The organism is Pseudomonas sp. KB-10 (assembly GCF_018221585.1).
GTDB classification, from domain to species: Bacteria; Pseudomonadota; Gammaproteobacteria; order Pseudomonadales; family Pseudomonadaceae; genus Aquipseudomonas; species Aquipseudomonas yangonensis.
This window is the reverse complement of the sequence record NZ_QYYB01000008.1, coordinates 113,907-169,703: the sequence shown is the minus strand read 5'-3', so window position 1 is coordinate 169,703 and position 55,797 is coordinate 113,907. Positions and strand designations below refer to the sequence as shown.

Sequence of the window (55,797 nt, the reverse complement as noted above, 5' to 3'; positions counted from 1 at the left end):
TGGGTTGGCTGGAGCAGGCCACTGCCTGAGGATCTGAACCGTTTGCGACCCGTTTGGGTCGAATCGCAAACAGTCCCACCGGGAGTTGCTTGAAGATGATGCGTTATTCCGTTCTGGCCATGCTGTTGTGTGCGACTGCTGCCCAGGCTGCCGAAAGGCAGTGGCAGCTGGAGCGTGAAGAGGAGGGCGTCAGCGTGTATCTGGCTGACGTACCGGGTTCGAAATACAAGGCTTACCGCGGTGTGGTGACAATCAATGGCGATCTGGCTGCCGTGCAGGCTGCGCAGGAGGATGTCGAGGGTTCCTGCGCCTGGATCTTCAGTTGTCAGCAACAGCGCCTGCTGGAAACCAAAGGCGATGTGAGCGAGCTGTACACCCGCTTCGAAATGCCCTGGCCGGTGAAAGCGCGTGATTCGGTGATTCAGGTGACGACTCGAACCGATGCCGATGGCAGTGTCACCCGGCTGCTCAAGGCGGTGCCGGATCGCCTGCCGGAGGAAAAGGATTTCGTGCGCGTGCAGCGCGTCGATGGGCAGTGGCACCTGAAACCTTTGGATGGTGGCAGGGTGGAAGTGACGTACGAGGTGCATACCGAGCCGGGCGGCAGCGTGCCGTCGTGGCTGGCCAACAGTTTCGTCGTCGATGCGCCGCTGCAGACGCTGCAGGGTTTGCGGGCGAAAGTGGAAAAGCGCTGAAGCACGAGTTCTTCGCCAAATAAAAAAGGCTGCCAGATTGGCAGCCTTTTTTGTCTCGCGGCGCTATCAGTCGCGGTCGGCGGGCAGGTCGCGCTGCTCGTAACCGGTGTACAGCTGGCGCGGACGGCCGATCTTGTACGGGCCGGAGAGCATTTCCTTCCAGTGCGAGATCCAGCCCACGGTGCGTGCCAGGGCGAAAATCACGGTGAACATCGAGGTCGGAATACCGATGGCCTTGAGGATGATGCCCGAGTAGAAGTCCACGTTCGGGTAGAGGTTGCGCTCCTTGAAGTAAGGATCGTTACGCGCGATCTCTTCCAGCTTCATCGCCAGTTCCAGCTGCGGATCGTTGATGCCCAGCTCGGCCAGGACTTCGTCGCAGGTCTGCTTCATGACCTTGGCGCGCGGGTCGAAGTTCTTGTACACGCGGTGGCCGAAGCCCATCAGCTTGAACGGATCGTCCTTGTCCTTGGCCTTGGCCACGAACTTGTCGATATTGTCCACGCTGCCGATCTCGTCGAGCATGGTCAGTACGGCTTCGTTGGCGCCGCCGTGTGCCGGGCCCCACAGCGCGGCGATGCCGGCAGCGATACAGGCGAACGGGTTGGCGCCCGAGGAGCCAGCCAGGCGTACGGTGGAGGTGGAGGCGTTCTGCTCATGGTCGGCGTGGAGGATGAAGATCTTGTCCATCGCCTTGGCCAGCACCGGGCTGATCGGTTTGATCTCGCACGGGGTGTTGAACATCATGTGCAGGAAGTTTTCCGCGTAGTTCAGGTCGTTGCGCGGGTACATCATGGGCTGGCCCATGGAGTACTTGTAGGTCATGGCGGCGATGGTCGGCATCTTGGCCACCAGGCGCATGGCCGATACTTCGCGGTGCTGCGGATTCTTGATGTCCAGCGAGTCATGGTAGAAGGCGGACAGGGCGCCGACTACACCACACATGATGGCCATCGGGTGGGCATCACGGCGGAAGCCGTTGAAAAAGGTCTTCAGTTGCTCGTGAACCATGGTGTGGTTCTTGATGGTGCTGACGAACTTGGCCTTTTCTTCCTTGCTCGGCAGTTCGCCGTTGAGCAGCAGGTAGCAGGTTTCCAGGTAGTCGGACTTCTCGGCGAGCTGCTCGATGGGGTAGCCGCGGTGCAGCAGGACCCCTTTGTCGCCGTCGATGTAGGTGATCTTCGACTCGCAGGAGGCGGTCGACATGAAACCAGGATCAAAGGTGAACCGACCCGTGGCGGTCAGGCTCCGCACATCTATTACTTCGGGACCAACAGTGCCGGTCAGAACGGGCAGTTCGACGGGGGCATTGCCCTCGATGATCAACTGCGCTTTTTTGTCAGCCATATGTGGCCTCCTAGTTATGCTTGAAATCATCAGACAGCCCCCCACGCAGGGCCCGCACCACTATAGTGGGATAAATCCGAAAGTCAATTTGCGAGAACCCTGACAGTAGAAGGGTTTGCGCGGGGTTTTCAGCGAAAAAAGGCCGCTATTTACGCCATTTGTTTAAAGGCTGCAATGCGCTTTTTGGGGTAGGGCATTGCATTGTCATTAGTCTGCTAACTGTCTATACTCTGCGCCCGACCGCCAGGGGCTTTGCGGCCATATCATGGCGGTCGTCACTCCTTGGGTGATGGGTACCTGACCAGTGCACTTCCCAACAACTTTGCCCTGATAGTTAGGGGCTCTCAGTGTGATAAAAGCCGTGAATAGCCAACGACCTGTAAACCTAGACCTTAGGACTATCAAGCTCCCAGTCACCGCTTACACCTCCATTCTTCACCGTATCTCCGGTGTCATCCTCTTTGTCGGTATCGCCATTTTGCTGTTCGGCCTCGACAAGTCGCTGACCTCCGAAGAGGGCTTCGCCCAGGTGAAAGAATGCCTGGCCAGTCCGCTGGCCAAGTTCGTGATCTGGGGTCTTCTGTCCGCTCTGCTGTATCACCTGGTGGCCGGCGTGCGCCACTTGATCATGGACATGGGCATCGGCGAGACGCTGGAAGGCGGCAAGCTGGGCTCGAAAATCGTCATCGCCGTTGCGGCGGTCGTGATCGTGCTGCTGGGGGTGTGGATATGGTAACTAATGTCACGAATTTCTCGCGTTCGGGCCTCTATGACTGGATGGCGCAACGCGTTTCTGCGGTCGTTCTCGCGGCTTATACGCTGTTCTTGCTGGGCTATGTGATCTGCAATCCGGGCATGGGCTACGCCGAATGGCATGGTCTGTTCTCGCATACCGCAATGCGCATTTTCAGTCTGCTGGCGCTGGTTGCACTGAGTGTGCACGCCTGGGTCGGCATGTGGACCATTTCCACCGACTACCTGACGCCGATGGCGCTGGGCAAGTGGGCGACTGGTGTGCGTTTCCTGTTCCAGGCCGTGTGTGGCATCGCCATGTTCGCGATGTTCGTCTGGGGCGTGCAGATTCTGTGGGGTTTCTGATTCATGGCTAGCATTCGTACTCTTTCCTATGACGCCATCATCGTGGGTGGCGGCGGCGCCGGCATGCGTGCTGCTCTGCAGCTGGCTCAGGGCGGTCACAAGACTGCCGTAGTTACCAAGGTGTTCCCGACTCGTTCGCACACCGTCTCCGCTCAGGGTGGCATTACCTGCGCCATCGCCTCGGCCGACCCGAACGATGATTGGCGCTGGCACATGTACGATACCGTCAAGGGCTCCGATTACATCGGTGACCAGGACGCTATCGAATACATGTGCTCCGTCGGCCCGGAAGCCGTGTTCGAGCTCGAGCACATGGGTCTGCCGTTCTCCCGTACCGAGCAGGGCCGCATCTATCAGCGTCCGTTCGGTGGTCAGTCCAAGGGGCCGGACAATCCGACCCAGGCTGCCCGTACCTGCGCTGCTGCCGACCGTACCGGTCACGCGCTGCTGCACACCCTGTACCAGGCCAACCTCAAGGCCGGCACCTCGTTCCTCAACGAGTGGTACGCCGTTGACCTGGTGAAGAACCAGGACGGCGCCATCGTCGGCATCATCGCCATCTGCATCGAGACTGGCGAAACCGTCTACATCCGCTCCAAGGCCGTGGTTCTGGCCACTGGCGGTGCCGGTCGTATCTACGCCTCCACCACCAACGCCCTGATCAACACCGGTGACGGCGTGGGCATGGCCCTGCGTGCCGGCGTGCCGGTGCAGGACATCGAAATGTGGCAGTTCCACCCGACCGGTATCGCCGGCGCCGGTGTACTGGTCACCGAAGGCTGCCGTGGTGAAGGTGGTTACCTGATCAACGCCCATGGCGAACGCTTCATGGAGCGTTACGCGCCGAACGCCAAGGACCTCGCCGGTCGTGACGTGGTCGCTCGTTCCATGGTCAAGGAAGTGATCGCCGGCAACGGCTGTGGCCCGAACAAGGATCACGTGCTGCTCAAGCTCGATCACCTCGGTGAAGAAGTGCTGCACAGCCGCCTGCCGGGCATCTGCGAACTGTCCAAGACCTTCGCCCACGTCGACCCTGTGGTCGCGCCGGTTCCGGTCATCCCGACCTGCCACTACATGATGGGCGGCGTTGCCACCAACATTCATGGCCAGGCCATCACTCAGGACGCCAACGGCAACGACAAGATCATCGAAGGTCTGTTCGCCGTAGGTGAAGTCGCCTGCGTATCGGTGCACGGTGCCAACCGTCTGGGCGGCAACTCGCTGCTGGACCTGGTGGTGTTCGGCCGCGCTGCCGGTCTGCACCTGGAAAAAGCGCTCAAGGAAGGTGTCGAGGTGCGTGGCGCCAGCGAGACCGACATCGAGCAGTCGCTGGCCCGCCTGGCCGGCGTCAACGAGCGCAGCACTGGCGAAGAAGTCGCGCCGCTCAAGCGCGAGCTGCAACAGTGCATGCAGAACTACTTCGGTGTATTCCGTACCGGCGAATACATGCAGAAGGGCATCCAACAACTGGCCGACCTGCGCGAGCGTATCGCCAAGGTGAAAATCTCCGACAAGAGCCAGGCGTTCAACACTGCGCGTATCGAAGCGCTGGAACTGCAAAACCTGCTCGAAGTCGCCGAAGCGACCGCGGTTGCGGCCGAGGCTCGTAAAGAGTCCCGTGGCGCCCACGCTCGTGAAGACTTCGAAGAGCGCGATGATCAGAACTGGCTGTGCCACTCCCTGTACTTCCCGGGCGAGAAGCGCGTAGCCAAGCGTGACGTGAACTTCGCGCCGAAGACCGTTCCGGCATTTGAACCCAAGGTTCGGACTTATTAAGGGTGACTGATATGTTGCAAGTCAGTGTTTATCGCTACAACCCGGAGAAGGACGCTGCTCCGTTCATGCAGGACTTCCAGATCGACACCAACGGCAAGGACATCATGGTCCTGGACGTGCTGGCGCTGATCAAGGAACAGGATGAAGGCTTCTCCTATCGTCGCTCCTGCCGTGAGGGCGTTTGCGGCTCCGACGGTATGAACATCAACGGCAAGAACGGTCTGGCCTGCATCACCCCGCTGTCCGCAGCTGGGCTGAAAGGCGGCAAGCTGGTGATCCGTCCGCTGCCGGGTCTGCCGGTCATTCGTGACCTGGTCGTTGACATGAGCATCTTCTACAAGCAGTACGAGAAGGTGCAGCCGTTCCTGCAGAACGACACGCCGGCACCGGCCATCGAGCGCCTGCAGTCGCCGGAAGAGCGCGAGAAGCTCGACGGTCTATACGAGTGCATTCTGTGCGCTTGCTGCTCGACCAGCTGCCCGTCGTTCTGGTGGAATCCGGACAAGTTCCTCGGTCCCGCTGCGCTGCTGCAGGCCTATCGTTTCCTGGCCGACAGCCGTGACACCAAGACCGCCGAACGTCTGGCATCGCTGGACGATCCGTTCAGCGTGTTCCGCTGCCGCGGCATCATGAACTGCGTGAACGTGTGCCCCAAGGGTCTGAACCCGACCAAGGCCATCGGTCACGTGCGTAACATGCTGCTGCAGAGCGGTACCTGATTCGCGACTTGCTATACCTGTAACACCTGCGAGTCCGGCTTCGGTCGGCCTCGCAGTAAAGCCAGAGCCTCAGCCCACAAAGCCGCGGCTCATACTCGAAAAATATGACGACCAGCAGGGGCATCCGGGCTGGTACCCGGACTATCTGCGGGAACCCAATTGGCTTTATCCGAGTCGCAGCAACATGACTTTGATTGGAGCCATGCGGTATTCACGCCGGTGGTGTCCCCTTACCGAGGGTGACCAAGCATGCAAGAAAGCGTGATGCAGCGCATGTGGGACAGTGCCCACCTATCCGGTGGCAACGCTGCCTACGTGGAAGAGCTCTACGAGCTCTACCTGCACGATCCCAACGCTGTGCCAGAAGAGTGGCGCACATACTTCCAGAAGTTGCCGACCGGCAGCGCTGCAACGGACGTGTCGCATTCGACCATTCGCGATCATTTCGTCCTGCTCGCCAAGAATTCGCGTCGTGCCCAGCCGGTTTCCGCCGGGGCCGTCAGCAGCGAGCACGAAAAGAAGCAGGTGGAAGTTCTGCGTCTGATCCAGGCCTACCGCATGCGTGGCCATCAGGCCGCCCAGCTCGACCCTCTGGGTCTGTGGGTGCGCACTGCGCCGTCTGACCTGTCGATCAATCACTACGGCCTGACCGACGCGGATCTGGACACCACTTTCCGCACCGGTGAGCTGTACATCGGCAAAGAGGAGGCAACGCTACGCGAAATCCGCGATGCGCTGCAGCAGACATATTGTCGCACCATCGGTGCCGAGTTCACCCATATCGTCGATTCCGGTCAGCGCAACTGGTTCGCCCAGCGTCTGGAAAGCGTGCGCGGTCGCCCGCAGTTTTCCGCTGAGGTGCAGGCGCACGTGCTCGAGCGCGTTACCGCTGCCGAAGGTCTGGAAAAGTACCTGGGCACCAAGTACCCGGGCACCAAGCGTTTCGGCCTGGAAGGCGGCGAAAGCCTGATTCCGCTGCTGGACGAGATCATCCAGCGTTCGGGTTCCTACGGCACCAAGGAAATCGTCATCGGCATGGCCCACCGTGGCCGTCTGAACGTCCTGGTCAACACCTTCGGCAAGAATCCGCGCGACCTGTTCGACGAGTTCGAAGGCAAGAAGACCGAAGGGCTGTCCTCCGGTGACGTGAAGTACCACCAAGGCTTCTCGTCCAACGTCATGACTGCCGGCGGCGAAGTGCACCTGGCGCTGGCGTTCAACCCCTCGCACTTGGAAATCGTTTCCCCGGTGGTCGAGGGTTCGGTACGTGCCCGTCAGGATCGCCGCAACGACGCCAGTGGCGACAAGGTGCTGCCGATCTCCATCCACGGCGATGCGGCATTCGCCGGTCAGGGCGTGGTCATGGAAACCTTCCAGATGTCGCAGACTCGCGGCTACAAGACTGGCGGTACCATCCACATCGTGATCAACAACCAGGTTGGTTTCACCACCAGCCGTCCGGAAGATGCGCGCTCCACCGAGTACGCTACCGACGTCGCCAAGATGATCCAGGCGCCGATCTTCCACGTGAATGGCGATGATCCGGAAGCCGTGATGTTCGTCACCCAGCTGGCCGTCGATTACCGCATGCAGTACAAGCGCGACGTGGTCATCGACCTGGTCTGCTACCGCCGCCGCGGCCACAACGAGGCTGACGAGCCGAACGGCACCCAGCCGCTGATGTATCAGCAGATCGCCAAGCAGCGCACCACTCGTGAGCTGTACGCCGACGCCCTGATTGCTGCTGGCTCGCTGAGCAGCGATGACGTGCAGGCCAAGATTGACGACTACCGTACTGCGCTGGACAACGGCCAGCACGTGGTCAAGAGCCTGGTCAAGGAGCCCAACAAGGAACTGTTCGTCGACTGGCGTCCGTACCTGGGACACGCCTGGACCGCGCGTCACGATACCCGTTTCGATCTGAAGACCTTGCAGGATCTGTCCTCCAAGCTGCTGGAAATTCCGGAAGGCTTCCTGGTTCAGCGTCAGGTGGCGAAGATCCTCGAAGACCGTCAGAAGATGGGCGCGGGCGGCTTGCCGATCAACTGGGGCTTCGCCGAGACCATGGCTTATGCCACGCTGCTGGTCGAAGGTCACCCGATCCGTATGACCGGTCAGGACATCGGGCGCGGCACCTTCTCGCACCGTCATGCGGTGCTGCACAATCAGAAGGACGCCTCGACCTACGTTCCGCTGAAGAACCTGTACGAAGGTCAGCCGAAGTTCGAGCTGTACGATTCCTACCTCTCCGAGGAAGCCGTACTGGCATTCGAATACGGCTATGCCACCACCACGCCGAATGCGCTGGTGATCTGGGAAGCCCAGTTCGGCGACTTCGCCAACGGCGCCCAGGTGGTATTCGACCAGTTCATCTCCAGCGGCGAGACCAAGTGGGGCCGTCTCTGCGGTCTGACCGTTCTGCTGCCGCATGGCTATGAAGGGCAGGGGCCTGAGCACAGCTCGGCGCGTCTGGAGCGTTACCTGCAGCTGTGCGCCGAGCACAACATGCAGGTCTGCGTACCGACCACCCCGGCGCAGGTCTACCACATGCTGCGTCGCCAGGTGATCCGTCCGCTGCGCAAGCCGCTGGTGGTCCTGACTCCGAAGTCGTTGCTGCGTCACAAACTGGCCATCTCGACCCTGGAAGATCTGGCCGAAGGCTCCTTCCAGACCGTGATCGGCGAGATCGATTCGCTGGATCCGAAGAAGGTCGAGCGCATGATCCTGTGCAGCGGCAAGGTTTACTACGACCTGCTGGAGAAGCGTCGTGCCGAGGGTCGCGAAGACATCGCCATCGTGCGTATCGAGCAGCTCTATCCGTTCCCGGAAGACGACCTGGCCGAAGCACTGGCGCCGTACAAGAACCTCAAGCACATCGTCTGGTGTCAGGAAGAGCCGATGAACCAGGGCGCCTGGTACTGCAGTCAGCACCACATGCGTCGTGTCGCCACCGCACACAAGAAGTCGTTGTTCTTGGAGTACGCCGGTCGTGATGCGTCGGCAGCGCCGGCTTGCGGTTATGCCTCGATGCACGCGGAGCAGCAGGAAAAACTGCTGCAGGACGCCTTTACTGTTTAACGCCTTCATCCGTCAGGTGGCAGGTGCCACCTGGCGGTAAAACCGAATTTAAGGAAACGCATACAATGGCTATCGAGATCAAAGCCCCAACCTTCCCGGAATCGGTTGCCGACGGCACCGTGGCCACCTGGCACAAGAAGCCGGGCGAAGCGGTCAAGCGCGATGAGCTGATCGTCGACATCGAAACCGACAAGGTGGTGATCGAAGTCCTGGCCGAGGCCGATGGTGTCCTGGCTGAAATCATCAAGAACGAAGGCGACACCGTTCTCTCCAACGAGCTGCTGGGCAAGCTGACTGAAGGTGGCGCTGCCGCCGCTGCTCCGGCAGCCGCTCCGGCAGCCGCCGCTGCTCCAGCCCAAGCCGAGGCTGCTGCTCCGGCTGCCGCTGCAGGCGACGACGCCATCCTCTCGCCGGCCGCGCGCAAGCTGGCCGAAGAGAACGGCATCGACCCGAACAGCATCGCCGGCACCGGTAAAGGTGGCCGTGTGACCAAGGAAGACGTGGTCGCTGCTGTCGAAGCCAAGAAGAACGCTCCGGCTGCCGCTGCCAAACCAGCCGCTGCTCCGGCTGCTGCCGCTCCGGTCGTCGCCACTGGCGATCGCACCGAGAAGCGTGTGCCGATGACCCGCCTGCGCGCCAAGATCGCCGAGCGCCTGGTCGAAGCTCAGTCTTCCATGGCCATGCTGACCACCTTCAACGAAGTGGACATGACCGAAGTCATGGCGCTGCGTTCGAAGTACAAGGACCTGTTCGAGAAGTCCCACAATGGCGTGCGCCTGGGCTTCATGTCGTTCTTCGTCAAGGCTGCTACCGAGGCGCTGAAGCGCTTCCCGGCCGTCAACGCGTCGATCGACGGCAACGACATCGTTTACCATGGCTATGCGGACATCGGCGTTGCCGTTTCCAGCGACCGTGGCCTGGTAGTTCCGGTACTGCGTAACGCCGAGCTGATGAGCCTGGCTGAAATCGAAAGTGGCATCGCCACCTTCGGCAAGAAGGCACGTGACGGCAAGCTGTCGATCGAGGAAATGACCGGCGGCACCTTCACCATCACCAACGGTGGTACCTTCGGCTCGATGATGTCGACTCCGATCGTCAACCCGCCGCAGGCCGCGATCCTGGGTATGCACAACATCATCCAGCGTCCGATGGCCATCAACGGTCAGGTGGTGATTCGTCCGATGATGTACCTGGCGCTGTCTTACGACCATCGCCTGATCGATGGTAAGGAAGCCGTGACCTTCCTGGTGACCATCAAGAACTTGCTTGAAGACCCGGCTCGCCTGCTGCTGGAAATCTAAAAGCCAGTCTCCTCCACGACGGCCCTGTTTTCAGGGCCGTCCGGTTTATTCGAGAAGGAATACGTTATGACCCAGAAATTCGACGTGGTAGTCATCGGTGCCGGCCCTGGTGGCTACGTAGCCGCCATCAAAGCAGCGCAGCTCGGTCTGAAGACCGCCTGCATCGAGAAATACCAGGGCAAGGACGGCAAGATCGCTCTCGGTGGTACCTGCCTGAACGTCGGCTGCATTCCCTCCAAGGCGTTGCTGGACAGCTCCTGGAAGTACCATGAAGCGAAGGAAGGCTTCGCCGTGCACGGCATCGAAGCCAAGGGCGTCACCATCGACGTTCCGGCGATGATCGGGCGCAAGGCCAACATCGTTAAGAACCTGACCGGCGGCATCGGCGCACTGTTCAAGGCCAACGGCGTGACCCTGCTCGAAGGCCACGGCAAGCTGCTGGCCGGCAAGCAGGTCGAAGTCACCGGTACCGACGGCAAGACCCAGGTGGTCGAAGGCGCCCACGTGATCATCGCTTCCGGTTCCAAGCCGGTCGAGATCCCGCCGGCCCCGGTCGATCAGGACGTGATCGTCGATTCCACCGGCGCCCTGGAATTCCAGAGCGTGCCGAAGAAGCTTGGTGTGATCGGTGCGGGCGTGATCGGTCTGGAGCTGGGTTCGGTCTGGGCCCGCCTGGGCGCCGAAGTGACCGTGCTGGAAGCCATGGACAAGTTCCTTGCCGCCGCCGATGAGCAGATCGCCAAGGAAGCTCAGAAGACCCTGACCAAGCAGGGCCTGGACATCCGCCTGGGCGCGCGCGTCACCGCTACCGAAGTCAAGAAGAAGCAGGTGACCGTCACCTTCACCGATGCCAATGGCGAGCAGAAGATGGTGTTCGACAAGCTGATCGTGGCCGTCGGCCGTCGCCCGGTGACCACCGATCTGCTGGCTGCCGATAGCGGCGTGGATCTGGACGAGCGTGGTTACATCTTCGTCAACGACCAGTGCGAAACCAGCGTTCCGGGCGTATACGCCATCGGTGACGTGGTGCGCGGCATGATGCTGGCTCACAAGGCGTCGGAAGAGGGCGTGATGGTCGCCGAGCGCATCGCCGGCCACAAGGCGCAGATGAACTACGACCTGATCCCGTCCGTGATCTACACCCACCCGGAAATCGCATGGGTCGGCAAGACCGAGCAGCAGCTCAAGGCCGAAGGCATTGCCGTCAATGTCGGCACCTTCCCGTTCGCTGCCAGCGGCCGTGCCATGGCTGCCAACGATACCGGTGGTCTGGTCAAGGTCATCGCTGACGCCAACACCGACCGCGTACTGGGCGTTCACGTGATCGGCCCAAGCGCTGCCGAACTGGTGCAGCAGGGTGCGATCGGCATGGAATTCGGCACCAGCGCCGAAGACCTGGGCATGATGGTCTTCTCCCACCCGACTCTGTCCGAGGCGCTGCACGAAGCTGCCCTGGCGGTGAATGGTGGCGCGATCCATATCGCCAACCGCAAGAAGCGCTAAGCGTCAGAAGTGGCTGGGCCGTCAGCCCAGCCACACAAATTGTTGTAAGCCGCCATGATAGGCGGGGCGTCGCGTAATCGCCCCATCGCTGCGGCGGTGTTTGCAAGCAGAACCACGTCGGGTGGCCCGCGTCGAGTTCGACTCGCGGCGGAAGGCCCGGCGGACTGCTTCGGCAGTCACAGGTGGCGCGGTATCACAAGTACAGCGCCGAATGCGCAATACCTAAACGAAGACGGTAGACAAGCATGAATCTTCACGAGTATCAGGGTAAGCAGCTGTTCGCTGAATACGGCCTGCCCGTATCCAAGGGCTTCGCGGTAGACACCCCCGAAGAAGCCGCAGAAGCCTGCGAAAAAATCGGCGGCAGCGAGTGGGTCGTCAAGGCTCAGGTCCACGCTGGTGGCCGCGGCAAAGCCGGTGGCGTAAAGCTGGTCAAGAGCAAAGAAGACGCCAAGGCCTTCGCCGCCAACTGGCTGGGCAAGCGTCTGGTGACCTACCAGACTGACGCCAATGGTCAGCCGGTCAGCAAAATCCTGGTCGAATCCTGCACCGACATCGCCAAGGAACTGTACCTGGGCGCCGTCGTGGACCGCTCCAGCCGTCGCATTGTGTTCATGGCTTCCACCGAAGGTGGCGTGGACATCGAGAAAGTGGCCCACGAAACCCCTGAGAAGATCCTCAAGGCCACCGTCGATCCGCTGGTCGGCGCGCAGCCGTACCAGGGCCGCGAGCTGGCTTTCCAGCTGGGTCTGGAAGGTGATCAGGTCAAGCAGTTCACCCACATTTTCGTTGGCCTGGCCAAGCTGTTCCAGGACTACGACCTGGCTCTGCTCGAAGTGAACCCGCTGGTGATCAAGGCTGACGGCAACCTGCACTGCCTGGATGCCAAGATCAACATCGACTCCAACGCCATGTACCGTCAGCCCAAGCTGCGCGCCATGCACGATCCGTCCCAGGACGATCCGCGTGAAGCCCATGCGCAGAAGTGGGAGCTGAACTACGTTGCGCTGGAAGGCAACATCGGTTGCATGGTCAACGGTGCCGGCCTGGCCATGGGCACCATGGACATCGTCAACCTGCACGGCGGTCAGCCGGCCAACTTCCTCGACGTAGGTGGTGGCGCGACCAAAGAGCGCGTGACCGAAGCGTTCAAGATCATCCTCTCCGATGACAACGTCAAAGCCGTTCTGGTGAACATCTTCGGCGGTATCGTTCGTTGCGACATGATTGCCGAAGGCATCATCGGCGCCGTGAAAGAAGTCGGCGTGAAGATCCCGGTGGTCGTCCGCCTGGAAGGTAACAACGCCGAGCTGGGCGCCAAGGTCCTGGCTGACAGCGGTCTGAACATCATCGCGGCAACCAGCCTGACCGACGCTGCCCAGCAGGTCGTCAAGGCCGCGGAGGGTAAGTAATGAGCATCCTGATCAACAAAGACACCAAGGTCATCTGCCAGGGCTTCACCGGCTCGCAGGGCACCTTCCACAGCGAACAAGCCATCGCCTACGGCACCAAGATGGTCGGCGGCGTTACTCCGGGCAAGGGTGGCAGCACTCACCTGGGCCTGCCGGTGTTCAACACCGTCAAGGAAGCCGTGGAAGCCACTGGCGCTGAAGCGTCGGTGATCTACGTTCCGGCTCCGTTCTGCAAGGACTCGATCCTGGAAGCGGCCAACGGCGGCATCAAGCTGATCGTCTGCATCACCGAAGGCATCCCGACCATCGACATGCTGGAAGCCAAGGTCAAGTGCGACGAACTGGGCGTACGCCTGATCGGCCCGAACTGCCCGGGCGTGATCACTCCCGGCGAGTGCAAGATCGGCATCATGCCGGGTCACATCCACCTGCCAGGCAAAGTCGGCATCGTGTCCCGTTCGGGCACCCTGACCTACGAAGCCGTGAAGCAGACCACCGACGCCGGCTTCGGCCAGTCCACCTGCGTGGGCATCGGCGGTGACCCCATCCCGGGTTCCAACTTCATCGACATCCTGAAGCTGTTCCAGGAAGATCCGAAGACCGAAGCGATCGTCATGATCGGTGAGATCGGCGGTTCGGCCGAGGAAGAAGCGGCTGCCTTCATCAAGGCCAACGTCACCAAGCCAGTGGTTTCCTACATCGCTGGTGTGACCGCTCCTCCCGGCAAGCGCATGGGCCACGCTGGCGCCATCATCTCCGGCGGCAAGGGCACTGCAGACGAGAAGTTCGCTGCACTGCAGGACGCGGGTGTGAAAACCGTGCGTTCCCTGGCTGACATCGGCAAGGCCCTGGCCGAGCTGACCGGCTGGGAAGTCAAGAACGCCTAAGCGTTTCTGACCCTCGCAAAAAAGGCCACCTTCGGGTGGCCTTTTTGTTGCTGACGCTTTTATGCAAGCCGGCTTTCCTGGCCAGGAGCAGGTTGAGAAGGCAAGAATTGTGCGATTGGCCTTGCGCCAACTGTTATCGATGCGACAGGCAGTTACGCCAGTTCGACAGCTCGCCCCGCAACTGTGCTGCTGCAGAGCGCTTTTCGTTAGTATTCGCGGCTTACCGTGTCCGTGGCGCCACAAGCGCCTGGCGATGCATGCAGTGGTTCGAGCCATACGCTCGGGCGACGTTTCCCGAATCCCTCAAGGAAACCTCCCGCAACTCTTCGATTTCCTGCTTGTGGTATTTCCCCTTATGACTCGTTTGAAAGGCTCGGACCTCCTGGCCCTCGGCTTTATGACCTTTGCGCTGTTTCTGGGCGCCGGTAATATCATCTTTCCGCCCAGCGCCGGTCTGGCGGCTGGCGAGAATCTGCTTCCCGCAGCGCTCGGCTTTCTGTTGACCGGCGTCGGCCTGCCACTGCTGACCGTTGTGGCCCTAGCGCGTGTCGGCGGCGGCATGGACCTGCTCACAGCACCCCTGGGCAGGATTGCCGGCGCCATCCTCGCGGTAGCGGTGTACCTGGCTATCGGCCCGCTGTTCGCCACGCCGCGCACGGCTGTGGTTTCGTTCGAGATGGGCATCGCGCCGTTCACCGGTAACGAAGGCACGCCGCTGCTGATCTACACATTGGTGTACTTCGCTGCGGTGTTGTTCCTCTCTCTCAATCCGGGGCAACTGGTCGATCGCATCGGCAAGTTCATCACCCCGGTACTGCTGGCTGCGTTGCTGGTGCTGGGCGGCGCTGCCTTGTTCGCTCCGGCCGGCGAGATCGGCGTGGTCGCCGAGAATTATCGTGAGGCGCCGCTGGTGCAGGGCTTCCTGCAGGGTTACCTGACCATGGATACCCTGGGTGCACTGGTCTTCGGTATCGTCATCGCCAGCGCCATCCGTGATCGCGGCATCAGCGATGCCGGGCTAGTGACCCGCTACTCGGTGATCGCCGGCATCATCGCCGCCATCGGCCTGTCGCTGGTATATCTGGCGCTGTTCTACCTCGGCGCCACCAGCCAGGGTATCGCCGGTGATGCGCAGAACGGTGTGCAGGTACTGACCACTTATGTGCAGCACACCTTCGGCACCACTGGCAGCCTGCTGTTGGCTGTGGTCATCACCCTGGCATGCCTGACCACCGCGGTTGGCCTGCTCACCGCCTGTGGCGAGTTCTTCAGCAAACTGCTGCCGGTGTCCTATCGCAGCGTGGTGATCGTCTTCGGGCTGTTCAGCCTGGGCGTGGCCAATCAGGGCCTGACCCAGCTGATCAGTTTCTCCATTCCGGTGCTGGTCGGTCTGTATCCGCTGGCTATCGTGCTGGTCGCACTGAGCCTGGCCAATCGTCTGTGGGTTTCCCAGGCGCTGGTGTTCATGCCGGTGATGGCCGTTACGCTGGTCTTCGGTATTGCCGACGGTGTTGCCGCGACCCCTTGGGCAGACAAGGTTCCCGCCTGGTTCGGACAATTGCCGCTGGCCGGTCAGAGCCTGGGCTGGCTGGTGCCGGTGGCGGTAACCCTGGCCGTGGTGGTGGTGCTGGATCGCATCCTCGGCCTGCGCCAGAGCGCCACGGCTTAACTCCTGAGCGAAACAAACAAGGCTGCCCACAAGGCGGCCTTTTTTGTGGCGCAAGAAAACGGGGCGGCTGGCTATAATCGGCAGCAGTCTTACAAGGAGTTGGCATGCTCAACAGCTATCCGTACCTGCCTCATATTCTGGCTGCACTCTGGTTCGTCATCTGCTGGGGCGGCTATACCCGCTACGCTTCGGTCAAGGCGCAAACCACCCCGTGCCTTGCCAGCGTCCTGCATCTGTACCGTGAAGACTGGATGCGCCGCATGCTGCTGCGTGACAACCGCATCGCCGATGCCAACGTGATCGGCAACCTCGAGCGCAACGCGTCGTTCTTCGCCTCCAGCACGCTGATCATCCTGGCCGGTATTCTCACCGTGCTGGGTGCCTCCGACCGTGCGCTGTCGCTATTGGCCGACATTCCCTTCGTGCAGCAGGCCAGTCGTGGGCTGTCGGAAATCAAGCTGTTGTGCCTGGGTATCATCTTCGTCTATGCCTTCTTCACCTTCAGTTGGTGCATGCGCCAGTACAACTTTGCAGCGGTGCTGGTGGGCTCGGCGCCGATGGTAGGGGAGCGACACGTGACCGAGCAGGAACGCAAGGCCTTCGGCGAGCGCACGGCTCGCGTGATTTCCATGGCCGCCAACCAATTCAACTTCGGCTTGCGCGCCTATTATTTCGGTATGGCGACACTGGCCTGGTTCATCAACCCCTGGTTCTTCATGCTGGTGACTGCCGGTGTGGTGATGGTGCTGTATCGCCGAGAGTTTCATTCGGATGTGCTGGAAGTGATGGTCTATACCCCAACGCCGGCCGCCGAGGTGGCCAAGGAGAAGAGTGAATGAGCATTCCGTTCTGGTGCGTGTTCATCAGCGCCTTGTTGATCTTCATCGCCAAGGCGCCACTGGCCAAAGCCATGGCCGAAGAGGGCGGCGGGCGCTATGACAATCATCATCCGCGTGCGCAGCAGGCGCGCCTGACCGGGTTCGGTGCCCGTGCCCTGGCCGCCCATCTCAACAGCATCGAGGCATTTCCCTTGTTCGCGGCTGGCGTGCTGATGGCGCACACCACGCAAACCTACGGCTTTCTGATCGATGCGCTGGCGATCGTCTTCGTCGTCAGCCGCGTGCTTTATCTGCTGTTCTACTGGTGGGACCTGCACTGGCAGCGCAGTCTCGTGTGGGTGGTGGGTCTGGCCTGCAGCCTGCTGCTCATGCTCAGTCCGGCGCTGTAAAACGCGATTGGCAGAAACGACAAGGCCCGCTTCGAGCGGGCCTTGTCGTTCCAGCGAAGAAGAGGGGGCTTATCGGCCTTCGGCCGCGTCACTGATCTCGTCACCAGCGTCGTCGATCGCGTCGGCAGCGTCGTCAGCCGCATCCTCGATCTTCTCGCCCGTGGTCGGTTCGGTGCCCATCACTTCATCGGTTTTCTGTTCGATGGCTTCACCGGCTTGCTCGGCTGCTTCACCCATGGATTCGGCCGCTTCGGAAACGGACTCTTTGGCGGACTCCATCTTGTCTTCAGCGGATTGTTCACAAGCCGCCAGGCCTAACATGGCCGCGAGCAGCAGGGCATAGGTAAATGGTTTTTGCACGGTTACGTCTCCAAGTGTGATGCGGATGATGGCATGTGGCGTCATCCGTGCTACTTGGAGCGAGCAAGCGAAGCGAAGTTCCGAGGCGCAGAAAAACCGAACCCGCACAGTGGGTGCGGGTTCGGCGCTGAGTCAGTGCGGATTACTGATTGGCCGGCTCGGCTGGTGCTGCAGATGGGGTGGCCGGCTGTCCCGATTCATTTTGAGGGGCTGGCATCGGCTCCGGAGTTTGTTGGCGTTGCTCCTCGGCCCGTTCCTGGGCCGCTTCGTTACGCTCCTCGGCCGCTTCGTTCAGCGACTCCTGCGCCTCGGACTGCGCTTCACGGGCGTCTTCGGCGGCATTCTCGGAGGGTTTGTCACAGGCAGCCAGGCCCAGGGTGGCAGCTAGCATGACGGCATAAGCGAGTGTTTTCTGCATGTTGTTCTCCTTGGGAAAAATGCCATTACATTTTTTCGAAAGAGCAGAGCGTCATAAGTTCATTGTCGTTGCGTTCGACAGGTCGTGCCGCGTCCGTTACCTGGCGCTATCATGCGCGACCTTGCGTCGCCATCATGAGGTAAGAGGATGAGCACTTCCCCAGTTCTGGATCGCGCCCAGCGCTTTCTGTCGGCCCTGCGCCATTGCCAGGTGCTCGGCCTGCAGGTGCATACGGCAGGCGCCGAGGGCCTGACGCTGCGCCTGCCGTACAGCCAGCATATCGTCGGTAACCCGGACAGCGGGGTGATCCACGGCGGTGCGATCACCACATTGATGGACACTACCTGCGGCATTTCCACCGTGTGCGTGCTGCAGGAGTTCGAGATCTGCCCGACCCTGGATCTGCGCATCGACTATATGCACCCGGCCGAGCCGGGCAAGGATGTGTTCGGTTTCGCCGAGTGCTACCGGGTCACGCCTCATGTCATCTTCACCCGCGGCTACGCCTATCAGGACGATCCCGAGCAGCCCATCGCCCACGTGGTCGGAACCTTCATGCGCATGGGCAAGGTCAGTGCGGGCAAGGGAGCAAAGGCATGAGCGAGCTGAATCTGGAGCAACTGGTGGCGCGCGCCCATCAGGAAAATGACTACGACCCGCTGATCAACCTGATTCCCTATGCCAAGCTCCTCGGCATCGAGTGCCTGCGCCTGGGTGACGACATGGTCTTCCGCCTGCCGGCCAACCAGGACTGTATCGGCAACCCCATGCTGCCGGCGCTGCACGGCGGGGTGATCGCCGGTTTCATGGAGCATGCCGCCATGCTGCATCTGCTGATGTTCATGGGCATTCCACATTTGCCGAAAATCATCGACTTCTCGATAGATTACCTGCGCGCCGGTCATTATCGTGACACCTATGCGCAATGCCAGGTCTGGCGCCAGGGGCGGCGGGTGGCCAACGTGGCGATCACCGCCTGGCAAACCACCCAGACCGAGCCCATCGCCACCGCCCGCGCCCACTTCAAGGTCGATGAACCCTGAGTTGTGCCTGGCAACCTGTGCGGCTTGGCAGCGCAGCAAATAAAGACAAGGACTCTGTAGATGGATGCGTTGCTGATTATTGGTGGCCTGCTGCTGATGCTGGCCGGTCTGGTCTGGCTGGTGATGCGCGCTTTCGCCACCAGTCTGTTGTGGGGATGGGGCAGTCTGATACCGCCGATCACGCTGTTCTACATCATCCGTCACTGGGCGCGTGCCCGCAGCGCGGTCGCGCTGGTCGGACTTGGCGTCATTCCCCTGGTGGTAGGTCTGACGCTGCTCGCCAGCAAGGACGCCGAGCGTCTGGCAGCGATCATTCGCCTGGACTGGCTCAAGCCGGAAGTACAGGCGCCGGCGGAGTTGGCCATCGATCTGGCTGGTGAGCTCAATGGCCAACCATTTCGACCGCAGCAGGGTGAGCTGATCGACGGCGTGCTGGTGCTGCGCGAGGGGCTCGACTTCTTCGCCCTGCGCGAACTGAACATTCGCCTGCCGCAGCCTGTCGACGGCCCGGTGCGTGTCGACGTCCTGCCGCAGGACAACGGCAACTTGCCGGAGGTCGAGCTGAGCTGGTTGCTGCCGGAGCAGGACTTGCCCGAGGCGCGCCGTCTGAGCCGAGGTTACACCCTACATCTGGATCTGCAGCCCCAGGCGCCGAACCGCCTTGTCGGCGACTTCCATCTGGTATTGCCGCCTCGCTTCAAGACCAGCCTCAGTGGTCGTGTCGAGCTTTACCGTGATCGTCTGCGTTATGTCGATGGCCAGGTCCATACGCGTTTCGATTCCCGCGACACCATCGCCCATGTGTTGCACGATTACCTGCAACGGCGCTTCGCCACACGCGAAGTGCGCGAGTTGAAGCTGCCGGTATTCACCTTCGAGGGTGATGCTCTGGAGCTGCAGGTCGAGGCGCAGATCGACGGGCGTAGCGAGCGCCTGCCGGTGCGTCTGCAAAAGCGTTCCGAGCAGGGTTGGGCCGTGGATGGGGATCGTTTCCCGCCGCTGCCAGCCATCGCCGCGGCCCAGGCTGAGCGGCCGCGGGAAGTGGCTACGGTCGAGGAACGTCTGAGCCGCCCGGCCGACCGTCGGCAGCGCTTCAGCCTGGCGCGTCTGCAGCGCAATCCCGAGCAGTATCGCAACCTCAGCATGCGCCTGAGCCGTGCCAGTGGCGGCACGGTCGAGGGCCGTTTCGTCGGCATCGACGTCGACGGCAGTATTCGTCTGGCCCAGCAGATGGGCAGTGGCGGCGGGCAGGCCAGTTTCAGTTTCCGGCCGGAAGAAATCGGCCGTCTGGAGCTGCTCGAACCCTAAGCCCTTGAAATTGATCATACTGCCCCCATCTGCAGGACATCCGCCGCTCGCGCGGCATAGTCCTGCATGTGGAGTTAGACGACCATGAGTGTGGAAACTCAAAAAGAAACCCTGGGCTTCCAGACCGAGGTGAAGCAGCTGCTGCACCTGATGATCCATTCGCTGTACTCGAACAAGGAAATCTTCCTGCGCGAGTTGATCTCCAACGCCTCCGACGCCGCCGACAAGCTGCGTTTCGAGGCGCTGGCCGAGCCCGAGCTGCTCGAAGGCGGCGCCGAGCTGAAAATTCGCCTGAGCTTCGACAAGGACGCCAAGACCGTCACCCTCGAAGACAACGGCATCGGCATGAGCCGCGAGGAAGTGATCACCCACCTGGGCACCATCGCCAAGTCCGGCACTGCTGATTTCCTGAAGAACCTCTCCGGCGACCAGAAGAAGGATTCGCATCTGATCGGCCAGTTCGGCGTAGGCTTCTACTCGGCCTTCATCGTCGCCGACAAGGTGGAAGTTTTCACCCGTCGCGCCGGTCTGTCGGCCGCCGAGGGCGTGCACTGGGCGAGCCAGGGCGAGGGCGAGTTCGAGGTCGCCACCATCGACAAGGCCGAACGCGGCACGCGTATCGTTCTGCACCTCAAGAGCGGCGAAGAAGAGTTCGCCGATGGCTGGCGCCTGCGCAACATTGTCAAGAAGTACTCCGACCATATCGCGCTGCCCATCGAGCTGCCGAAGGAGCACCACGGTGACGACAAACCCACGGACGTCGAGTGGGAAACCGTCAACCGTGCCAGCGCCCTGTGGACCCGTCCGCGTACCGAGATCAAGGACGAGGAATACCAGGAGTTCTACAAGCACGTCGGCCATGACTTCGAGAATCCGCTCTCCTGGAGTCACAACAAGGTCGAAGGCAAGCTGGAGTACACCTCGCTGCTGTACGTGCCGGCTCGTGCGCCGTTCGACCTGTACCACCGCGAAGCGCCCAAGGGCCTCAAGCTCTACGTGCAGCGCGTGTTCATCATGGATCAGGCCGACCAGTTCCTGCCGCTGTACCTGCGCTTCATCAAGGGTGTGGTCGATTCCAACGACCTGTCGCTGAACGTTTCCCGCGAAATTCTGCAGTCCGGCCCGGTCATCGATTCGATGAAATCGGCGCTGACCAAGCGCGTGCTGGACATGCTGGAGAAACTGGCCAAGGACAAGCCGGACGACTACAAGACCTTCTGGAAGGCATTCGGTCAGGTGCTCAAAGAAGGCCCGGCGGAAGACTTCGCCAACAAGGAGAAAATCGCCAGCCTGCTGCGTTTCGCCTCCACTGCCGGTGAGGGTGACGAGCAGTCCGTATCGCTGGCCGATTACCTTGGCCGCGTCAAGGAAGGCCAGGACAAGATCTACTACCTCACCGGCGAAAGCTACGCGCAGATCAAGAACAGCCCGCATCTGGAAGTCTTCCGCAAGAAGGGCATCGAGGTGCTGCTACTCACCGATCGCATCGACGAGTGGCTGATGAGCTACCTGACCGAGTTCGACGGCAAGCAGTTCGTCGACGTGGCGCGCGGCGATCTGGATCTGGGCAAGCTGGACTCGGAAGAGGACAAGAAGGCCCAGGAAGAAGTCGCCAAGGCCAAGGAAGGGCTGATCGAGCGCCTCAAGGGTGCGCTGGGTGAGCAGGTTGCCGAGGTGCGTGTTTCGCATCGCCTGACCGACTCGCCGGCGATCCTCGCCATCGGCGAGCAGGACCTGGGCCTGCAGATGCGCCAGATCCTCGAGGCCAGCGGCCAAAAGGTGCCAGACGCCAAGCCCATTTTCGAGTTCAACCCGGGCCACCCGCTGATCGAGCGTCTGGACGCCGAGCCGGATGAGGATCGCTTCGCTGATCTGTCGCACATCCTCTTCGATCAGGCTGCACTGGCCGCAGGCGACAGCCTGAAAGACCCGGCCGCTTATGTGCAGCGCCTGAACAAACTGCTGGTCGAACTCTCCGCCTGATCGACAAAGCTACAGATAAGCCCGCTTCGGCGGGCTTTTCTATGAGTGCGATAGATCAGCTTTGATTGACAAGCGCGGCCCCGTCGTTTCAGATGCTGGCAATTAGCCGGCGTCCTGTCGCTTCCTGGGGTTGTATGTCGATTTTCGAGCTGTTCTTCATCATGGGCGCGGATCCCGGTGTCCTCGTGCTCAGTCGTTATGACACCTCACTGGTGCTGCTGTCGCTGGCCATTGCCGTGTTCGCTGCCGGCATGGCCTTGCAACTGGCCGGCGAGGCGCGTGACAGTTCGCACCCGCTCGCTCGGCAGGTCACCATCTTCACCGGCTCGCTGGCTCTGGGCGGCGGTATCTGGTCCATGCACTTTCTTGGCATGCTCGCATTCGAGCTGTGCGCAGCCGTGCGTTTTGACCTGGGTATAACCCTGCTTTCCATGTTGCCGAGCCTTGGCGCCTCCTGGGTTGCCCTGAGTCTTCTGGCGCGGCGTGACTTGACCCTGCTGCAACTGTGCGTCGGCGGCGTGCTGGTTGGAGCCGGTATCGGTGCCATGCATTACAGCGGCATGGCAGCGATGCAGATGGCGCCGCTGCTGCGCTATGACCCCTGGATGTTCGCATTGTCGATTGTCGTGGCTGTAGCCCTGGCGATTCTGGCGCTATGGGTGCGTTTCGGCCTCGAAGGACGCTTGCCGGCACGCTGGACGCTCGTCCTGAGCGCCCTGGTGATGGGGCTGGCGATCAGCGGCATGCACTACACCGGCATGGCGGCGGCGCGTTTCGTAGGCATGCCTGAATCGTCAGCGCCGATGGCCGTGGTCGACAGTGGTTATATCGCCATCGCCATTACGCTATTGACGGTTGCGCTCACGGTCTTCGTCGTGGCCGTCAATACGCTGTTGCGCTATCGACGCATGAGCCTTCAGCTCAAGGCCAGCGAACAGCATTTGCGCTCGATCTTCGATACGGCACTGGATGCCATCATCACCGTCGATCACAGAGGCACGCTGCGTTCGGCTAACCGTGCGGTATCGCGTCTGTTCGGCTGGACGCCGCAAGAGCTCGTAGGCAGGCATATGAGCTTGCTGATGCCGGCTCGCCATGTCGGTCAGGTGGAAGGAGTGATGGCTGACTACCTGCGAACGGGGCAGCTGACCTTACCCGCGGGTGAGCAGGAGCTGGTCTGCCTGACCAGGGATGGCCAAGAGAAGCCGGTGCGCATCAGCGTCGGCGTCACGCATGCCGGTAGCCGTCCTCTATTCGTGGTGTTCGTTGCCGATATCAGCGACAGACAATCCATGGAGAAGGCGCTGCGCGACAGTGAGTTGCAGTACCGCTCGTTGATCAGCAATATTCCGGGGGTCTCGTTTCGCTGTCTGCTGGATCGAGACTGGAGCATGCTTTTCATCAGCGATGCGGTGCAGGCGCTGACGGGGTGGAGCGCCGAGGATTTCATCAGCCGTCGCTGCTCGATCTCCGACATGTATCACCCTGACGACTACTCGCGCGTCGCCATGGAGGTCACGCAAGCCATCGAACAGGGGCAGAACTATTCCGTCGAGTATCGCTTGTTCGACCGCCAGGGTACCGAGCACTGGGTCTGGGAAAGCGGCAGTGCCGTATGCGACGAACAAGGCATCCCGCGCTGGATCGACGGCGTGCTGATCGATCAGTCAGAGACCAAACGGCGTAATGCCGAATACGAAGGCAAGGTCACGGCCATCAGCAAGGCCATGGCGCTTATCGAATTCGACCTCGACGGCAACATCCTCGATATAAACGATAACGCCCTGGCGCTGTTTGGCTACGAGCGTGATGAGGTGGTTGGGCACCATCACGCCATATTCTGCGACCCCGAGCTGGTTGCCAGTGACGCCTATCGCCAGGTTTGGCAGGATTTGCGCGCCGGACAGTTCCGCACGGGCGAATACCGCCGTATCAGCAAGGGCGGCGGTGAGGTCTGGATTCAGGCCAGCTACAACCCGATCCTCGACACCGACGGCAAACCGTTCAAGGTGGTGAAGCTGGCGACCGACCTGACGCCCCGCCGTGTAATGGAGCAGGAGCTGCGTACCGCGCGTGATCGTGCCGAAGCGGCGGCTGCCGCACGCAGCAGCTTCCTGGCCAATATGAGCCACGAAATTCGCACGCCGATGAATGCCATCATCGGCTTTACCGATCTGCTGCTGGAAACGTCCTTGTCCCCCGAGCAGCGCCGCCACTTGAGCACCGTGCAGCATTCTTCGCGTTCGCTGCTGGGGCTGCTCAATGACATTCTCGACACGGCCAAGCTCGACCGTGGTGCCATCGAGCTGGAGCAACTGGATTTCTCCCTGCGCGAACTCTGCGAACAGGTGCTTGCAACGCAGCGCCTGACGGCAGAAAGCAAAGGACTGCAGTTGTACCTGGATTACCCGCCAGCGGTCTGCGAGTTCTTCAATGGCGACCCGTTGCGGCTGCAGCAGGTGCTAGCCAACCTGCTGGGCAACGCGGTCAAGTTCACATCGCAGGGTGAGGTATGCCTGAAGGTGTCCGGCGAGCCGGGGGCGATGCGCCTGGCGGTGAGGGACACCGGCATCGGCATCGCTGCCGACCGCCTGGAGAAGATCTTCGAGCCTTTCGCGCAGGCTGACGCGTCGATGAGCCGGCGCTTTGGCGGTACTGGCCTTGGTACCACCATTTCGCGGCAACTGGTCGAGCTCATGGGCGGACGCCTGAAGGTAGAAAGCAGCGAAGGGCAGGGCAGCTGCTTCAGCGTCGAGCTGCCGCTGCGTGCCGGCAAGCGCCTGGCGTCGCAGCCGCGTGCGCAACTGCCTGAGCTGGGCCGGCTGCGTATTCTGGCCGCCGATGACGTGCCGCAGAACCTGGAGCTGTTACAACTGTTGCTGGAGAGCCTCGGCCATCGTGTGCGGGGTGTCGCCGACGGCGAGGCAGCGCTGCAGGCTTTCACCGAAGAGCGCTTCGACCTGATCCTGATGGACGTACAGATGCCTGGCGTCGACGGCCTGGAAGCCTCGCGCCGGATTCGACAACTTGAAGCTGCCGGCGGTGGCGCGCCAATACCAATCATCGCGCTGACCGCCAGCGTGCTTGACCACGACCGCCAGGCAGCGCTCGATTCGGGCATGAACGGCTTCGCCTCGAAGCCGCTGGATATCAGTGCGCTGCTCTGGGAAATCGCGCGCCTGCTCGGGCACACAGCAGTAACCGGTGCGGTGAGCGGCGCCACGCCGGTCATCGACGATGGCCTGTTCGACTGGGTACGCGGCAGCAGCCTGTGGGGTGGGCCGTTGCGTATGGCTCAGGCGATCAAGGCCTTCATTGACGAGCAGCAGGACCTGGCCGTGCGCCTTGGTCAGCTTCTGGCTGGACGCGACTGGGAGGCGGGCAGGGCCCTGGCGCATCGCCTGCACGGTGCGGCCGGCAACCTGGCCATGAACAATCTCGCCGCCCTGGCGCACTCCATAGAGCGGGCGTTCGAAGCGCAGGATGAGCGCGTGCTGCATGCCTTGCTCGAAGAGCTCGAGCAGTCCCTGAGGACGGTCAGGGAAGTGGTGCCGCAGGTGCCGGAGGCGTCAAGCTCGGCCAACAGCTCGGCCGTCGATCTTTCCCTCTTGCGTGAGCAGGCGAACCACTTGCGACGTGCGCTACAGCGTGGCGGCCTGGACGACGAAACTCTGGCTGCAATGGTGCATGCTACGGTTGCTACACCCTACTACGCTGTCCTGAATGACCTGCGTCAGGTGCTGGATGACTTCAATTTCGACCAGGCACTGCGGCTGCTCGATCAACTGTTGCTGAAATTGCAGGACGAGGAAACCACTCCATTATGACCTTGGCTGCCGATACTCGCCCGCTGTTGCTGCTGGTCGATGACGAACCCACCAACCTGCAGGTGCTGCGTCATATCCTGCAGGACGACTATCGCCTGCTGTTCGCCAAGGAAGGCGCACGGGCGCTGGAAATGGCCGAGCGCGAGTTGCCTGATCTGATCCTGCTCGATGTGATGATGCCGGGCATGACCGGCTACGAGGTGTGCGAGACGCTCAAGGCCAATCCGCTAGTGCAGGCAATTCCGGTTATCTTCGTCACTGCGCTGGGCGATGTCGACGACGAAGCGCGCGGCTTCGAGGTCGGCGCGGTGGACTACATCACCAAGCCGGTCAGCCCGCCCATCGTTCGTGCTCGTGTGCGGACTCATCTGTCGCTGGTGCGTGTCGATGAACTCAAGCAGACCCGCCTGCAGATCGTCCAGCGTCTGGGGATGGCCGCCGAGTACAAGGACAACGAGACCGGCCTGCACGTCATTCGCATGAGCCATTTTTCCAAGGTGCTGGCACTGGCTGCCGGCTTCAGTGAAAGCGCCGCCGAGGAACTGCTCAACGCCGCACCTATGCACGATGTCGGCAAGATCGGCATTCCCGATGCCGTATTGCGCAAACCGGGAAAGCTCGACGAGGCGGAATGGCAGGTGATGCGTCAGCATGTCGAGATCGGTGCGCGAATCATCGGCGAGCACAGCTCCGGGCTGCTGCGCACGGCGCAACGGATCGCTCTATCGCACCATGAGAAGTGGGACGGCAGCGGCTATCCCAACGGTCTGAGTGGCGAAGACATTCCGCTTGAGGGGCGTATCGTCGCCATCGCCGACGTATTCGATGCGCTGACCAGTGTGCGCCCTTACAAGCAGGCCTGGTCCGTGGACGATGCCGTAGCTTTCCTGCGTGAACAAAGCGGTCGCCACTTCGATCCGCGGCTGGTCGAGCTGTTCATTGGCTGCCTGCCGGAAATCCTGCTGATCAAGGAACGTTGGGCTGAGCAGCCTTCTGCTTGAAACCTCCTGTGTGAATCCTGCTGGCGGCGCATTTGGCGATTGTGCCGCGCGCGGCTATTGTTAGGGGCCTACCATTGCCAAGGGCAGGCCTCACCATGCAGAAGAAGACACTGGTTCCCCTGTTGTGCGCCGCTTTCGCCGGTCTTGCCGATGCGGCCGTCGTGACCAAGACGATTCCCTACGAGATCGATGGCGAAGCCTTCGAAGGCGTGCTGGTATACGACGACTCGGTGACCACGCCGCGTCCCGGGCTGCTCGCCGTTCCCAACTGGATGGGAGTGAACGAGGACACCGTGGCCAAGGCTGCCCGCGCAGCGGGCGACAAGTACGTGGTGTTCGTCGCCGATATGTACGGCAAGTCCATTCGCCCCAGCAATGCCGAAGAGGCTGGTGCTGCGGCCGGCAAGGTACGCGCCGATCGCCCGCTGATGCGCAAGCGCGCCCAGGCCGCAGTGGACGTGCTCAAGGCGCAAAGCGACGAGGTGGCGCTGGACCTCGACCGGCTGGGCGCCATTGGTTTCTGCTTCGGTGGCGGTACAGTACTGGAACTCGCGCGTTCGGGCGCACCGTTGAAAGGCTTCGTGTCCTTCCACGGCAACCTGGACACGCCCAATCCGGCCGATGCCAAGAACATCAAGGCACCGGTACTCGTATTGCATGGCGCGGACGACCCGGCGGTGCCGCAGGAGCAGGTCGACGGTTTCATTGCCGAGATGAAGGCGGCCAAGACCGACTGGCAACTGGTCAGCTATGGCGGCGCAGTGCACTCGTTCACAAACCCCAAGGCCAACGTTCCCGGGCGCAACGAGTACCATCCGGTGGTGGCCGCGCGGGCATTCAAGGCGATGAACGATCTGTTCGATGAGGTGTTCGCCGAGCAGTAACAGCGTTTTGTCACGCGTTGCACAAAAGGCTGCGCCCGCTGAGCGCAGCCTTTTTCATCTTACTTCGCAGGCAATGCGGCGATGTCGATGATGCCCTCCGGAAGATCGGCGATGTCACCCAAGGTGGTGGGCTTGCCACTGGTCAGATCCAGCTGATGCAGGGTCTTGCCGGTCAGCACGTAGGCGGTGTTGCCACCCTTGCCATCGCTGACGATGTCCATGGCGGCCGCCTCGAGGCCATCGGCGATCTTGCCGACTTCCTGCTGCACGCCATCGTTCGGCGGGTTCTGCAACATCAGGCTGCCGCTGGCCAGGTCGATGTTATACAGCGCCGTGCTCTTCGTTCCGGCATAGGAGTTGGTGTAGGCGCCCGCCACGACTGTTGCCTGCTTGCCGGCGTAGGGGCCATCGGCTGCATAGGCCAGCTTGCCGTCCACGGCCGCTTCTCCGGTGTCGACATTCACCCTCAGGTTGGTGCCGTCCGGGCTCATCAAGCGCAGACGGTCGGCCACCGGATTGAAGTCGACCACCGCCTGGCCGCTGCCTGGCAGCGCGGTTTGCAGCTTGCTGCCTGCGGTTGCCTTACCGCTGGCTGCATCCAGGGTATAGAGCTGATCGGTGCCGCCGAGGAGGTAGACCTGACCGCTGGCCGGGCGCACATCCAGGCCGCGCAGATCGCTGGCGCCGCTGACCTTCATGCTGGCAGTGACCTTGAGTCTGGCGACATCGACCTTGTACAACTTGCCATCGGCGCTCAGTGCGAGCAGTTCGGTGGCGCTGGCGGCACCTGCGCTCAGGGTCAGCAGGCCGGCGGCGCAGAGGGTAGTGATGCTTTTCATGGTTGTTCCTCATAAAAGGTTTAGCATCGAGACGAAACCGGCGAGCCGGTTTCGCAGGTGCCTCGACGAAACACCTGTGAGCTATACCCGCGAGGAACGGTGCTGGATGTCGGGAGATGAAAATATTTTTTCGCTGAGCGCTTGGCTGCTTGAAAGGCTGCCGGCCGCTTGGCCGGCAACTTCCTCAGTTGGCGCTGGCCAGTACGGCTCGACCGATGTACAGCACCGGGCCGCTGGGCCGGTCGTATGGCGAGCCACCGGCCGGTTCCAGGGTCAGCTCGAAGAGCTGGCCGGCCTGCACGGCGCCGATTTGCTCGGCTGACAGGCGCAGCGGCTGACCGGCTTCGACCAGGCCCAGCGAACGCGGGCCGTCGGCCGGATCGATCAGCGTCCAGAACTGCAAGGTGCGCCCTTCAGGCACCTGGTCGGCAACCAGCGGATCGAGCAGCAGCGCGCCATCGCGATCGACCTGGATGACCCAGCCTGGCTTGGCCGCTTCGCCCGGTTGCTGCAGCACCACGGTAAAGCGTTCGCCGGCGATATCCGGGGTGCGCAGCAGCGGCATCAGCACGGCGACCAGCAGTGCCATCGCCAGCGCGGCGGCGGTCAGGCGCCAGGTCAGCAGGCTGTTCCACCAGTGAGCCAGCGGGCTGGCGCGTGGCGCATCATGAAGGCCCAGACTTTGCCGAATGCGCGGCCAGAGTGCCGGTGAGGGGGCTTGTGCCGGCACCTGGTCGCTCAGTTCGAGAAAGTGCCGCTCCCATTCCAGTGCCATACGGGCGGCCTGTTCATCCTCTTCGAGCAACTGGCGTAGCTCGGCCGCCTCCTGCTCATCGAGCAGACCTAGCAGGTACTCGCCGATGAGGGCGCGACGTTCTTCGGGGTCATGCGGAATCATGCTTGCAGACACTCCTGCAGCGCGCGCAGGCCGGCGCGAATACGGCCTTTGATGGTGCCCAGCGGTGTGCTCAGGCGGCTGGCGATCTGCTCGTGGGTCAGGCCACGGTAGAAGGCCAGCAGAATCGGATGGCGGCGTGGCTTTTCCAGACGTTGCAGGCAACTGCGCAGCAGGCGTCGCTCGGATTGCTGCAGCGCCTGTGCTTCGGCCTGCGGGCTGTCGTCCAGCACGCGCTCGATGAACTCATCGTCGACCTCGGCATGTCGGCCGCCACTGCGCAGGGCATTGAGCACGCGGTAGCGCAAGATGCTGTGCACCCAGGCACGGCCGCTGCCCAGATCGCGTCGATAACGCGCAGCGTGTTGCCAAATGCGTACGAAGGCGTCGTGCAGACAATCCTCGGCAAGGTCGCGTCGGCCCAGCATACTGATGGCCAGGCCGAGCAGTTGTCCGGCCTCCTGCCTATAGAGAGCCTGGAAGGCATGCTCGTCTGCACGTGCGCAGGCTTCCAGGGTACTTTCGTAATCGAACTCGCGATCTGCCATGGGTCATCCGTTGGCCTGGGAAATCCGCATGCAGCTTATACCCTTGAGCGCGCGTCCCGGATCACGCAGTCGTAACAAAAAAGACGATCACCGTTCACCGCTCATAAGCCTCATCGAGTGACACCCAGCGCTCCAGCGTGCCCTTGCGCGAGGCGTAGCGGATCAGCAGCCAGTTTCCTTGCTGGTCCAGTACCTCGCAGACATCGCCCTCGATCAGGTAGGCCCTGCTCCGACTCGCTTCGTCCGGGCGCTCATGCAGATACAGGCGCGCGTTGGGTACGGTCCAGGTTTGCGGCCGGTCATCGTCGTCGAGGGCGCGACTGGCGATGATCCTGCCCTGAGGGTCGAGGGTTTTCTCGAACACTGGAAAGAACACCGGGACATCCGGGTCGTAGCTTTGGTTGACGTGCAGGGTCTTGTAAAGCCAAGGAGCGCCCGATTCATCGAAGCGATAGGCGTCGTAATACCAGCGCGGCCCGCTGCGGCAGTGACTGTAGAGCGCTCGTTCCTCATTGTTGGGCTGCAGCTCCGACAACCATGAACAGTTGGCGCGCTCCATCAGCGCCGACGGCATCTGTAACTGCTCGAAGCGGCGCAGGGCCGGACGGTAGAGATAAACGTGGTAGGCGGAGTTGACCATCCCGACTGGCACGCGGATCGCCAGATCCGGGGAGCCGTCGAAGTCGTAGTCCTCGATATCGAAGCTTGGCGGCTCTGCATCGTTGCCTTCGGGAATGCTCAGTTCGAGGCGGCTGCCGTCGGGTTGCTGCAGAAAATAGCGTTCGCCTTGCTGCTGTACCTGGGCAAGGTGTCCTGGTTCAGGTTCGAATCGGGGAAGGTCGGCCAGGGCCAGCGTGGGCAACAGCAGCAGGCCGAAGAAAGGGCGATAGAGGGGCAAGAGGGCAGTCCTTTGCGAGTGACAGGCGCTTTGTGCGCCTGTCGCCATTGGCGTCAGCGCGGCAGTTCGATGCGCGTGGTTTCACCGGGTACCTGTGGCCAGTCGCCTGCGGCCCAGCGCTGGCGCGCCTGGTCGATCAGCTCTGGAGTGCTGGCGACGAAGTTCCAGTTCATCCGCCTTGGGCCGATGGGCTCGCCGCCGATCAGCGCCAGATGGCATTCACCGCAGGCGCTGAGCAGTGGCGTTGCGCCGGCTGGTATAACCGCCATGGCGTGCGCGGGCAGGGGTTCGCCGTCGAGCTCGGCTTCGCCGTCGATCAGGTACAGGGCCCGCTCGCTGTACTCGTCCGGGATCAGCAGGCTGGCTCCGGCAGTCAGGCGCAGTTCGGCATAGAGCGTCGGAGAGCGAACCGGCACCGGCGACGCGAGGCAGAAGCCGCTGCCGGCGATCAGGGTGATCTGCACGCCCATGGCATCGCTGCGTGGCAGCGACGCGGCAGGATGATAGCTGTAGGCCGGTTCGCACTGTTCCTCGGCTTCCGGCAGCGCCAGCCAGACCTGCAGGCCGTGCGCGCGCTTGTTCTGCCCGAGCTGTGACGGTGGTGTGCGTTCGACATGCGCTACCGCACGTCCGGCGGTCATCCAGCTGACGTCGCCAGGGCCGACCAGTTGATCGGAGCCCAGGCTGTCCTTGTGCTGCAGCTGGCCTTCGAACAGATAGGTGAGGGTGGACAGACCGATATGCGGATGTTGGGCAATATTGAGGCCGCTGCCGGCCGGGTAGTCCTGCTCGAGCATATGGTCGAAGAAGACGAAGGGGCCAATGCTGCGAAAACGCGCCGAGGGCAGTGGGCGCAGAATCGGCTGGCCGGCGATGTCTTCGGCGCGCGGGCGGATCAGCTGCAGCTCGCTCATGCCTCGGCTCCGCTCAGGCGGGTTTCCACCTGGATATCGGTGGTGGTCATCAGCTTGTGGATCGGGCACTTGTCGGCCACGCGCAGCAATTGCTGGCGCTGTGCCTCGTCCAGCGGCCCCTTGAGCGAAAGCTCGATGATCAGGCGGTAGTTACCTTCACGCTCCTCGCTGTCGTCACGTTCGACGCTGACGTCGATGCCTTCCAGCGGCAGGCCGCGCTGGCGTGCATAGAGCAGAAGGGTCATGGCCTTGCAGGTACCGAGCGAGGCGTCGAAGAGATCGTGCGGATCGGGGCCCGCGCCGTCACCGCCAAGTTCGGTCGAGACATCGCCGAGGAGCTGGTGGGTACCGATTTCGATCTGCTGCTGCAGGCCTTTGCTGTTGTGGATACGGATCATGGGGCTTCCTTGTAGGCGTGACGGCGATGCCGCCAGCCTAGCCCAGGCAGGCCCGATCACACCAGCGGCGGTATTCTACAAAGTTAGTTGGTTTGTGATGGTCGTTGCGGCGCGCTGTTACCGATGCCCATGGGGCGCGAACTTGCGCTGCGGGTTGGCGGTCTATGCTGCTCGTACCGTCAGGAGGACTCGCCTTGCTCAAATCTCGTTCGATGCCATGGATACTCGCGCTCAGTGCGATGCTTGCGTGCGGCGCTCAGGCCAGGGAATACCGCTACAGCGATGCTCACCTGCACTACGTCGACTTCTTCCAAGAAAGCGCTGGCATGGACGAGTTGCTGGAAAAGATGGCAGAGAATAACGTCGATCATGTGATGTTTTCCGGCATTCCGGTGGCCAAGAAGTGGGACGAGGACGAGCCCAAACGTCCGCGCTATTACGCGGGTGACGACGCCAACGCCTACTGGTACAGCGCGACCGACGTGTTCATCGCGGCGGCCTACAAGCGCCTGCCAGCCGAGCAGCGCAAGCGCTTTCATCCGTTTCTTTCCGGCTTCAACCCCAACGACAAGAATGCCGACGCGCATATCCGTCGCATGCTGGAACTGGATCCCGGCCTGTGGCAGGGCATCGGCGAGATCTTCACTCGCCATGACGATCTCACCGCGCTGATTCATGGCAGTGCGCCGCGTGCCAACAACGAGGCGCTGGCGCGGGTCTTCCATCTGGCTGCCGAATACGATCTGCCGGTGATGCTGCATTCGAACATCACCTCCAAGCGTGAGCGCGAGCCTATCTATCTGGAAGAAATCGAGGCGCCGCTGCGTAATCATCCGCATGTGCGTTTCATCTGGGCGCATGCCGGCACCAGTGCCGAGATTCATCGCCATCAGGAGAAGCTCGACTTTCTGCTCGATACGGTAGAACGCATGCTTGGCCAGTACCCGAATCTGTATATCGACCTGTCCTGGACCATGCTACGGCCCTATCTGCTGGACGCGAATGGCAAACCCGACGAGAAATGGATGCATCTGGTCAGCAGCTATCCGGAGCGCTTCATGCTCGGCTCCGACGTGGTTGGGCGCTTCGGTAACCTGGGCGAGTACATGAAGGGCTTCGATCCCTTCCTTGATGCGCTGCCCGAGGACGTCGCGCACAAGGTCGCGCGTGACAACTTCCTTTCCATTCTGCCGCGCCGCGTGCAGGCCGAGCTGGATCGTTAGCAGGGCTGTCATCAGGCTGTCACTCAGGCGTCATAGGCTCGCGCTCATCTCAACGAGGAGCGCACCATGCATTACACCCGAGTGGCCATGATGGCCGGTCTTTTCGCCTTTGCCGGCCTGGCTCAGGCCGAGGTTCGCGTAGAAGGGCCGGTGGAATATGGCATCTTCACCAGCCAGTATCAGGACTACCAGCCGGGCGAGCGCGTGCTGACCCGCAGCAACCAGGATATCGAACGCACCGAACAGATCCCCGCCAAGCTCGGCACCAAGTTCGGCATGCGCTACAGCCTGGCCGGCAAGCGCGAAGGCGATGCACCGCTGACATTGCTATACCTCACGCCCGGCGTGGTCACCCCGGATGGTCAGCGCCACGACAAGTTCGAGGTGCAGCAGAAGCTGGTGGTCGGTGCTCCGCAGGACGTGATGGCCTTCGAATTCACCGAACACCACGAGGTGGTGCCCGGTGAATGGCACTTCATCGTCTACCAGGGCGACCGCAAGCTGGCCGAACAGCGCTTCACCGTGCGCTGATCAGAGCAGGATGATCGCCCAGGTCAGGGCGATCATCAGCAGCGCGACCATCTGCGCCGCGCTGCCCATGTCCTTGGCCTGCTTGGACAGCGGGTGCAGGTTCAGCGAGATGCGGTCGACCACCGCCTCGATGGCGGAATTGAGCAGCTCCACCACCAGTGCCAGCAGCGGCACTATTACCAGTAACGCGCGTTCGGCGCGGCTGACATCGATCAGGCAGGCCAGCGGCAGCAGGAGCAGATTCAGCCAGACCAGCTGACGAAAGGCCGCTTCGCCCTGATAAGCCGCACGCAGCCCGGCCAGCGAGTAGCCGGTGGCATCGAGGATGCGCGCCAGGCCGCGGCGCCCCTTGAAGGACAGGGCGTCCAGATCGGAACTGTCGTTCATGGTTGCAGCCCACCCCAGGGATCGTTCAGGGCCTGCTGATAGGCCTGGCGCAGGTAACTCAGGTCGACGTCGGGCATGGCGCCACGATGTCGGTCCAGCTGGCGCAGGTCGCCCCGTGAGGCGCTGGCGACGCGCAAGCGTCGGCGGCTTTTTTCCAGATCCAGCAGGGCGATATCCACGTCGCCATCGCTACGGGCTTTGACGAACAGGTGCTTGGCATAGCAGCAGCCGTGTTGCCAGCCGCCCAGGTGCAGACGTGCAAGTGTTACCGCCAGGCGTCGCAGCATGACCTGATTGAGCTGCGCCACACGGGGCTCGCTGTACCACTGCTCCAGGCTGACGAACCCCGGCAACGCCTCGGTGACCAGTAGTGCCTGCCACTGCCCGGCCTGTTTGCGCGCTGAGCAGTAAACGATGTTCGGTGTGCGAATGCCGAGGCGGGCGAAGGCGCGATAGGCCTGTAGCTCACGCACAATGGTAGGCCTGCCCAAAGGGTGGCGTAGCGAGCGGTAGGTGTGCCCGCTCTGGCGTTTGCAGTAGAGCAGCGGCCTGCTGCTGTCCCAGTGTTGCAGCAGGCGTACACCGCTTTCGCCGCCGCGCCGCTGGTTGGCCGGCTCGACCCATTGACCAGGGCTGTGCCACCAGCGATCGAACTCGGTAGAGGGCAGGGCGGCCAGTGCTTGTTCGCTGAGAACCCCCATTTCAGACCACCTTGCGCAGCACATAGGTACGCCACATGGCGTAGCCGGGCAGGAAGTCCAGGTGGCCGAGTATGGCAAAGCCGGCCTGACGGAACTCATCCTCCAGCGTCTTGCGGGGAACGACGAAGCGGTTCTGGTTCTGCGTCGCACGGCCCTGAGCGGCGCGCCTGGCCTCCAGGCGCCGACGTTTCCAGGCCTTGTAATTGCCGTCGACCCACAGCGAGACGATCACCGTGTCGCGGCTGACGCGATGGAACTCGCGAAGGATGGCCAGACGGTGCTCGGCCGACTCGATGTGATGCAGCAGCCGAATGCAGAAAATGCAGTCCACTGCATTGGCACTCAGGTCGATAGCGAAGGCCGAGGTGCGAAAGCTGTTTACCCTCGCCACCACCTCGGGCACCTGCGCGGCACGCGCGGTGGCGAGCATATCGGCGGAGTTGTCGGCGGCGAAGATCACCCGGTTCGGCTGTTCGCAGAGCATTGGCCAGAAGCGGCCGGCGCCGCAGGGCAGGTCGAGTACCAGGTTCGGCTGATCGGCCAGCTGCAGCGCGCGGCGCGCCACCTGCACGTCGCGCCAGTGGGACAGGCGCCGAAACAGGCCGTCCTGGTGCTTGTGCAGGTATTGCTGGGCGTGCTCGAAATCGTACTTGCGGGAAAAATTCAGTTCGATGGGGCTTGGCTTGGGCATGACGAACGTCCCTTGATGGCTACGTTCGCCACCTTAGAGAGCCGCGCATCAAGGTCCCGTCAAAGGGACGTGAAAATTTCGTCAAGCGCCACTGTTGAGTGTCACGCGAAAGCGCGTATGGCCCGGCTCACTCTCCAGGCTGACCTGCCAGCCCTGTTTGGCGCAGATGCGCTTGACCAGCGACAGGCCAAGGCCGAGGCCCTCGCCGCGGGCCTGGGCGCCGCGTACGAACGGCTGGAATATCCGCTCGTGCTGCTCGGCAGGAATGCCGGCACCACTGTCCTCGATGCGAAAGGCGCCGGATTCGAGAATCAGACGCACCTCGCCGTGCTCGGTGTAGTGCAGGGCGTTGCGCAGCAGGTTGCTCATCACCGTGGCGAGAAAGGTGGCGTTGTACAGACCAGCGTCCTGGCCTTCCTCGATCACCCGGAAAGCCAGCCCCTTTTCCTTGATCAGGTCGCCCCAGCGGCTGGCTTGTTCATGGGCGATGGCGGCCAGGCTGCGGTCGCCAACGAATGCCGCTTCGTTGCTCTTGTCCCGCGCCAGCTGCAGGAAGGTCTGTACCAGCTCACGCATCTCTTCGCTGGCGCGGGCAATGCGTGCCACCTGTTCCTTCTCGCGCGGGCTCAATGGCGCCTCGGCGAGCAGCTCGCAGGAGGAGGCGATGACCATCAGCGGCGTGCGCAGCTCATGGCTGACATCGCTGGTGAACAGGCGCTCGCGTTCCAGGGACTGGCGCACCTGGCCCAAGGTACTGTCGAAGGCAGCGGCCAGCTGGCCGATCTCGTCATTGGGGTAGTCGGGGGCCAGGGGCGGCGCCAGCGGGTGCAGCTGGTCGCGGTGGCGTACCTGCTGGGCCAGGCGGCTGACAGGAGCCATGACCTTGCGTGCGGTGATCAGGCCCAGGCCCCAGGCCGCGACCACGGTGAGCAGAAAGCCAGCCAGGACCACACTGAAAAGAGCGCTCTCCCTGGCTTCGAACTCCTGTTGGTCCTCCACCAGGAGGTAGGTTTCGCCATTGATGTTCTCCACGTACACGTAGAACGCCTGTTCGCCGCTGACCACCTCGTTGAATCCTTCCGACAACCCCTGGTAGTCAGGCGGGATCGCGTAGTCCGGGTATGCCGAGGAAAAGAAACGGGTGCTGCTGTCGAGCCGTGGCGAGCGCCCCTGACGGATATCCTCGTTCAATGTTTCATGCAGCTCTCGGCTCAGCTCCTGCGATACCAGGTGTTCCTCGATGAAATGCACCACCGCGACGATGCTCAGGGAAAACAGCCCGCTGACCACCGTGGTCATCAGCACGAAGGCGATCAGGATGCGCCGCTCGAACGGCTGCTTAGAGAGCATCGGCGCTCTCCGCAAGGCGATAGCCGACGCCGTGAATGGTGTGTAGCAAAGGCGTGGGGAAGGGTTTGTCGAGCACCTGGCGCAACTGGTGAATGTGGCTGCGCAGGCTGTCGCTGTCCGGGCAGTCGTCGCCCCACAGCGCTTCTTCCAGCGCCTCACGGCGCACCACGGCCGGGCTGCGCTGCATGAGAATGGCCAGCAGCTTGAGGCCCAGCGGGTTGAGTTTGAGCGCTTGGCCGGCGCGGCTGACGTGCAGGGTGTCGAGGTCGTAGTTGAGGTCGGCGACCTGCAGCTGGCGTTTGCGGCTGCCGCGGCTGCGGCGCAGGATCGCCTCGATGCGCGCCACCAGTTCGGACAGGGCGAAGGGCTTGATCAGGTAATCGTCGGCACCGGCATTGAGTCCTTTCAGACGATCATCCAGGGCATCTCGCGCAGTGAGCATCAGGATCGGTACTTCGCTGCGCCCGTCCTCGCGCAGGCGCTTGCATACCTGATAGCCGTCGATGCCCGGCAGCATGATGTCCAGCACGATCAGGTCGTAATGACCGCTGCTGGCCAGGTGCAGGCCGCTCAGGCCGTCTTGCGCGCAGTCCACGGAAAAGCCCTTGAGCTGCAGGTAGTCGAGCACGTTGGCGAGAATGTCTCGGTTGTCTTCGATGACCAGAATGCGCATCGCGGTTTATTCCTGGGTTTGACGATTTTTTCACACGGCTTTGACGAGAGGCTCACGGTGCGCCTCGCAGACTGCGGCTCGTTCATCCTGGAAGGATCATACGATGCCACGGCTTCATTACGCGCAACTTCGTTATCTGTCGATCATTCTGCTGGCCTGGCTGGCAGTGTTTTTCCTCACCCGCAGCCTATTGCTGCTCGGGCACCTGGGCGATGCCGGCGTGACGCTGGCGGGGCTGCTTGGCCTGTATGGCGTCGGCCTTGTGTACGACCTCAGCTTCCTGGTGTACGCCGCGCTGCCGCTGGCCCTGTACCTGATGCTCTGTCCGGCCTGGTTATGGCGCCGTCGCTGGCATCAGCGCCTGCTGGTCGCCCTGGTGGCCGTCAGCCTGTTCGCGATGCTCTTCACCGCAGTGGCCGAGTGGCTGTTCTGGGACGAGTTCGGCGTGCGCTTCAACTTCATCGCCGTGGACTACCTCGTCTATTCCAAGGAGGTGGTGGATAACATTCTCGAGTCCTATCCGATCTATCCCTTGCTGGCCCTGCTGGCTGCCCTGGCCATAGGCCTGACGCTGGCGCTGCGACGGCCGCTGCGGGCCGCGCTGGAGGCACCGCGCCTGCCTGTGCTGCAGGCTGTCAGTACGCTGGTCATGCTGGCGTTGCTGGCAGGCCTGTGCAGTGGCCTGGTCGGGCAGGACGCGCCGCGTGGCCTGGGTGGCAACACGTACCAGCGGGAACTGGCCAGCAACGGTCCGTACCAGTTCTTCGCCGCATTCCGTAACAACGAACTGGATTATCAGCAGTTCTATGCCACCTTGCCTGATGTGCTGGTGGCTGCGCAGCTGCGCGCGGAGGTGGCCGAGCCCAATGCCCGTTTCATCGGCAGCGATCCGCAGGATATCCGCCGGCTGATCGACAACCCCGGCTCGCCGCGCAGGCTCAATGTGGTGCTGGTGACCATCGAGAGCCTGAGTGCCAAGTATCTGGGCAGTTTCGGCGACACCCGCGGGCTGACCCCGAACCTTGACGAGCTGCGCAAGCACGCCCTGATTTTCACCAACTTCTACGCCACCGGCACGCGCACCGACCGCGGCCTCGAAGCGCTGACCCTGTCGGTGCCGCCGACACCGGGGCGCTCCATCGTCAAGCGCATCGGCCGTGAGTCCGGTTACGCCAGCCTGGGCCAGCAACTGAGTGCTCAGGGCTACGACAGCGTCTTCGTCTACGGCGGCCGCGGCTATTTCGACAACATGAACGCCTTCTTCGGCGGCAACGGTTATCGCGTCGTCGACCAGAGCAGCGTCGACGAGGCCGAGATGAGCTTCCAGAACGCCTGGGGCATGGCCGACGAAGACCTCTATCGCCAGGCGATCAAGGTGGCCGACGCCGATCATGCCGCCGGCAAGCCGTTCCTCCTGCAACTGATGACCACCTCCAACCACCGTCCCTACACCTACCCGGACGGGCGCATCGACATTGCTTCCGGCGACGGCCGTGTAGGCGCGGTGAAGTACACCGATTACGCCATCGGCCAGTTCCTCGCCGAGGCGCGCAGCAAGCCCTGGTTCGATCAGACGCTGTTCGTCTTCGTCGCCGACCATACCGCCGGCAGTGCCGGGCGTGAGGATCTGCCGGTGGCCAACTACCACATCCCGTTATTCATCTACGCTCCTGGGTACGTCGAACCGGGCGAGTACAACGATGTGGCCAGCCAGATCGACGTGGCGCCGACGCTGCTCGGCCTGCTCAATCTGGATTACGTCTCCACCTTCTTCGGTCGCAACCTTCTCCGCGCGGATCATCCAGCAGGCCGCGCGCTGCTGGGCAACTACCAGCATCTTGGGCTGTTCGACGGCAAGGACCTGGCGATTCTCAGCCCGCGCCGGGGCATGCGCCGCCATGACGACGCCCTGGGGCTGAGCCATGAGTCGCGCAGCGATGGCGACGATCCGCTGCTGCGTCGCGACATCGCTTACTACCAGGGCGCCAGCCATGCCTTCAGTAAACACCTGATGGCCTGGCATCCAGATAGCCAATCCAGCCAGCAACTCAGTGAGCGCTAGGAGTGCAAATGTCGTCTCGTTATTTCGACTTTCGTCTGGCGCTCGGCATGCCGGTACTGCTCATGGCGCTGCTGCTGGCGTTCGACCCCGGCCCGGTGGATTTCGCCCTGGCGCGGCTGTTCTACGAACCCGGACAAGGTTTCATCGGGCGTAGCAGCTTCTGGCTCGAGGACATCCTGCATGACCGCGCCAAGCAGGCGCTGATCCTGCTCGGTGTGCTGGCCATCGCAGGCTTTGCGCTCAGCCTGCTGCCCACGCGACTACGCCCCTGGCGCCGGCAGCTTGGCTATCTGGTGCTGGCGCTGGGGCTGTCGACTTCGCTGGTCACCCCGCTGAAAACGCTCACCGGTATGCACTGCCCCTGGAGCCTGAGCGAGTTCGGCGGCCAGGAGCAATTCACGCCGCTGCTGGCCGAGCGCGCACCGACCGCCAATCCCGGCCGCTGCTGGCCGGGCGGCCATGCCTCGGCGGGGTTCTCGCTGCTGGCACTGTTCTTCGTCCTGCGTGACCGCAGGCCGCGGATGGCACGTATCGCTCTGGTGGTGGCGCTTGGGCTCGGCTCGCTGTTTTCCCTGGGGCGCATGCTGCAAGGGGCGCACTTTCTCTCGCACAACCTGTGGACGCTGCTGATCGATTGGACAATCTGCGCGCTGACCTACCGCTGGCTGCTCTATCGCGCACCTGTCGAACGGCCATCGCGCAACTCGCTTGAATGGGGAGAAACCTGCCGATGAACAGATTTTTACAGGGCCTGCGTCTGGCGTTGGCCGCGCTGGTGTTTTTTGGCGCGCTGCTGGCGCTGCCGTTGAGCATGGCCTGGGCCGCCACCACTGCGCCAGTAGCCGGGCAGAGCGCGCGTCCAGTCAACTGGGCGCAACCGCTGGACAGCCGCATCAACCTCTATCGCATGGCGCCTGACCTCTATCGCAGCGCCTTGCCAAGTGCCGGGGACTTGCCACAGCTGCAGGCCCTGGGCATCGCCACGGTTATCAACTTCTATCAGCGCGGCGATGAGCAATGGCTGAAGGATCCCAAGGTTGTCCAGGTGCATCTGCCGCTGCGCACCGACCGTATCGACGATGCCGACGTCATCGAAGTGCTGCGCAGCATTCGCCAGGCGCAAAGCCGTGGCCGCGTTCTGATTCACTGCAAGCACGGACAGAATCGTACGGGTCTCATTGCCGCCATGTACCGGGTGATCTACCAGAACTGGAGCAAGGAGCAGGCACTGGCGGAAATGCGCGGCGGTGGCTTTGGTGGCCAGGAGCGCATGGACGACGCCGAGCGTTACCTGCGCGATGCCGATATTCCGGCGCTGCGTTTGGCACTGGCCAGCGGTGCATGCAGCACAAGCCCGTGGGCACTGTGTGCATTCAGGCAGCGCTTGCTGGGCATGATCGAGGGCGCGTGATCCGATGTAACTTCCGCGCCTGTTGCTAGGCAGCCTCGTTTCTCTGGCTGCGGGTGGCTGTCAAAGCCTGCGTGAGCAGTTGCCGGCAGCCAACTGCCCGCCGACCTTCGACGATGGTTTCGAAGCCGGCTGCAGCAGCGGTCGTTCGGCGGCGGGGCCACTCGGACATTTCGGCAAGGATACATCGCGCTACCAGCACGAGCCTCTGTATGCGCAGGGGTGGGATGGTGGCTTTCAGCAATGCGAACGTGTCCCGCGCATCTATGGTTGGAAAGAGTACGGAGATGAGCAGTGGCGCGATCAAGAGTGGTGCCAGCATATCCACCAGGCGACGGCCAGAACGCTGCGTCGTTGGAAATTTCTTCTTTTCGTTATCAAGAGCCTGTGAATAGCGTCGATAAGAAAGCAGGGATTAGCGCAATCTCCTAAGGTCCTATGCCAGGTACGGCAATGGACGTCTTGATTTATGCGCGCAACGGGAGTTTCACGAAATGTCACTGCGTAGTCTTTCTATCGCCCCTCGGGCGGCACTCGGGTTCGGATTGGTTGCTCTGCTGGTTGTACTGCTTGGAGTTTTTTCATTGACGCAAATGGGCGAAATGGAAGAGCGCTCCGATGAAATCAACGAAAACTGGTTACCGAGCGTGCTAGCCATCGGCGATGTGTCCAAGGACATTTTGCGTTTGCGTGCCATTAGCCTGCGGCTGATGCTTAACCGCGATCCAGCTCAGGTGCAAAGTAATCTGCGCCTGGCGGAGGAGCTGCGCGCATCCCTCGCAAAGAATCAGGGCACATATGAGCAGCTGATTTCCAGCGCTGAGGAGCGTGGCATTTACGAGGAATTCAAGCGTGCCGAATCGGCTTACCTGCAAGAGCAGAGCCGAATAGTGGAGTCGGTGCGCCAGGGTAATTTCGATGCGGCTATCGAAGTTGCAGGCGGCTCGCTCAATCAACATGCTGATGCGATGTTGCAGGGCCTTGGCAAACTGACCGAGCTCAATCGTGTGGGCGCTGTGGCTGCGGGAGAGGCGGTCAATGATGTGACGGAATCTGCACGTATCTGGGTCATCGCCATGATTATCCTGGCGACCTTGGTTACCGTGGCGTTGGCGCTGCTACTGACGCGCAGCATCGTTAAGCCGTTGAGCGAGGCCGTGCGAGTGGCTGAGGTGGTGGCGTCAGGCGATTTGACCCAGACGATTCATGTCGAGGGTGCAGACGAGCCGGCGCGCCTGTTGGCCGCGTTGAAAACCATGCAGCAGAGCCTGCGTTCGACTATTCAGAGCATCGCCGATTCGTCCAATCAGTTGGCCTCGGCGTCCGAGGAGCTTCATGCAGTGACCGAGGACTCGACGCGCGGTCTGCACCAGCAGAACACCGAGATCGAGCAGGCGGCTACTGCCGTGAACGAGATGACCGCAGCGGTTGAGGAAGTGGCACGCAATGCGGTGAGCACCTCCGAAGCCTCGCGCGAGTCCAATGCCACCGCGCAGCAGGGCCGTGAGCAGGTCCGTGAGACCGTGGAGTCCATCGGCCAGCTGGCGGCCGATGTCACCAGTACCTCGCAGGAGGTCGAGCAGCTGGCGCAGCGCGTGCACGAGATCAGCAAGGTGCTCGATGTGATCCGTTCGATTGCTGAACAGACCAACCTGCTGGCGCTCAACGCTGCCATCGAGGCGGCGCGTGCCGGTGATGCGGGGCGCGGGTTTGCGGTGGTGGCGGACGAGGTGCGTGCGCTGGCGCACCGCACGCAGCAGTCGACTCAGGAAATCGAGCAGATGATCGGCGGCATCCAGAGCGGTACCGACCGTGCTGTCACTGCCATGCAAAGCAGCAATGGCCGCGCCCGATCCACGCTGGAAGTGGCCCAGGCCGCAGGCGTCGCTCTGGAACACATCACCCAGGCGATCTCCTCGATCAACGAGCGCAATCTGGTGATCGCCAGCGCGTCGGAAGAGCAGGCTCAGGTGGCAAGGGAGGTCGATCGCAACCTGGTCAACATTCGCGATCTGTCGCTACAGAGTTCGGCGGGCGCCAACCAGACCAGTGCTGCCAGCCAGGAGTTGTCGCGTCTGGCGATCGATCTGAACAACCTGGTCGCGCGCTTCAAGGTCTGAGGCGGGGCATAAATGAAAACGGCGCCTGGAGGCGCCGTTTCTTTACCGCAGCAGCAAAATTACTTGCCGGCCCAGCGTTTGAGCACGAGGGTGGCGTTGGTGCCGCCGAAGCCGAAGCTGTTGCTCATCACGGTGTCGAGCTTGGCGTTCTCGACGGTGGTCAGCTGGATCGGCATGTCGGCCACTTCCGGGTCGAGCTCGTCGATGTTGGCCGAGCCGGCGATGAAGTTGCCTTGCATCATCAGCATGCAGTAGATCGCTTCCTGCACACCGGCAGCGCCGAGGCTATGACCGGACAGGCTCTTGGTCGAGCTGATGGCCGGGGCCTTGTCGCCGAACACTTCGCGGATGCCGCGGATTTCGGCGACGTCGCCGACCGGGGTGGAGGTGCCGTGGGTGTTCAGGTAATCGATCGGGGTGTCGACGGTGGCCAGCGCCTGCTGCATGCAGCGGATGGCGCCTTCGCCGCTCGGGGCGACCATGTCGTAGCCGTCGCTCGTGGCGCCGTAGCCGACGATTTCCGCGTAGATCTTGGCGCCGCGGGCCAGGGCATGTTCCAGCTCCTCGACCACGACCATGCCGCCGCCACCGGCGATGACGAAACCGTCACGCTTGGCGTCGTAGGCGCGCGAGGCCTTCTCCGGGGTTTCGTTGTACTGGGTGGAAAGGGCACCCATGGCGTCGAACAGGCAGCTCTGGCTCCAGTGTTCCTCTTCACCGCCACCGGCGAAGACCACGTCCTGCTTGCCCAGCTGGATCTGCTCCATGGCCTGGCCGATGCAGTGTGCGCTGGTGGCACAGGCCGAGGAGATGGAGAAGTTCACGCCCTTGATCTTGAACGGGGTGGCCAGGCACGCCGATACGGTGCTGCCCATGGTGCGGGTCACGCGGTACGGGCCGACGCGCTTGACGCCTTTCTCGCGCAGGGTGTCGATGGCTTCCATCTGGTTGACGGTGGAAGCACCACCGGAACCGGCGATCAGGCCGGTGCGCGGGTTGGAGATCTGCTCTTCGCTGAGGCCGGAATCCTTGATCGCCTGCTCCATAGCCAGGTAGGCGTAAGCCGCAGCGTCACCCATGAAACGGAACAGCTTGCGGTCGATCAGCTCTTCCAGGTTCAGGTTGACCGAACCGGAAACATGGCTGCGCAGCCCCATTTCAGCGTAGGACGGGTTGAAACGGATGCCGGATTTGCCCGCGCGGAGGCTGTCGGCAACGGCTTCTTTGTCATTGCCCAGGCAGGAAACGATGCCCAGACCGGTAATCACGACACGACGCATGTGCAAGTCCTTCAGAAACTGTCGGTAGAGGTGAACAGGCCAACGCGCAGGCCTTCGGCACTGTAGATCTCGCGGCCATCGACGCTGACGCTGCCATCGGCGATGCCGAGGATCAGCGAGCGATTGATGGTGCGCTTGATATGGATGTTGTAGGTGACCTTCTTGGCGGTCGGCAGGACCTGACCGAAGAATTTCACCTCGCCGCTACCCAGGGCGCGACCGCGGCCCGGGTTGCCCTGCCAGCCGAGATAGAAGCCGACCAGCTGCCACATGGCGTCAAGGCCGAGGCAGCCTGGCATGACCGGGTCGCCTTCGAAGTGGCAGCCGAAGAACCACAGGTCCGGGTTGATGTCGAGCTCAGCGACAATTTCGCCTTTGCCGTGCTTGCCGCCGGTTTCGCTGATATGAACGATGCGATCGATCATCAGCATGTTCGGGGCGGGCAGTTGCGCGTTCCCGGGGCCGAACAGTTCGCCGCGACCGCAGGCGAGCAGATCTTCCCGAGAGTAGGCGTTTTGTTTTGTCATGCGAGCTCCTCAATTGTCCCCATGCTTCTAAGGCTGGGCGAATCGTCCTGGCCGGCGCGCCTGAAAAATAGGGGGCGACTGCCGGCAGCCTAGTCATAGACTGTTGCGTTGTGGTGAAAGTCACAGCGCAGTGAGTACAGTTGTACTCTGCTGTACTGGCATTGTCACAGGCACAGCAGTTTCCCCTTGTAACGCCGGCTTGTCACGGGTGCCACTCGCCTATGGTCGGGCTGGCAGCCAACGCAGCAAAATGCGTTGCAGATCTGCTCTTTTGAACGGTTTTGCCAGGTAATCGTTCATTCCCGCTTGCAGGCAGGCTTCGCGGTCGCCCTGCAGGGCGTTGGCGGTCAGGGCGATGATAGGTACCTGTCGCCCCCGCTCGAGCTGGCGGATCTGCCGCGTCGCTTCATAGCCGTCCATCAGCGGTAGACGGCAGTCCATGAGGATGGCAGCGTAATCCTGCTGGCTGCAGCTGTGCACGGCCTGCTGGCCATCGCCGACCAGGCTGACCTGATAACCGAGGCTGCGCAACATGGCCTCGATCACCGTCTGGTTCACCGGGTTGTCCTCCACTAGCAGTACCGGCTGGCCATCGCCGCCGCCCAGAGCCGGGCTGTCGCTGTTTTGCGCCTGTTCGCTGTAAGGGCGAAATGGCAGGGGGATTTCCAGGGTGAAGACCGAGCCCGCGCCCAGCTGGCTTTCCGCACGCAAGGTACCGCCCATGCGTTCGGCCAGGGTGCGGGCGATCGGCAAGCCGAGACCGGTACCGCCGTAGCGCCTGGATATGGAAGTGTCCGCCTGCTGGAAGGCATCGAACATATGCTCCAGGCGTTCGGCGTCGATGCCGATGCCGCTGTCGCGTACGGCGCAGGTGAACCACAGAACCTGATCGTCCAGCGGTTGCCAGTGGGTTTCCACGCGAATATGACCTTCTTCGGTGAACTTCAGCGCATTGCCGATCAGGTTCACCAGAATCTGCCGGATGCGTGTGGGGTCGCCGCGCACCTCCAGTTGCTCCAGCCCCGGCTGGGCATCCATCAGCAGCTGCAGGCCCCGCTGGTGGGCACTGTGCTGGAAGACCTGAATCGAACCCTGCAACAGCTCCGGCAGATTGAAGGGAATGGCTTCCAGTTCCAGCGCCCCGCGTTCGATGCGCGAGAAATCGAGAATGTCGTTGATCACCTTGAGCAGATGCTCGGTGGACTCGGTTGCCAGCGCTGCGTATTCGCTCTGCTCGTCGTTCAGGCTGGTGGTTTCCAGCAATTGCAGCATGCCCAGCACGCCGTTCATGGGGGTGCGCAGCTCATGGCTCATCATGGCCAGGAAGTCCGACTTGGCGCGATTGGCCTGCTCCGACTCCTCGCGGGCCTGGATCAGCTCGGCCATCGCCCGCTGCTGTTGCTGGCCGCTTTGCTCGAGTGCGCAGGCCAGGTTGTTGATATGCCTGGCCAGGTCGGTCAGCTCGTCGTTGCCACGCTCGACCAATGACGGGCGATAGTCGCCGCTCTGGATACGTTCCAGCGCCTGCCCCATGGCGCTGAGCGGTTGTGCCAGGCGCCTGGCCAGACGACGGGCCAGCAGGAAGGTCAGCAGCAGAGCGAACAGCGAGAGAACCCCGGCCTTGAGCAGAATTTCCTGTTGGCGGGTATTGAAGGTGTCGTTGGACATGCCGACCACGACCCGTCCCAGATAACCGTCGCCGATCGCCTTGCCCAGAGGAGGCAAGGTCGGCCCGCGGCCTGGCGGCCCTTGCAGATGAATCGGCGCCTGGAATACCTCTACCTGCGGTGTGCTGAGGCCTTGCTCCTTGGGGCGTTCGACGTAGACCAGAATATTGTCGTCACGGTCGCGAACCTCGGCAAAGCGCACGTCGGCAGTGCTCAGGGTCGCGCGCAACAGGCTTTCCAGAGTGTCCAGGTTGCCATTGAGCACGCCGTACTGAGTGGCTGGCGCGAGTTGGTTGGCGATCAGTTGACCGGTGTGACCCTGCTCCTGACGCAGGTCCTGCAGGCGGGTAAAGGTAAGAAAACCGGTCAACAGCAGCGTCAGCAGCAGTGCCGGTCCGACGCTGATCAGCTGGGTACGGGTATGAATGTTCCAGCCACGGCGCTGGCCAGTGGTTGTACCGTCCCTGGTGGCCTGCGGCTCTGCTGCCTGCTGGCGAGAGGGGCAGGGCGGGGGCAAGGGGCTGCCTGTTGGCACGAGTCGTCCTTGGCAATTAACGTCGATCCGGCATGTTAACCGACCCGTCGAGCTTTGCCAGTGCCAGGCGCGCGCACTCTGCGGTAATTCTCGTTTATGCCCCTTAACGGGCAGCCGCCTCTGAACTTTTGCCCTGACCGGGCACTCTCGGCTCCGTATAATGCCCGCAGACCGCCATCATGCATGGCCTCATTCGGAAGACCTATGACACAGCTCCAACCCATTGCCGTCCTCGGAGGCGGCAGCTTCGGCACCGCTCTGGCCAACTTGCTGGCAGAGAACGGCCAGCGCGTCCTGCAATGGATGCGCGATCCCGAACAGGCCGAGCAGATGCGTCAGAGCGGCGAAAACCCGCGCTATCTGAAGGGTGTCAAGCTGCACCGCGGTATCGAGCCGACCAGTGACCTTGGCGCTGCACTGCAGCAAGCCGAGCTGGTGCTGGTGGCATTGCCCTCCAGCGCCCTGCGCGAAGCGCTGCAACCCGTGGCGGGGCAGCTGGCGGGCAAGATGCTGATCAGCACGACCAAGGGCATCGAAGCCAAAACCTTCAAACTGATGAGTCAGATCCTCGAAGAGATCGCCCCCCACGCGCGCATTGGCGTGCTGTCCGGGCCGAATCTGGCCAAGGAAGTGGCTGACCACGCGCTGACCGCGACGGTCATCGCCAGTGAGGACGAAGAACTCTGTCTGCGCGTGCAGCAGGCGCTGCACGGCCGAACCTTCCGCGTCTACGCCAGTGCCGACCGTTTCGGCGTCGAACTCGGCGGTGCGCTGAAGAACGTCTACGCCATCATGTCCGGTATGGCGGCCGCGCTGGGCATGGGCGAAAACACCAAGAGCATGCTGATCACCCGCGCCCTAGCGGAAATGACCCGTTTCGCGGTCAAGCTCGGCGCCAATCCGATGACCTTTCTCGGCCTGGCTGGCGTCGGCGATCTGATCGTCACCTGTTCCTCTCCGAAGAGCCGCAACTACCAGGTCGGTTTCGCCCTGGGCGAGGGGCTCAGCCTGGACGAGGCGGTGCAGCGACTCGGCGAAGTCGCCGAGGGGGTCAATACGCTCAAGGTGCTCAAGGCTCGTGCCGAAGAGCTCGAGGTATACATGCCGCTGGTCGCCGGCCTGCATGCCATCCTTTTCGAGGGGCGTACGCTGGCTCAGGTCATCGAACTGCTGATGCGTGGCGAGCCCAAGACCGACGTCGATTTCATCCCTACCGCAGGTTTCTGAACGCTGCGGCCAATCAAGGAGAGTGACTCATGAGCGATGAAAAGCAGGAATTGGAGCGCGAATCGATTCTGCTGCGCGTTCTGTGGATGGTGATTTTCCTCATCGTCTGGCAACTCGCCGAGTTGCTGCTCGGTGCCGTGGTTTTGCTGCAGCTGGGCTATCGCCTGTTCTACGGTGCGCCGAATGCCGGGTTGCTGAGTTTTGGCGACAGCCTTAGCCAGTACCTGGCACAGATCGGCCGTTTCGGCACCTTCAATACCGATCAAAAGCCCTGGCCATTCGCCGACTGGCCGACGCCACGGGCGCCTGAGGGTGAAACCGCGCACAGCATTCCGCCGGCGCCGCATCCGGTTCGCGACGAGGAACCCAAGCTGTGAGGCTATGGCTATTGCGCCATGGCGAGGCCGCGCCGCAGGCCGCCAGCGATGCCGCCCGCGAGCTTACCGCCAATGGTCGCAAGGAAGTTCAGCAGGCTGCAGCGCAGCTTGCCGGACGCCCCCTGACCGCCATCGTCGCCAGCCCTTACGTGCGTGCTCAGCAGACGGCAGAGCTGGTGCGCAGCGCGCTTGGGTTCGCCGGCAAGATCAATACCGTACCCTGGCTGACGCCGGACAGTGATCCGCGTGACGTCCTGAAATTTCTCGATGAACGAGAAGGTGCCGAGACGCTGCTGGTCAGCCACCAGCCGCTGATCGGCGCGCTGGGCGGCTTGCTGGTGCACGGGCATCGACAGGACCCGCTGCCCATGCGCACCGCCAGCCTGGCAGAGCTGGAGGGCGACATCCCGGCAGCAGGGCTGATGGAGTTGCTGGCGCTGATTCATCCGCGTTGAGCGGGCCGCGCTGTGGCGCCGTGGGCGTTTCGGCTTTGTACAAGCGCCGGCCGGGAGTGTTTCCGGGCGAGAAACATTTCTTAACTTGCGCCTCTTTTGTCTGCGTGGAATAGTCGACCAAGCAAGTGCTTGGTCGATTCCTACAAAAACAACAAGGAGGAAGCCCTGTGGCTGATGCAATCCGTTTGCCGCTCGAGCTGTTCTACGAACGTGAAGCAAGGCACCCGAACAAACGCTACATGGTGCAGCCGCTGGGAGGCGGCCAGCTGCTGGAACTGAGCTGGGCCGATGTGGGCGAGCAGGCACGACGTGCGGCCAACTGGCTGCGCAGCCGCGAACTGCCGCCCGGCAGTCGCATCGCCATCATTTCCAAGAACTGCGCGCACTGGATCGTTGCCGATCTGGCAATCTGGATGGCCGGCTACGTCTCGGTACCGCTCTATCCCAACCTCACCGCCGACTCCATGCACCAGGTGCTGGAGCATTCCGAGGCCGCGCTTGTTTTCATCGGCAAACTCGATGACTGGGCCTCGATGGCGCCTGGTCTGCCGCAGGGCATGCCGACTGTCAGCCTGCCACTGCATGCGCATGGCGTTTTCGATTACAGCTGGGATGACCTGCAGCGCTGCGCGCCGATTCAGGATGATCCCAAGCCGGCGGCCAACCAGCTGGCCACCATCATCTACACCTCCGGTACCACCGGCACGCCCAAGGGCGTGATGCACAATTTCTCCAACTTCGGTTTTGCCGCCAGCAACGCCATCAAGCTGTTCGGTGTGGGCGAAGACGACCGGCTCATTTCCTACCTGCCGTTGTGCCACGTGGCCGAACGCATGTTCGTCGAGCTGGCCTCGCTCTACGCCGGGCAGACGATTTTCTTTGCCGAGAGCCTGGAGACCTTCCTCGAAGACCTCAAGCGCGCACGGCCGACCGTGATGTTCGGGGTGCCACGCATCTGGACCAAGTTCCAGATGGGCGTGTACAGCAAGATGCCGGCGCAGAAGCTGGACCGCTTGTTGCGGCTGCCGATCATCGGTCGTTTCATCGGCCGCAAGGTGCTCGCCGGGCTGGGTCTGGACGCCATCCGCTACGCGCTGTCCGGCGCCGCACCGGTGCCCGAGGCGTTGCTCAACTGGTATCGCCGATTGGGCATGGAGATCCAGGAAGTCTATGGCATGACCGAGAACTGCGGTTATTCCCATGTCTGCCTGCCAGGCAGGTTCAAGCAGGGCTGGATCGGCCAGAACAACCCAGGGGTGGAGGTGCGCATCGCCGAGGACGGCGAAGTCCAGGTGCGCAGTGGCGCAACCATGCAGGGCTACTACAAGGATCCGATCAAGACCGCCGAGGCACTGACGGATGACGGCTTTCTGCGTACCGGTGACAAGGGTGAACAGGATGCCGACGGCAACCTGCGCCTGACCGGGCGCATCAAGGAGATCTTCAAGACCAGCAAGGGCAAATACGTGGCACCTGCCCCCATCGAAAATCGCCTCGGTGAGCATTCGCGCATCGAGCAGGTTTGTGTGGTCGGCGACGGTTTGCCGCAACCCATCGCGCTCTGCGTGCTGTCCGATGTCGGGCGCCAGGAGGCGGCCAACGACAGTCGCGATGATCTGGAGAGCAGCCTCAAGGCGTTGCTTGCCGAGGTCAATGGCCGCCTCGACCAGCATGAGCGGCTGCAGGGACTGGTGCTGGTCAAGGAAGTTTGGGCCGTCGAGAACGGTTTCCTCACGCCGACGCTGAAAATAAAGCGTGCGGTGATCGAAGGCACCTACGGCGAGCGATTTGCCGAGTGGCAGCAGCGCAGTGAAGCGGTGCTCTGGCACGACTGAGTATCGCCGGGCCGGCGTCGCCGGCCCTGTCTCTCTACCGCTCAAGGAAAAGGTCCATGGCTCTCTGGCAACGAACCCCCGATCTCGCGGCGCTCAACGCCACGCTCAACAACAGCATCGGCGAGGTGCTGGACATCCGTTTCGAAGCCTTCGACGACGAATCGCTCAGTGCCAGCATGGTGATCGACTCGCGCACTCATCAGCCTTACGGTCTGCTGCACGGCGGCGCCTCGGTGGTTTTGGCGGAAACCCTCGGCTCCACCGCCAGCTACCTGTGCATCGACAGCAGTCGCTTTTATTGCGTCGGTCTGGAGGTCAATGCCAACCATCTGCGCGGTTTGCGCAGCGGGCGCGTGCATGCCGTGGCGCGGCCGGTGCATCTGGGACGTACCACGCACGTCTGGGATATTCGGCTCAGCGGCGACGACGGCAAGCCCAGCTGCATTTCACGGCTGACCATGGCCATAGTGCCCTTGGGCGAGCAACCGCCGAAGCTTTGAGAGCAAAGGCTGCTGCGCGCCGGCCATACTGCGTTGAAACTAGCCTCAAATGCTCATTTACACTTGTAAACTGCGCTTTTCCGCCTGGTTCGCCTTGCCTGGCGCTAGCTCGCTAGCCTTTGACCAGGCTATATGATCTGCAATTTCATCCAAGATTTGCCTGCTGCATGGCGCTACAGTACGCGCCATGGACCAGATCACTCACATCCAGAGCAGCTTGCCCGGCGTTCGCCTGATCGACGCGCAATACAGCCGCTTCGCCTTTCCCCGGCACTTTCACCTGGAGTACCACGTCGGCCTGCTGATTCAGGGGCAGCATCGCTACGCCTATGGCGGTGAGCGTCGGCATGTCGGGGCAGGGGATGTGCTGCTGATGGCGCCGGAAGGGATTCATGACGGCGCCTGTCTGGACGGCGAGAGTTACCGCATTCGGGTGCTGGCCTTCGACCCGTTCTGGCTGGATGAAGCCAGTCGAACCCTGAGCGATGGCCGCCAGGGGGCGCCGAGGCTGACCACCAGCAGCTTGCGCCATCCTCTGCTGTCGCAGCACCTGCAGCATTTTCATGCAGCGATGCTGGGAGGGTCGCAGCTGGCTCAGGAAGAGGCGCTCTGGCAGGCGCTGGCCCGTCTGCTGGAAATGGGCTCGACCTTGCGCGTCAGCGAGCCGCATCGCGTTTTCGATCAGCGCACCTGGCAGCGGCTGCGCGACTGGCTGGAAAGTCGCCTGGACCATCCGCCCTCGCTGGAGGAGATCGCTGCGTTCTGCGCCATGAGCCCGTGGCAGGCGCTGCGGCGTTTTCGCCAGCACACCGGCCTGCCGCCGCATCAATGGCTGACCCAGCTGCGCCTGCAGCGGGCATTGCCGCTGGTGCTGGCAGGACAGCCCCTGAGCGAGATCGCGCTGCGCCTGGGCTTCTATGACCAGGCGCACTTCTCGCGGTTATTCCGCCGCACCTACGGCCTGCCGCCGGCGCGACTGCGCCAGGGCTGATTCAGCCGCACCTTCCATCCTTCAATTTCCTGGAGATCGTCATGCAGGAGACGTCCGTCTTGCTGTCGCTGGCTGCCGTGTTCGCGGTGGCCCTTGTGAGTCCCGGCCCCGATGTGGCGCTGGTGGTACGTACTTCCCTGCATCAGGGCCAGCGTGCGGGTCTGCTCAGCGCATTAGGCCTGGCCTGCGGCATTCTCCTGCATGGCACGCTGGTGCTCAGCGGCGTGGCCTTGCTACTTAGCCGCACCGAGTGGCTGTTCGACCTGGTGCAGGTTGGCGGTGCACTCTATCTGGGTTGGCTGGGCATTGGCGCGGTGCGTGCCTGGTGGCGTGGCAGTGCCAGCCCCAGGCCTCTGGATGGCGAACTGACGCCTTCGCTGTTCGGCCCATGGCTACGCGGTGTATTGACCAATCTGGGCAACCCCAAGGCACTGGTGTTCTTCCTGGCGCTGCTTAGCAGCCTGGTGCCGGCCGACATGTCGCTGCCCGGCAAGGTCGCCTGTGCGGCGCTGTTGTTCGGCCTCAGTCTGTTCTGGTTCGGCCTGCTCGGCATGACCCTGAGCCGCCCGCTGATGCGTCAGCGGCTGCTGCAGGTGGCGCCGACCATCGACTTCGTCTGCGGCCTGGTGTTCCTGCTGGTAGCCGTGAGCATCGTCGGCAGGCTCGTGTTATAGCGCTGACCGTTGCGCCGCCATCAATGGCAGTTACGGTCATTGCCGCATGCCGGCGGCTGCCGGAGAATCTCGGGATATTGGTCTTTCGAGTTTGATGCATGCCGCAGCCGATCTTCTTCGCCCATGCCAACGGCTTTCCGTCCGCCACCTACGGCAAGCTGTTCGCTGCGCTGGCACCGGATTTTCAGGTGCAGCACCTCGAGCAGCATGGCCACGACCCGCGTTTTCCGGTGAATGATAACTGGTCGAATCTGGTCGATGAGCTGATTCATCATCTCGAGGGTGGTGACGAGCCTGTCTGGGGCGTCGGTCATTCGCTCGGCGGTGTGTTGCACTATCACGCAGCCTTGCTCCGCCCCGAGCTGTACCGCGGCGTGGTGATGCTCGATTCACCCGTGCTGACCCTGGCCGACCGTATGGTGATCCGTGCCGCCAAGCGCTTCGGCTTCATCGATCGCATTACCCCGGCCGGGCGTACGCTGGGGCGCCGTGAAGCGTTTACCGACCTGCTCGAAGCGCGTGATTATTTTGCCGGCAAGAGCCTGTTCCGGCGTTTCGATCCCGAATGTCTGGATGCTTATGTCAGCCACGGTCTGCAGGCGGGAGCGCAGGGTTTGCGTTTGAAGTTCGATCCTGCCACCGAAATCAGCATCTATCGCAGTGTGCCGCACACCGCGCCGGGCCGGCCGCAGCAGCTTGCCGTACCGCTGGCCATGGTACGGGGGCGCCACAGCCGCGTCGTACTGCCGCATCATGCGCGTCTGCTCAAGCGCATGCCGCGAGCCGAATACCATCATCTACCGGGTGGTCACATGTTTCCGCTGGAGCGCCCGCAGCCCACCGCCGAGCTGCTGCGTCAGCTATTCAGCCGTTGGGGCACCAATAAGGAGCAAAGCGCATGAACGCAGGTTTCGAGGAAGTTCGTCTGAGCTTGCCGCATATCGAACTGGCGGCGCATCTCTACGGGCCGGAGGAGGGTTTGCCGGTGCTGGCCCTGCACGGTTGGCTGGATAACGCAGCGAGTTTCGCGCGCCTGGCGCCCAAGCTGGAGGGGCTGCGTATCGTCGCGCTGGATTTTGCCGGCCATGGCCACTCCGATCACCGTTCGGCCGGCGCCGGCTATGCGCTATGGGACTACGCCTTCGATGTGCTGCAGGTCGCCGAGCAGTTTGGCTGGCAGCGATTTTCCATCCTCGGTCATTCCATGGGCGCGATCACTGCGGTGTTGCTGGCCGGCGCGATGCCCGAGCGGATCGCGCGCCTGGCGCTGATCGACGGCCTGGTGCCCTATACCGGTGAAGCCGAGCAGGCACCAGCCAAACTCGGTGAGGCATTGCGCGCCAGGCAGTCGCTCAGTGACAAGCGCAAGCCGGTGTATGCCGAGATGGCGCGCGCCGTCGAGGCGCGGATGAAAGGTGTCGGTGCCGTCAGCCGTGAGGCGGCCGAGCTGTTGGCCCAGCGTGGCCTGATGCCGGTGCCGGGCGGTTACACCTGGCGTACCGACAGTCGCCTGACGCTGCCGTCGCCGCTGCGTCTGAGCTGGGCGCATGCCAAGGCGTTCGTGCATGCGCTGCAGTGCCCGGTCAGTCTGGTGGTGGCCGAGCAGGGCATGATGGGGGCGCAGCCTGCAGTGCAGGCGCTGCTGCAGGGTCTGCCGTTCGAGATGCATCGTCTGCCGGGTGGCCATCATCTGCACCTGGATGACGACGCGGGCGCGCAACGTGTAGCGGATTGTTTCAATCCATTCCTGCGCATTCCTTGACTTGCCTGCGGCCCTGGGGAAAGGTGTGGCGGTCTGCCATGGAGGATCGCATGATCGACCCGTTCAACCACGCCACCCACTGCTTCGCAATCTCGCCTGCACAAGGATCTTCTCGATGACGGTGCGCGTGAAGCTGTTGTGCGCAGCGCTGGCCACCTTCTGCAGCGGTACCGTACTGGCGGCCGACTTACCTGGTAGCCGTGATCTTGAAGTGCTGCCGCGTTTCCCTGCCAGCCAGATCGTTGCGTTCAAGCAGGCGTCCGACGTCGAGCGTATTTATCCGCAGGGTTCGGTTCGCCGCATCAGCGGGCGCTTGCGCTACGAGCGGGAGATTCTCGTGCAGGGCCAGCACAGCGCAGTGACCTATGAATTACCGCGCACCCACAGCGCCGATCAGGTATTCACCGCGGCGCGGGAAACGCTGTTGGAACAGGGAGCCGAACTGCTCTACTGGTGCCATGGGCGCGAGTGCGGTGCGAGCAACCTATGGGCCAATGCGGTGTTCGGCAATGCCACGTTGTATGGCTCCGATGATCAGCAAGCCTATGCGCTGTTGCGCCTGGCCGAACCGAATCATGAAAGCCTGCTGGCGCTCTACAGCATTACCCGCGGCAACCGCCGTGCCTACCTGCACGTCGAGCAGCTGGACGCCGAAGCGCCTCTGGGGGGCTTGCTGCCGACCCCTGCGACCCTGCTGCGTCAGCTGCGCACCGATGGCCAGTTGAAGCTGCCCGATGATGCCAAGGCCGACAGCGCCTGGGTGGAGGTGCTGGCACGCAGCCTGAACCTCGA

The 55,797-nt window shown here is 62.4% G+C and carries 55 protein-coding genes (2 of these 55 running past the window's edge); 38 read left to right on the top strand and 17 right to left on the bottom strand.

Features of this window, described 5'->3' with window-relative positions:
* A protein-coding gene (locus tag DXK50_RS20860; RefSeq protein ID WP_212631608.1) for a YkgJ family cysteine cluster protein crosses the window boundary here: on the top strand, window positions 1-29 show its end. Its footprint begins 223 nt before the window's first position; 29 of the gene's 252 nt are visible here — the last part of the coding sequence; its start codon lies off the left edge, out of view; the stop codon is at window positions 27-29.
* Window positions 30-95: 66 nt separating this feature from the next.
* A complete protein-coding gene (locus DXK50_RS20855) occupies window positions 96-695 on the top strand; it encodes an START domain-containing protein (protein WP_212631607.1) in 600 nt (199 codons plus the stop codon).
* A 66-nt stretch (window positions 696-761) separates the two neighbouring features.
* On the opposite strand, the gene gltA is transcribed toward DXK50_RS20855, so the two are convergent.
* Entirely contained in the window at window positions 762-2,042 is a 1,281-nt protein-coding gene (gene gltA, locus DXK50_RS20850; protein ID WP_161865464.1) for a citrate synthase, read from the bottom strand.
* Between the two features lie 349 nt (window positions 2,043-2,391).
* Between gltA and sdhC the strand changes: the two genes are divergently transcribed.
* From sdhC to DXK50_RS20790, 12 genes are all read left to right on the top strand, one after another.
* On the top strand, window positions 2,392-2,778 hold the full coding sequence (sdhC, locus tag DXK50_RS20845; RefSeq protein WP_212631606.1) for a succinate dehydrogenase, cytochrome b556 subunit: 387 nt from the start codon (window positions 2,392-2,394) through the stop codon (window positions 2,776-2,778).
* Window positions 2,772-3,140 (top strand): succinate dehydrogenase, hydrophobic membrane anchor protein, encoded by a 369-nt coding sequence (gene sdhD, locus DXK50_RS20840; protein ID WP_024308045.1) that lies wholly within the window; start codon window positions 2,772-2,774, stop codon window positions 3,138-3,140. The genes sdhC and sdhD overlap by 7 nt, the downstream gene beginning before the upstream one ends.
* A gap of 3 nt (window positions 3,141-3,143) precedes the next feature.
* A complete protein-coding gene (sdhA, locus tag DXK50_RS20835; RefSeq protein ID WP_161865466.1) occupies window positions 3,144-4,916 on the top strand; it encodes a succinate dehydrogenase flavoprotein subunit in 1,773 nt (590 codons plus the stop codon).
* An 11-nt stretch (window positions 4,917-4,927) separates the two neighbouring features.
* A complete protein-coding gene (locus DXK50_RS20830; RefSeq protein WP_161865467.1) occupies window positions 4,928-5,635 on the top strand; it encodes a succinate dehydrogenase iron-sulfur subunit in 708 nt (235 codons plus the stop codon).
* 249 nt (window positions 5,636-5,884) lie between these two features.
* Window positions 5,885-8,713 carry a 2-oxoglutarate dehydrogenase E1 component gene (locus DXK50_RS20825; RefSeq protein ID WP_161865468.1) on the top strand — a complete coding sequence of 943 codons (2,829 nt, stop codon included), beginning with the start codon at window positions 5,885-5,887 and terminating at the stop codon, window positions 8,711-8,713.
* Between the two features lie 65 nt (window positions 8,714-8,778).
* A complete protein-coding gene (gene odhB, locus DXK50_RS20820; RefSeq protein WP_161865469.1) occupies window positions 8,779-10,014 on the top strand; it encodes a 2-oxoglutarate dehydrogenase complex dihydrolipoyllysine-residue succinyltransferase in 1,236 nt (411 codons plus the stop codon).
* Between the two features lie 66 nt (window positions 10,015-10,080).
* The gene (gene lpdA / locus DXK50_RS20815) at window positions 10,081-11,517 is read left to right on the top strand and encodes a dihydrolipoyl dehydrogenase (protein ID WP_161865470.1); all 1,437 of its coding nucleotides are present in this window, start codon (window positions 10,081-10,083) and stop codon (window positions 11,515-11,517) included.
* Window positions 11,518-11,762: 245 nt separating this feature from the next.
* On the top strand, window positions 11,763-12,929 hold the full coding sequence (gene sucC / locus DXK50_RS20810) for an ADP-forming succinate--CoA ligase subunit beta (RefSeq protein WP_013715386.1): 1,167 nt from the start codon (window positions 11,763-11,765) through the stop codon (window positions 12,927-12,929).
* The gene (gene sucD, locus DXK50_RS20805; protein ID WP_003240843.1) at window positions 12,929-13,816 is read left to right on the top strand and encodes a succinate--CoA ligase subunit alpha; all 888 of its coding nucleotides are present in this window, start codon (window positions 12,929-12,931) and stop codon (window positions 13,814-13,816) included. Before sucC ends, sucD begins: the two co-directional genes overlap by 1 nt.
* A 355-nt stretch (window positions 13,817-14,171) precedes the next feature.
* Window positions 14,172-15,485, top strand: coding sequence for a branched-chain amino acid transport system II carrier protein (brnQ, locus tag DXK50_RS20800; protein ID WP_212631605.1), 1,314 nt, complete (start codon window positions 14,172-14,174; stop codon window positions 15,483-15,485).
* Window positions 15,486-15,589: 104 nt separating this feature from the next.
* The gene (locus tag DXK50_RS20795; protein WP_212631604.1) at window positions 15,590-16,324 is read left to right on the top strand and encodes a DUF599 domain-containing protein; all 735 of its coding nucleotides are present in this window, start codon (window positions 15,590-15,592) and stop codon (window positions 16,322-16,324) included.
* Complete coding sequence (locus DXK50_RS20790; RefSeq protein ID WP_212631603.1) at window positions 16,321-16,713, top strand: MAPEG family protein; 393 nt, start codon at window positions 16,321-16,323, stop codon at window positions 16,711-16,713. Before DXK50_RS20795 ends, DXK50_RS20790 begins: the two co-directional genes overlap by 4 nt.
* Before the next feature lie 69 nt (window positions 16,714-16,782).
* Here DXK50_RS20790 and DXK50_RS20785 read toward each other — a convergent pair whose 3' ends face one another.
* Together DXK50_RS20785 and DXK50_RS20780 are read right to left on the bottom strand one after the other, a co-directional pair.
* Complete coding sequence (locus tag DXK50_RS20785; protein WP_233787560.1) at window positions 16,783-17,118, bottom strand: hypothetical protein; 336 nt, start codon at window positions 17,116-17,118, stop codon at window positions 16,783-16,785.
* Between the two features lie 97 nt (window positions 17,119-17,215).
* On the bottom strand, window positions 17,216-17,491 hold the full coding sequence (locus DXK50_RS20780; RefSeq protein WP_161865474.1) for a hypothetical protein: 276 nt from the start codon (window positions 17,489-17,491) through the stop codon (window positions 17,216-17,218).
* 147 nt (window positions 17,492-17,638) lie between these two features.
* Here DXK50_RS20780 and DXK50_RS20775 point away from each other — a divergent pair, with 147 nt between their 5' ends.
* The 7 genes from DXK50_RS20775 to DXK50_RS20745 all read left to right on the top strand — a co-directional run bounded on the left by DXK50_RS20775 (window position 17,639) and on the right by DXK50_RS20745 (window position 27,537).
* Window positions 17,639-18,091: a PaaI family thioesterase gene (locus DXK50_RS20775; RefSeq protein WP_161865475.1), complete on the top strand. Its 453-nt coding sequence runs from the start codon at window positions 17,639-17,641 to the stop codon at window positions 18,089-18,091.
* Window positions 18,088-18,534 carry a PaaI family thioesterase gene (locus DXK50_RS20770; protein WP_024308057.1) on the top strand — a complete coding sequence of 149 codons (447 nt, stop codon included), beginning with the start codon at window positions 18,088-18,090 and terminating at the stop codon, window positions 18,532-18,534. The genes DXK50_RS20775 and DXK50_RS20770 overlap by 4 nt, the downstream gene beginning before the upstream one ends.
* Before the next feature lie 60 nt (window positions 18,535-18,594).
* Complete coding sequence (locus DXK50_RS20765; RefSeq protein ID WP_212631602.1) at window positions 18,595-19,842, top strand: MFS transporter; 1,248 nt, start codon at window positions 18,595-18,597, stop codon at window positions 19,840-19,842.
* An 84-nt stretch (window positions 19,843-19,926) separates the two neighbouring features.
* Complete coding sequence (gene htpG, locus DXK50_RS20760; protein WP_212631601.1) at window positions 19,927-21,825, top strand: molecular chaperone HtpG; 1,899 nt, start codon at window positions 19,927-19,929, stop codon at window positions 21,823-21,825.
* Between the two features lie 134 nt (window positions 21,826-21,959).
* Entirely contained in the window at window positions 21,960-25,652 is a 3,693-nt protein-coding gene (locus tag DXK50_RS20755) for a PAS domain S-box protein (protein ID WP_212631600.1), read from the top strand.
* Complete coding sequence (locus DXK50_RS20750) at window positions 25,649-26,653, top strand: response regulator (protein WP_212631599.1); 1,005 nt, start codon at window positions 25,649-25,651, stop codon at window positions 26,651-26,653. Before DXK50_RS20755 ends, DXK50_RS20750 begins: the two co-directional genes overlap by 4 nt.
* 95 nt (window positions 26,654-26,748) lie before the next feature.
* The gene (locus DXK50_RS20745) at window positions 26,749-27,537 is read left to right on the top strand and encodes a dienelactone hydrolase family protein (protein ID WP_212631598.1); all 789 of its coding nucleotides are present in this window, start codon (window positions 26,749-26,751) and stop codon (window positions 27,535-27,537) included.
* Between the two features lie 59 nt (window positions 27,538-27,596).
* On the opposite strand, the gene DXK50_RS20740 is transcribed toward DXK50_RS20745, so the two are convergent.
* From DXK50_RS20740 to DXK50_RS20715, 6 genes are all read right to left on the bottom strand, one after another.
* On the bottom strand, window positions 27,597-28,376 hold the full coding sequence (locus tag DXK50_RS20740) for a DUF4394 domain-containing protein (RefSeq protein ID WP_212631597.1): 780 nt from the start codon (window positions 28,374-28,376) through the stop codon (window positions 27,597-27,599).
* A 184-nt stretch (window positions 28,377-28,560) separates the two neighbouring features.
* A complete protein-coding gene (locus DXK50_RS20735) occupies window positions 28,561-29,274 on the bottom strand; it encodes an anti-sigma factor (protein ID WP_212631596.1) in 714 nt (237 codons plus the stop codon).
* Window positions 29,271-29,819 (bottom strand): sigma-70 family RNA polymerase sigma factor, encoded by a 549-nt coding sequence (locus DXK50_RS20730; protein WP_024308065.1) that lies wholly within the window; start codon window positions 29,817-29,819, stop codon window positions 29,271-29,273. The genes DXK50_RS20735 and DXK50_RS20730 overlap by 4 nt, the downstream gene beginning before the upstream one ends.
* Window positions 29,820-29,913: 94 nt before the next feature.
* Window positions 29,914-30,717 carry an XAC2610-related protein gene (locus DXK50_RS20725; protein WP_212631595.1) on the bottom strand — a complete coding sequence of 268 codons (804 nt, stop codon included), beginning with the start codon at window positions 30,715-30,717 and terminating at the stop codon, window positions 29,914-29,916.
* Window positions 30,718-30,770: 53 nt separating this feature from the next.
* A complete protein-coding gene (locus DXK50_RS20720; protein WP_161865484.1) occupies window positions 30,771-31,631 on the bottom strand; it encodes a pirin family protein in 861 nt (286 codons plus the stop codon).
* On the bottom strand, window positions 31,628-32,029 hold the full coding sequence (locus DXK50_RS20715) for an OsmC family protein (RefSeq protein ID WP_161865485.1): 402 nt from the start codon (window positions 32,027-32,029) through the stop codon (window positions 31,628-31,630). Before DXK50_RS20715 ends, DXK50_RS20720 begins: the two co-directional genes overlap by 4 nt.
* A 212-nt stretch (window positions 32,030-32,241) precedes the next feature.
* Here DXK50_RS20715 and DXK50_RS20710 point away from each other — a divergent pair, with 212 nt between their 5' ends.
* Window positions 32,242-33,252: an amidohydrolase family protein gene (locus DXK50_RS20710; RefSeq protein WP_212631670.1), complete on the top strand. Its 1,011-nt coding sequence runs from the start codon at window positions 32,242-32,244 to the stop codon at window positions 33,250-33,252.
* Between the two features lie 66 nt (window positions 33,253-33,318).
* Entirely contained in the window at window positions 33,319-33,783 is a 465-nt protein-coding gene (locus DXK50_RS20705) for a DUF3859 domain-containing protein (RefSeq protein WP_212631594.1), read from the top strand.
* On the opposite strand, the gene DXK50_RS20700 is transcribed toward DXK50_RS20705, so the two are convergent.
* From DXK50_RS20700 to DXK50_RS20680, 5 genes are all read right to left on the bottom strand, one after another.
* The gene (locus tag DXK50_RS20700; RefSeq protein ID WP_161865487.1) at window positions 33,784-34,170 is read right to left on the bottom strand and encodes a diacylglycerol kinase; all 387 of its coding nucleotides are present in this window, start codon (window positions 34,168-34,170) and stop codon (window positions 33,784-33,786) included.
* Window positions 34,167-34,871 carry a lipopolysaccharide kinase InaA family protein gene (locus DXK50_RS20695; RefSeq protein WP_212631593.1) on the bottom strand — a complete coding sequence of 235 codons (705 nt, stop codon included), beginning with the start codon at window positions 34,869-34,871 and terminating at the stop codon, window positions 34,167-34,169. Before DXK50_RS20695 ends, DXK50_RS20700 begins: the two co-directional genes overlap by 4 nt.
* Window position 34,872: 1 nt before the next feature.
* Window positions 34,873-35,562, bottom strand: a complete 690-nt coding sequence (locus DXK50_RS20690) for a class I SAM-dependent methyltransferase (RefSeq protein WP_212631592.1) — start codon at window positions 35,560-35,562, stop codon at window positions 34,873-34,875.
* A gap of 81 nt (window positions 35,563-35,643) precedes the next feature.
* Window positions 35,644-36,912 (bottom strand): sensor histidine kinase, encoded by a 1,269-nt coding sequence (locus DXK50_RS20685; RefSeq protein WP_212631591.1) that lies wholly within the window; start codon window positions 36,910-36,912, stop codon window positions 35,644-35,646.
* A complete protein-coding gene (locus DXK50_RS20680) occupies window positions 36,902-37,585 on the bottom strand; it encodes a response regulator transcription factor (protein WP_161865491.1) in 684 nt (227 codons plus the stop codon). Before DXK50_RS20680 ends, DXK50_RS20685 begins: the two co-directional genes overlap by 11 nt.
* Before the next feature lie 103 nt (window positions 37,586-37,688).
* Between DXK50_RS20680 and DXK50_RS20675 the strand changes: the two genes are divergently transcribed.
* From DXK50_RS20675 to DXK50_RS20655, 5 genes are all read left to right on the top strand, one after another.
* On the top strand, window positions 37,689-39,647 hold the full coding sequence (locus DXK50_RS20675) for an LTA synthase family protein (protein WP_212631590.1): 1,959 nt from the start codon (window positions 37,689-37,691) through the stop codon (window positions 39,645-39,647).
* Between the two features lie 8 nt (window positions 39,648-39,655).
* On the top strand, window positions 39,656-40,381 hold the full coding sequence (locus tag DXK50_RS20670; protein ID WP_161865493.1) for a phosphatase PAP2 family protein: 726 nt from the start codon (window positions 39,656-39,658) through the stop codon (window positions 40,379-40,381).
* Window positions 40,378-41,058: a dual specificity protein phosphatase family protein gene (locus tag DXK50_RS20665; protein WP_212631589.1), complete on the top strand. Its 681-nt coding sequence runs from the start codon at window positions 40,378-40,380 to the stop codon at window positions 41,056-41,058. The genes DXK50_RS20670 and DXK50_RS20665 overlap by 4 nt, the downstream gene beginning before the upstream one ends.
* Before the next feature lie 79 nt (window positions 41,059-41,137).
* Window positions 41,138-41,446 (top strand): hypothetical protein, encoded by a 309-nt coding sequence (locus DXK50_RS20660; protein WP_249186952.1) that lies wholly within the window; start codon window positions 41,138-41,140, stop codon window positions 41,444-41,446.
* 103 nt (window positions 41,447-41,549) lie between these two features.
* Entirely contained in the window at window positions 41,550-43,175 is a 1,626-nt protein-coding gene (locus tag DXK50_RS20655) for a methyl-accepting chemotaxis protein (protein WP_212631588.1), read from the top strand.
* 59 nt (window positions 43,176-43,234) lie between these two features.
* Here DXK50_RS20655 and fabB read toward each other — a convergent pair whose 3' ends face one another.
* The 3 genes from fabB to DXK50_RS20640 all read right to left on the bottom strand — a co-directional run bounded on the left by fabB (window position 43,235) and on the right by DXK50_RS20640 (window position 47,076).
* Window positions 43,235-44,455, bottom strand: a complete 1,221-nt coding sequence (fabB, locus tag DXK50_RS20650) for a beta-ketoacyl-ACP synthase I (RefSeq protein WP_161865496.1) — start codon at window positions 44,453-44,455, stop codon at window positions 43,235-43,237.
* A gap of 11 nt (window positions 44,456-44,466) precedes the next feature.
* Window positions 44,467-44,982, bottom strand: coding sequence for a 3-hydroxyacyl-[acyl-carrier-protein] dehydratase FabA (gene fabA / locus DXK50_RS20645; RefSeq protein WP_090428845.1), 516 nt, complete (start codon window positions 44,980-44,982; stop codon window positions 44,467-44,469).
* 219 nt (window positions 44,983-45,201) lie between these two features.
* The gene (locus tag DXK50_RS20640) at window positions 45,202-47,076 is read right to left on the bottom strand and encodes an ATP-binding protein (protein ID WP_212631669.1); all 1,875 of its coding nucleotides are present in this window, start codon (window positions 47,074-47,076) and stop codon (window positions 45,202-45,204) included.
* Between the two features lie 312 nt (window positions 47,077-47,388).
* On the opposite strand from DXK50_RS20640, the gene DXK50_RS20635 reads away from it, so the two are divergent.
* The 10 genes from DXK50_RS20635 to DXK50_RS20590 all read left to right on the top strand — a co-directional run.
* On the top strand, window positions 47,389-48,411 hold the full coding sequence (locus tag DXK50_RS20635) for an NAD(P)H-dependent glycerol-3-phosphate dehydrogenase (RefSeq protein ID WP_212631587.1): 1,023 nt from the start codon (window positions 47,389-47,391) through the stop codon (window positions 48,409-48,411).
* 29 nt (window positions 48,412-48,440) lie between these two features.
* Complete coding sequence (locus DXK50_RS20630) at window positions 48,441-48,788, top strand: DUF4389 domain-containing protein (protein ID WP_161868024.1); 348 nt, start codon at window positions 48,441-48,443, stop codon at window positions 48,786-48,788.
* Window positions 48,785-49,243 (top strand): phosphohistidine phosphatase SixA, encoded by a 459-nt coding sequence (sixA, locus tag DXK50_RS20625; protein ID WP_212631586.1) that lies wholly within the window; start codon window positions 48,785-48,787, stop codon window positions 49,241-49,243. Before DXK50_RS20630 ends, sixA begins: the two co-directional genes overlap by 4 nt.
* Before the next feature lie 167 nt (window positions 49,244-49,410).
* Window positions 49,411-51,078 carry an AMP-binding protein gene (locus DXK50_RS20620; RefSeq protein ID WP_212631585.1) on the top strand — a complete coding sequence of 556 codons (1,668 nt, stop codon included), beginning with the start codon at window positions 49,411-49,413 and terminating at the stop codon, window positions 51,076-51,078.
* 56 nt (window positions 51,079-51,134) lie between these two features.
* The gene (locus DXK50_RS20615) at window positions 51,135-51,578 is read left to right on the top strand and encodes a hotdog fold thioesterase (RefSeq protein ID WP_212631584.1); all 444 of its coding nucleotides are present in this window, start codon (window positions 51,135-51,137) and stop codon (window positions 51,576-51,578) included.
* 187 nt (window positions 51,579-51,765) lie between these two features.
* The gene (locus DXK50_RS20610; protein WP_212631583.1) at window positions 51,766-52,569 is read left to right on the top strand and encodes an AraC family transcriptional regulator; all 804 of its coding nucleotides are present in this window, start codon (window positions 51,766-51,768) and stop codon (window positions 52,567-52,569) included.
* 41 nt (window positions 52,570-52,610) lie between these two features.
* Entirely contained in the window at window positions 52,611-53,243 is a 633-nt protein-coding gene (locus DXK50_RS20605; protein WP_212631582.1) for a LysE family translocator, read from the top strand.
* 98 nt (window positions 53,244-53,341) lie between these two features.
* The gene (locus tag DXK50_RS20600) at window positions 53,342-54,145 is read left to right on the top strand and encodes an alpha/beta fold hydrolase (RefSeq protein ID WP_212631581.1); all 804 of its coding nucleotides are present in this window, start codon (window positions 53,342-53,344) and stop codon (window positions 54,143-54,145) included.
* The gene (locus tag DXK50_RS20595) at window positions 54,142-55,005 is read left to right on the top strand and encodes an alpha/beta hydrolase (protein WP_212631580.1); all 864 of its coding nucleotides are present in this window, start codon (window positions 54,142-54,144) and stop codon (window positions 55,003-55,005) included. The genes DXK50_RS20600 and DXK50_RS20595 overlap by 4 nt, the downstream gene beginning before the upstream one ends.
* A 115-nt stretch (window positions 55,006-55,120) precedes the next feature.
* A protein-coding gene (locus DXK50_RS20590) for a DUF4892 domain-containing protein (RefSeq protein ID WP_212631579.1) crosses the window boundary here: on the top strand, window positions 55,121-55,797 show its 5' portion. The gene runs 139 nt beyond the window's last position; only the first 677 of its 816 coding nucleotides appear in the window; its start codon is at window positions 55,121-55,123; the stop codon falls past the right edge of the window.

Excerpts from the sequence above, each read along its gene's own strand:
- DXK50_RS20720 (WP_161865484.1), bottom strand. The coding sequence starts at position 31,631 with ATGAGCGAGCTGCAGCTGATCCGCCCGCGCGCCGAAGACATCGCCGGC.
- DXK50_RS20785 (WP_233787560.1), bottom strand. The coding sequence starts at position 17,118 with ATGACGCCACATGCCATCATCCGCATCACACTTGGAGACGTAACCGTG.
- DXK50_RS20855 (WP_212631607.1), top strand. The coding sequence starts at position 96 with ATGATGCGTTATTCCGTTCTGGCCATGCTGTTGTGTGCGACTGCTGCC.
- DXK50_RS20610 (WP_212631583.1), top strand. The coding sequence starts at position 51,766 with ATGGACCAGATCACTCACATCCAGAGCAGCTTGCCCGGCGTTCGCCTG.
- fabB (WP_161865496.1), bottom strand. The coding sequence starts at position 44,455 with ATGCGTCGTGTCGTGATTACCGGTCTGGGCATCGTTTCCTGCCTGGGC.
- fabA (WP_090428845.1), bottom strand. The coding sequence starts at position 44,982 with ATGACAAAACAAAACGCCTACTCTCGGGAAGATCTGCTCGCCTGCGGT.
- DXK50_RS20730 (WP_024308065.1), bottom strand. The coding sequence starts at position 29,819 with ATGGCAGATCGCGAGTTCGATTACGAAAGTACCCTGGAAGCCTGCGCA.
- DXK50_RS20630 (WP_161868024.1), top strand. The coding sequence starts at position 48,441 with ATGAGCGATGAAAAGCAGGAATTGGAGCGCGAATCGATTCTGCTGCGC.
- DXK50_RS20595 (WP_212631580.1), top strand. The coding sequence starts at position 54,142 with ATGAACGCAGGTTTCGAGGAAGTTCGTCTGAGCTTGCCGCATATCGAA.
- brnQ (WP_212631605.1), top strand. The coding sequence starts at position 14,172 with ATGACTCGTTTGAAAGGCTCGGACCTCCTGGCCCTCGGCTTTATGACC.
- DXK50_RS20775 (WP_161865475.1), top strand. The coding sequence starts at position 17,639 with ATGAGCACTTCCCCAGTTCTGGATCGCGCCCAGCGCTTTCTGTCGGCC.
- DXK50_RS20670 (WP_161865493.1), top strand. The coding sequence starts at position 39,656 with ATGTCGTCTCGTTATTTCGACTTTCGTCTGGCGCTCGGCATGCCGGTA.
- DXK50_RS20615 (WP_212631584.1), top strand. The coding sequence starts at position 51,135 with ATGGCTCTCTGGCAACGAACCCCCGATCTCGCGGCGCTCAACGCCACG.
- DXK50_RS20755 (WP_212631600.1), top strand. The coding sequence starts at position 21,960 with ATGTCGATTTTCGAGCTGTTCTTCATCATGGGCGCGGATCCCGGTGTC.
- DXK50_RS20770 (WP_024308057.1), top strand. The coding sequence starts at position 18,088 with ATGAGCGAGCTGAATCTGGAGCAACTGGTGGCGCGCGCCCATCAGGAA.
- htpG (WP_212631601.1), top strand. The coding sequence starts at position 19,927 with ATGAGTGTGGAAACTCAAAAAGAAACCCTGGGCTTCCAGACCGAGGTG.
- lpdA (WP_161865470.1), top strand. The coding sequence starts at position 10,081 with ATGACCCAGAAATTCGACGTGGTAGTCATCGGTGCCGGCCCTGGTGGC.
- DXK50_RS20735 (WP_212631596.1), bottom strand. The coding sequence starts at position 29,274 with ATGATTCCGCATGACCCCGAAGAACGTCGCGCCCTCATCGGCGAGTAC.
- DXK50_RS20695 (WP_212631593.1), bottom strand. The coding sequence starts at position 34,871 with ATGGGGGTTCTCAGCGAACAAGCACTGGCCGCCCTGCCCTCTACCGAG.
- sucD (WP_003240843.1), top strand. The coding sequence starts at position 12,929 with ATGAGCATCCTGATCAACAAAGACACCAAGGTCATCTGCCAGGGCTTC.
- DXK50_RS20685 (WP_212631591.1), bottom strand. The coding sequence starts at position 36,912 with ATGCTCTCTAAGCAGCCGTTCGAGCGGCGCATCCTGATCGCCTTCGTG.
- DXK50_RS20765 (WP_212631602.1), top strand. The coding sequence starts at position 18,595 with ATGGATGCGTTGCTGATTATTGGTGGCCTGCTGCTGATGCTGGCCGGT.
- gltA (WP_161865464.1), bottom strand. The coding sequence starts at position 2,042 with ATGGCTGACAAAAAAGCGCAGTTGATCATCGAGGGCAATGCCCCCGTC.
- DXK50_RS20690 (WP_212631592.1), bottom strand. The coding sequence starts at position 35,562 with ATGCCCAAGCCAAGCCCCATCGAACTGAATTTTTCCCGCAAGTACGAT.
- DXK50_RS20655 (WP_212631588.1), top strand. The coding sequence starts at position 41,550 with ATGTCACTGCGTAGTCTTTCTATCGCCCCTCGGGCGGCACTCGGGTTC.
- DXK50_RS20700 (WP_161865487.1), bottom strand. The coding sequence starts at position 34,170 with ATGAACGACAGTTCCGATCTGGACGCCCTGTCCTTCAAGGGGCGCCGC.
- DXK50_RS20675 (WP_212631590.1), top strand. The coding sequence starts at position 37,689 with ATGCCACGGCTTCATTACGCGCAACTTCGTTATCTGTCGATCATTCTG.
- sdhD (WP_024308045.1), top strand. The coding sequence starts at position 2,772 with ATGGTAACTAATGTCACGAATTTCTCGCGTTCGGGCCTCTATGACTGG.
- DXK50_RS20795 (WP_212631604.1), top strand. The coding sequence starts at position 15,590 with ATGCTCAACAGCTATCCGTACCTGCCTCATATTCTGGCTGCACTCTGG.
- DXK50_RS20680 (WP_161865491.1), bottom strand. The coding sequence starts at position 37,585 with ATGCGCATTCTGGTCATCGAAGACAACCGAGACATTCTCGCCAACGTG.
- DXK50_RS20635 (WP_212631587.1), top strand. The coding sequence starts at position 47,389 with ATGACACAGCTCCAACCCATTGCCGTCCTCGGAGGCGGCAGCTTCGGC.
- DXK50_RS20605 (WP_212631582.1), top strand. The coding sequence starts at position 52,611 with ATGCAGGAGACGTCCGTCTTGCTGTCGCTGGCTGCCGTGTTCGCGGTG.
- DXK50_RS20600 (WP_212631581.1), top strand. The coding sequence starts at position 53,342 with ATGCCGCAGCCGATCTTCTTCGCCCATGCCAACGGCTTTCCGTCCGCC.
- sdhA (WP_161865466.1), top strand. The coding sequence starts at position 3,144 with ATGGCTAGCATTCGTACTCTTTCCTATGACGCCATCATCGTGGGTGGC.
- DXK50_RS20830 (WP_161865467.1), top strand. The coding sequence starts at position 4,928 with ATGTTGCAAGTCAGTGTTTATCGCTACAACCCGGAGAAGGACGCTGCT.
- DXK50_RS20705 (WP_212631594.1), top strand. The coding sequence starts at position 33,319 with ATGCATTACACCCGAGTGGCCATGATGGCCGGTCTTTTCGCCTTTGCC.
- sucC (WP_013715386.1), top strand. The coding sequence starts at position 11,763 with ATGAATCTTCACGAGTATCAGGGTAAGCAGCTGTTCGCTGAATACGGC.
- DXK50_RS20665 (WP_212631589.1), top strand. The coding sequence starts at position 40,378 with ATGAACAGATTTTTACAGGGCCTGCGTCTGGCGTTGGCCGCGCTGGTG.
- DXK50_RS20790 (WP_212631603.1), top strand. The coding sequence starts at position 16,321 with ATGAGCATTCCGTTCTGGTGCGTGTTCATCAGCGCCTTGTTGATCTTC.
- DXK50_RS20715 (WP_161865485.1), bottom strand. The coding sequence starts at position 32,029 with ATGATCCGTATCCACAACAGCAAAGGCCTGCAGCAGCAGATCGAAATC.
- DXK50_RS20740 (WP_212631597.1), bottom strand. The coding sequence starts at position 28,376 with ATGAAAAGCATCACTACCCTCTGCGCCGCCGGCCTGCTGACCCTGAGC.
- odhB (WP_161865469.1), top strand. The coding sequence starts at position 8,779 with ATGGCTATCGAGATCAAAGCCCCAACCTTCCCGGAATCGGTTGCCGAC.
- DXK50_RS20780 (WP_161865474.1), bottom strand. The coding sequence starts at position 17,491 with ATGCAGAAAACACTCGCTTATGCCGTCATGCTAGCTGCCACCCTGGGC.
- DXK50_RS20825 (WP_161865468.1), top strand. The coding sequence starts at position 5,885 with ATGCAAGAAAGCGTGATGCAGCGCATGTGGGACAGTGCCCACCTATCC.
- DXK50_RS20745 (WP_212631598.1), top strand. The coding sequence starts at position 26,749 with ATGCAGAAGAAGACACTGGTTCCCCTGTTGTGCGCCGCTTTCGCCGGT.
- DXK50_RS20710 (WP_212631670.1), top strand. The coding sequence starts at position 32,242 with ATGCCATGGATACTCGCGCTCAGTGCGATGCTTGCGTGCGGCGCTCAG.
- DXK50_RS20750 (WP_212631599.1), top strand. The coding sequence starts at position 25,649 with ATGACCTTGGCTGCCGATACTCGCCCGCTGTTGCTGCTGGTCGATGAC.